Genomic DNA, 54,534 nt, shown 5'->3' on the forward strand with positions numbered 1-54,534 from the left:
GCTTGTAGAACTGGGGCGACTGGGCCAGGTACGCGGGCCGCCCGAAGTAGTCCACGGGGAACACGTTCGCGCCCGACTCGGTGGCCGTCCCGACGAGCTTCGGCGTGCAGATCTCGGTGAACCCCGCCGCGTCCAGCGTCGCCCGGAAGCCGCGCAGGCTCGCCGCCGCGACCTCCCACCGCGCCTTCTGCGCGGGGTGCCGCCAGGTGACGGCCGCGTGGTCGAGCATCGTCGGCAGCGCGGCGGTGAGCGCCGGCCGCCACAGCTCGACGGGCGGGGTCTCCGCTGCGTCGGTGAGCGGTGCGATCACGGGCTCCGTGACCTCCACCCCACCCGGGGCCTGCGGGTTCGCGGTGACCGTTCCGGTCACCTCCACGGTGGTCTCCTCCGGCGGCACCTCCAGCTCCTGCCCGACGCCGGTCCGCACCACGACCTGGGCGAGGCCGGTGCGGTCCCGCAGCACGAGGAACGTCACGGTCGCGAGCTGACGGCGGCGGTGGACCCAGCCCTGCAACCGCACCGTCGAACCCGGCGGGGCGGCGGACAGGTCGCGGGCCAGCGTACGAGCCGGCGCGTCCGTGGACGGGGCTGCCGCGGACAGGGCTTGCGAAGGTGGTCTCATCAGTCCTCCAGAGAGCGAAGGCCCTGGAGGAGCGGGCGGGGGCTAGGTCGCGGTGCCACCACTCCTTCGCCGGGAGACCCCGGCCTCTCGTCGGTCCGCCGTACGCGCGGGCGGTGCGCCTGCCCGGAAACCCGGGCCGAGGTTCGTCACGCCTCACGCTCGCCACCCAGAGGGTATGCCCGACGCCGCCCGCATCGCCACACGTTTCAGACCGCCGTCCGTCCCACGATTCGACGAGAAGTTAGGTTCACCTAACCGGAGTTGCTATGCTCGCGATGTGATGACAGTTTGTCAGCACGTTTCCGTCCTGTCGGAGGAGATCCTGTGAGCCTGCCCGTCGAGGAAGAACTCCCCCTGTCCGCCCTGCTGCGTCAGAGCACGCGCGACGAGCACGACGCTGCCAACTCCGAGCAGTTCATCGAGCAGCTCATGTCCGGGGCGCTGACCCGGGCCGCCCACGCCGACCTCTCGGCCCAGCTCCTCGTGGTCTACGAGGCGCTGGAAGAGGCGAGCGTCGCCGTGCGCGACGACGAGCGCGGCGCCGGCCTCGTCTTCAACGAGCTCACGCGCGTCCCGGCCATCGAGCGCGACCTGGCCTACCTGTACGGGCCCGCGTGGCGCGAGGAGATCCGCGTCCTGCCGGCGACGCACCTGTACGCGGACCGCGTCCGCGAGATCGGCGGCAGCCTGCCGCACTACGCGGCGCACTCGTACACGCGCTACCTGGGTGACCTGTCGGGCGGCCAGATCGTGAAGCGCATGATGAAGCAGCACTACGGCCTGGACGAGGAAGGTCTGGCCTTCTACACGTTCCCGGACATCCCGAAGGTCAAGGTGTTCAAGGACGCCTACCGCAACGAGCTGGACCAGCTCGACCTGGACCAGGACGAGGTGGCCGCCACCGTCGCCGAGACGCACCACGCGTTCCACCTGAACCGTGCGGTGTTCACGGAGCTCGCCGAGATCCACTGCTGACCGAGTCCCCGACGAAGCTGTCAGATGCTCAGGTCATCCCGGTGACCTGGGCAGCTGACACGTTGTGATGACTCATGTCACCTGAGGAAATGCTCACACCAGGACCTGTCACGAATCGGCCGGCCAGGTGGTCGGATGAAGTATGAACACCACCGAACGTCGGATCTCAACGACAGTGCTGGTCATCGGAACGGGCGGGTCCGGCCTACGCGCCGCGATCGAGCTCGCAGAACAAGGTGTCGACGTGCTGGCCCTCGGCAAGCGGCCCCGCATGGACACCCACACCTCGCTCGCGGCGGGCGGGATCAACGCCGCACTCGGCACCATGGACGCAGAGGACTCCTGGCAGCAGCACGCCGCCGACACCATCAAGGAGAGCTACCTCCTGGCCAACCCGCACACGGCCGAGATCGTCGCGAAAGGCGCCGCACAAGGCATCGCGGACCTCGAGCGATACGGCATGGCCTTCGCCCGGGAGGACGACGGGCGCATCTCCCAGCGGTTCTTCGGCGCGCACACCTACCGCCGCACCGCGTTCGCCGGCGACTACACCGGCCTGGAGATCCAACGCTCGCTGGTCAACCGGGCGGCCCAGCTCGACATCCCGATCCTCGACTCGGTCTACGTCACCCGGATCCTGACCCGCGACGGCGCGGTGTTCGGCGCCTACGGGTTCGACCTGACCGACGGCACGCCGTACCTGATCCACGCGGACGCCGTGATCCTCGCGGCGGGCGGCCACAACCGCATCTGGCGGCGCACCTCGTCGCGTCGTGACGAGAACACCGGCGACTCGTTCCGGCTCGCCGTCGAGGCCGGCGCGCGCCTGCGCGACCCGGAGCTGGTCCAGTTCCACCCCTCGGGCATCCTCGAGCCCGAGAACGCGGCCGGCACTCTCATCTCCGAGGCGGCGCGCGGCGAGGGCGGCATCCTGACCAACGCCCTGGGCGAACGGTTCATGCAGAACTACGACCCCGAGCGGATGGAGCTCTCCACCCGCGACCGCGTCGCCCTGGCCGCGTACACGGAGATCAAGGAGGGGCGCGGCACCGAGAAGGGCGGCGTCTGGCTCGACGTCTCCCACCTGCCGCGCGAGACGATCATGACGCGCCTGCCGCGCGTCTACCAGACGATGCTCGAGCTGCAGATGCTCGACATCACCGCAGAACCCATCGAGATCGCCCCCACCGCGCACTACTCCATGGGCGGAGTGTGGGTACGACCCGAGGACCACAGCACCGAGGTCGACGGCCTCTACGCGATCGGCGAGGCGTCCAGCGGCCTGCACGGCGCCAACCGCCTCGGCGGCAACTCCCTGATCGAGCTGCTGGTGTTCGGCCGCATCGTCGGCCGTGCGGCCGCCGCCTACTCTGCCGGTCTGGAGGCACAGAACCGTTCGCACGACGCCGAGGCCGAGGCCCGCGCCGAGGTCGCCGACCTGCTGGCCGCCGACGGGCACGAGAACGTGCGTGCCCTGCAGCGCGCGGTGCGCAACACGATGACCGAGCACGCCGGCGTCGTCCGGGACGAGCAGGGGCTGGTCGCGGGCCTGCGCGAGCTGGACGAGATCGAGGTGCGCACCAAGAACGTGGGCATCCACCCGGACATCGCCGGGTTCCAGGACCTGGCGCACGCCTTCGACCTGAAGGCGTCGCTCATCGCCGCCCGAGCGACGCTGGAGGCCGCCCGCGAACGCCGCGAGACCCGCGGCTGCCACAACCGCAGCGACTACCCCGACCTGGACCCGGCGCTGCAGGTGAACCTGGTGTGGTCCCCGCGCACGGGCGTGGTCCGCGAGGATATCCCGCCCGTCCCGGACGAGATCGCCACCCTGATCCACACCGAGGAGGTCTCGACGGAAGGCAAGCTGGTCGAGTGACGACTCGTTGAGTGCTGGGTATTTGCGGCATTGTCGGGCTCAACCCCACAAATACCCAGCACTCAACGATGGCGGCGGAGCCGTGGCAGGATCGCTCGCGTGAGCGACGAGACGAAGCAGGCGACACCACCGGTGCACACGAGCGAGCGCCTCATCGCGTTCCTCGACGCCGCGATCGCCATCGCGCTGACCCTGCTCATCCTGCCGCTCATGGAGGGCGTGTCCGAGGCGTCCGCCGACGGTCAGAGCCTCGCCGAGTATGTCGAGGCGCACGCCTCGCAGCTCCTGGCCTTCGCGCTCAGCTTCGTGATGATCGCGCTGTTCTGGCGGCTGCACCACACGATGCTCCTGCCGGACACGCCGGCGAGCCGCAGCCGGACCACGCTCCAGTTCGCGTGGCTGTTCACGATCACGATCATGCCCGTGGTCACGGCGCTCACCGGCGGCCTGGAGACCGACCGGCCACTGGTCGCTTCCTACGTCGGCACCCTCGCGGCGAGCGCGTGGCTGCTGTTCGCCATCGCCGTCGTCGAACGGCGCGAGCGCGCGACGGTCGGGCTGCCGTTCACAGCCACCGTCGCGGCCGCGCCGTTGGCCCTGGCCCTGCTCTTCACACTGACCCTGCTGCTCGGCCTGATCGTGCCGTCGCACTTCTGGCTCTTCGTCATGTCGCTCACCGGTCTGCTGCGTTGGGTGCTGATCCGTCTCGGCGTCGTCGGCCGGGAGGCGGCGTCAGCGACGGACGGATCCTAGCCACCCCTCGCGCACGTCGCCGTCTGCGCCGTCCCACCAGTCGAGCACGCGCGTGCCGTAGAAGGTGAGCCACCTCGACGGCTCCCCCGGCGGGACGTCGGTCTCGAACCAGACCCGCCCCGGATGGCGTCCCTCCTGCAGCCAGGTGCCGTCCGGGCGGCGGGCGCCACGGACCACGCCGACGGCGTCGGCAAGCCTGGGATCAGGCCCGACGCCGTCGTGCAGCGCCGCCGCGCGAAAGTAGTCGAGGGCGTTGAGGACGCTGAAGCCCCACCGGAACGGGTACCCGAACCGGGTGGCCCACGGGCCGACGGGCTCGCCCGTCGAGAGCCGGTGGAGGAGCCGGCGCTCCAGGAGGTACTCCTCGCCGGCCCGGCGTGCGGCGCGCAGGTCGGCGCTGCCGCCGGCTCCTGCTCCGCTCGCGGTCTCGTAGTACAGGAGGCCCTTGAGGGAGTTGAGCGTGGAGTGGAACGACGAGCGCGTCGAGCCCTCCACCCACTCGCAGTTCCAGCCGCCGTCGGGGAGGCGGTGGTCCACGAACCACTGGGCGTTGCCGGAGACGTCGACACCCAGCCACGCCCCGTTGGCGAGCGTCCAGCTGTTGATGCAGCAGTCGACCTCGCCGTCCCAGTAGGGCAGGTCGTCGTACTCCCACCGGCTGTTCGCGGCGAGCTTCTCGGCGGTCCCGGCCAGCACCGCGGCGTCGAGACCCCAGTCGCGGAGGCTGCTGAGCGACCAGGTCGTCGCGGTCCAGGGCTGGCCCTCCTCGTCGCCCTGGTAGCCGGCCGGGAAGAAGGTGCCGCCCGCCCACTGCCCGTCGGTGTCCTGTTGCGCGAGGAGGCGGGCACCGAATCCCTCGGTGGCGACGCGTGCCCGGGTCGCCCGCCAGACGTCCTCGGGCGCGCCGGCGAGGTCGCGCTCGACCTGCCAGCGCAGCGCTGGGTCGGCGTCGAGCAACCAGGTGAGCAGCTCTGGTACGAGAGGCACGTCAGGAGGCTATCGCGAGCCGATCCGAGTCGTCAGGAAGGTCGGTCAGGAATCGAGAAGCACCCGACGGCACGCCGAACCTAACGTGGTCGGCATGGCAGACATCGACTCCGTCACCCTCGAGGTGACCGACCTCAGCTCCGCACGCTCCTTCTACGCCGCCCTCGACCTGGGCGACCGGCTCCAGCTCCGCGAGTCCGACGCACCCACCAGCGGGTTCCGCGGATTCCACCTGTCCCTCGTCTGCGCCCAGCCGGGTGACGTCAACGCCCTGTTCGACGCCGCCGTCGCCGGGGGAGCCACCGTGCTCAAGCCCGTGGTCAGGTCCATGTGGGGCCACGGCGGCGCGGTCCAGGCGCCCGACGGCACCATCTGGAAGATCGCGACGTCCGCCAAGAAGGACACCGCCCCCGTCTCCCGGAAGGCCGACCAGATAGTGCTCCTCGTCGGGGCGGACGACGTGTCGGCGAGCAAGAAGTTCTACGTCGCGCGCGGGCTGACCGTGGGCAAGAGCTTCGGCTCCTACGTCGACTTCAAGATGGGCTCCAGCCCCATCGGGTTCGGCCTGTACAAGCGGGCGGCACTGGCCAAGGACGGCGGGGTGGCGCCGGAGGGGTCCGGCTCGCACCGGATCGCGGTGAACAGCGACCTCGGCGCGTTCACCGACCCGGACGGGTTCGCGTGGGAGCCGGTGCGGGTGAGCCGGTAGCGCCGAGCGCTCCGGCCACCAGCGTGCGCAGCGCCGGGACCACCTCCTCCTCGAACCAGGGGTTCTTGGACTGCCAGCGGAAGTTGAGCGGCGACGGGTGCACCAGCGGGATGGTCGACGGCAGGTACTCGGCGTAGGCGCGCACGGTCTCGGTCAGCGTCGGCTTCGCCCGGGCGCCCAGGTAGTGCTTCTGGGCATAGCCGCCCACGAGGATGGTGAGCCGGAGTTCCGGCAGCTCGGTGAGGATCCGGCCGTGCCACAGCGCGGCGAAGTCCTTGCGCGGCGGCAGGTCGCCGGAGGCACCCTTGCCCGGGTAGTAGAAGTCCATCGGGACGAGGGCGAACCGGTCCGGGTCGTAGAACTGGGTGTCGTCGACGCCGAGCCACGAGCGCAGCCGGACGCCGCTGGCGTCGTTCCACGGCACGCCGCTCTCCTGGGCCTTGCGTCCGGGCGCCTGGCCGATGAGCGCGATCCGGGCGCCGGGCGCCGCGGAGTAGAGCGGCTCATAGCCGAGGTCCCGCGCCCAGGCGTTGGACTCGTGGGCTGCGATCTCCGCGCGGATCCGGTCGAGGTTGCTCGTCAAGGTGCGAGCCTCGGTCAGTGTCCGCCGGAGACCAGGAACGCCAGGCCGGTGGCGATGGCCCCGACGCACAGTGCCAGGCACAGGTAACCGCCAAGCCGGCGGACGGAGCCAGGAGCGACGCCGGCCCCGGCCGGCAGCGTGAGCAGCCGGAGCCCCAGCGCGAACAGTGCGGGGACGCCCGCCCCGACCAGCAGGCCGACGAGGACAACCTGCCCCAGCGCGCCCCACTCGATGATGCCGCTCATTGCGCTGCTCCCTTCCCGGAGGCGTCCGATGTCCCACCGGCCGCTGACGATCCGATCGCTCCCGCACCCACAGTGACGCTGTCGATCGCGGCGGCAGCCGCCGACGTCGTCGCGCCCGCCTCGACCGGTGCGACGTGCAGCGGGCCGGCTTCGCCGGTGGTCGCGGCGACCGCTTCGATCCCGGCCCCGCGCTCCTCGTCCCAGGCCTCGTTGACGTTGGTGTGGTCGACGGGCTTGCGGCGCGAGGCGATCCAGATGGCCGCGGCCGACGCGAGCAGGATGCCGAGCACCAACGCGCTGCCGAGCACGCCGCCGACCCCGTGCTGCACCCAGAAGCAGAGCGCGCCGATCAGGCCGGCCGCGGGCAGCGTGAGCATCCAGGCGCCGAGCATGCGGCCGGCGAGCCCCCAGCGCACCGTCGCGCCCGGCATGCCGACACCGGAGCCCAGGATCGAGCCGGTGGCGACGTGGGTGGTGGACAGCGAGAAGCCGAAGTAGCTGGACAGCATGATGACGGCCGCCGACGACGTCTCCGCCGCCATCCCCTGCCGGGTGTCGATCTCGACGAGGCCCTTGCCGAGGGCGCGGATGATGCGCCAGCCGCCGGTGTAGGTGCCGAGCGCCATGGCCAGGGCGCAGGACAGGATGACCCAGAACGGGACGCCCGAGTCCGCCGGTACGGCGCCGGCCGTGATGAGGGCGAGCAGGATGATGCCCATCGACTTCTGCGCGTCGTTGGTGCCGTGCGCCAGGGAGACCAGGGAGGCGGAGCCGACCTGGCCCCAACGGAACCCCCGCGAGGTGACGTCCTGCGGCAGCCCGCGGGTCAGCCGTGCGACGAGCCAGGTACCGGTCGCGGCGACCACGATGGCGACCACCGGGGCGATCAGTGCCGGGACCAGGACCTTCGCGAGGACGCCCTCCCACAGCACGCCGGAGCTGCCCGCGGCCGCCAGCACCGCGCCCACGACACCGCCGACCAGCGCGTGCGACGAGCTGGACGGCAGGCCGACCAGCCAGGTGAGCAGGTTCCAGACGATGCCCCCCACCAGGCCGGCGAACACGACCTCCAGGGTGATGACGTCGGCGTCGACGAGTCCCTTGGCGATGGTCGCGGCCACCGACAGCGAAAGGAACGCGCCGACCAGGTTCAGGGCCGCGGACAGCAGGACCGCCCGGCGGGGTGTCAGTGCTCGGGTGGCGATGGATGTCGCCATGGCATTGCCCGTGTCGTGGAAGCCGTTCGTGAAGTCGAAGGCGAGTGCGGTGAGCACGACCACGACGAGAAGAATCATCTCGGTCACCACACCATGGTGACGTGTGCGCAGATCACACTTGACCAGCCGGTGACGTTCAGGTGAACAGTTCGATTTTTGTTCACATGATGTTCATCTTCCGGGGTGGACGGATCGTGCTGTCCCCCGAGCGAGCTACCCGCGAATGTCCACCCTGCGGTGACTACCGCGCGCCGCCCGATCCATAGCGTTCTGGGTAGTCCGCGGCGACCGGTCCGCGGCTTCTCGAAGGAGTCATCGTGCGTCTGGTGTGGCAGCTCGTAGCCGTTCTGGCGGTCTCGTTCCTCGGCAGCCAGGGTCTGGCGCTGGTCGGGGACAACCCCTGGCTGGCGCTCGTCGTGGGGCTCGCCACGGCCGTGCTCGCCGTCCTCGTCTACGTCTGGGTGGTGCGGCGCACCGAGCACCGGGCCGTGGTGGAGGTGTCCCTGGAGGGCGCCGTACCCGGGCTCGGCTACGGCACGCTGCTCGGCATCGCGCTGTTCGCCCTGGTCATCGTCAACCTCGTCTTCCTGGGCAGCTACACGGTCCACGGCATGGGCACGACGACGGGCGCGGTGGGCCTGGTCGGCTTCATGGCGGCGGTCGCCGTGACGGAGGAGCTGATGTTCCGCGGCGTCCTGTTCCGGATCATCGAGGGGTGGACCGGCACGTGGGTCTCCCTGACGGTGACCAGTCTGCTGTTCGGCCTGGCCCACCTGGTCAACCCGAACGCCACCCTGTGGGGCGCGCTCGCCATCGCGATCGAGGCGGGCGGCATGCTCACCGCCGCGTACGTCGCCACCCGCAAGCTGTGGGTGCCGATCGGCCTGCACCTCGGCTGGAACATCGCCGGGAGCGCGATCTTCAGCACCGAGGTCTCGGGCAACAACACCCCGCAGGGTCTGCTGGACGCCTCGACGTCCGGCCCGATGCTGATCACGGGCGGCGAGTTCGGCCCGGAGGGCAGCGTCTACTCGATCGTGTTCTGCGTGCTGGCCGCCGCGGTGTTCATCCGGGTGGCGTACCGGCGCGGGCACATGGTTCCGCTGCGCCGCTCCGCCCGGGCGGACGCGGCCGTTACGCTCCCCCGGTGATCGAACTTCGGCGGGTCCCGGACCAGTGGCGTGACCGGTGGCACCGGCTCGACGTCACGGTCCGGGACCTGCCGCTCGCCCTGATGCTCGCCGGTGCGGCGTTCGTGCCGGTGCTGCGGGAGTACGGGACGCAGGTCGGCGAGGTGCCGGCCCGTCCGTTCGACGGCGTGACGATGCTGGTCATCGCGCTCCAGTGCCTCCCGCTCGCGGTGCGCCGTCGGTGGCCGGCCGTATGCGTCGCGCTGGTCTCTCTCGGCTTCGTGCTCGGACAGGTCCAGGGGTACCACTCGTTCGCGAGCAACGCGCTGGGCGTCGCGCTGGTGAGCACGGGGGCGCACCTGGCGCACCGTCGTCGGCTCACCGTCGCCGTTCTCTCCGTGGCTTACGTGGGGCTCGCGGTCACGCTCGACCGGCTGACCGGGGCCGAGCGGGTGGACGAGTACGTGACGTTCTACCTGGTGATGGCCTTCGCATGGGGTGTCGGCGCCTGGTTGCGCTCGACCCGGGCGGCCGAGGCCGAGCGTCGGCTCCGGGTCGCCGAGGAGACCCGGACCGCCGAACGCACCCGGATCGCCCGGGAGCTGCACGACGTCGTGACGCATCACGTGACCGCGATGGTCGTGCAGACCGAGGCCGCGCGGTACCTGACCGCCTCGCCCGACCGTCTCGACGAGACGCTGACCGCCGTCGGCGACACGGGCCGGCTCGCGATCAGCGACCTGCGGAACCTGCTCGACCTGCTGGACCCCGGCCACGAGGGCCCCGCCCGGAGGCAGCCGGACGGCGGGCTGGCCGCGCTCGTGGAGCAGACCCGGCGGGCCGGGCAGCCGGTGGAGCTCACCGAGCACGGCACGCCGGCGACGACGTCGGGCAGCGCAGACCGCGCCGCGCACCGCGTGGTGCAGGAGTCGCTGACGAACGCCCTCAAGCACGCCCACGGCCGCCCGACGTCGGTGACGGTGCACCACGACGACAGGGAGATCACGGTGGAGGTCAGCACCGACGGACCTGGCCCACGAGCAGGCGGACGGACCCGGAACATCTCGCCGGGCGGGAGCGGACGGGGCCTGGTCGGGTTGCACGAACGGGTCACCGCCCTGGGCGGCGAGCTCAGCGCCCAGCGGTCGGACGACGGCGGCTTCGTCGTGCTGGCCCGCATCCCGACCGGGGTCCGGCGGTGACCGCGCCGACCCGCGTGCTGGTCTGTGACGACCAGGTGCTGATCCGCACCGGGTTCGCGACGATCATCGACGCCCAGCCGGACCTCGAGGTGGTGGGCGAGTGCGGCGACGGCCGGGCCGCCGTCGACCTCGCCCGCCGACTGAGCCCCGACGTCGTCGTGATGGACGTCCGGATGCCGGTCCTCGACGGTATCGAGGCGACCCGCCTGCTGGCCGGCGCCGGGGTCGAGAATCCCGTCAAGGTGCTCGTGGTGACGACGTTCAACCTCGACGAGTACGTCTACGAGGCGCTGCGCGCCGGGGCCAGCGGGTTCCTGCTCAAGGACGCCCCGGCCGCGCAGCTGCTGAACGGCATCCGCACCGTCGCGTCGGGGGCCGCTCTGCTGGCGCCGGAGGTGACGCGGCAGCTGGTGGGCAGGTACGCGGCGCGGATCCGGCCCACCGAGAACCCTCCTGGCGACACCCCGCTGACCCCGCGCGAGCTGGAGGTGCTGCGCCTCATCGCCAACGGCCTGTCGAACGGTGAGATCGCCGCGACGCTGGTGATCAGCCAGGAGACGGTCAAGACGTACGTCTCCCGCCTCCTGGCCAAGCTCGGCCTGCGCGACCGCGTGCAGGCTGTCGTCCACGCCTACCGCAGCGGGCTGGTGACCTGATCGCCGGCGGCGTCGGGCACCGTGACTCAGCGCTCATACGGGTCGGAGACCTCGTCGTCGACCGTCGCTTCCTGATCGGCGCGGAACGCCTCCAGCGACGTGTGCGGGCCGGCCTGCGACATGGCAGCGAACTCCGCGCGCGGGACGAAGCGGCGCCGGCGGCGCAACGGGACCAGTTCAGCGATCTGATGCCCATCACGCGTGACGGTGAACGACCGCCCTGACTGGACGGCGTCCATGATCTCCTTCGACCGCGAGCGTAGATCGCGCTGGGTGATCTCTGGCTGCATGCTCATACCAACGACGGTAGTGCTGGGTGCCACACTGTGCCGCGGCGTGTGCCGTCCAACCGCCCGCTGGCCTGAATCCCAGCCCTCATCTGCCCCGGTGCCCGGCGCCGTGCTCCTGCGCCGCGCGGGCGATGTTGCGCTGCATGCCGCCGAACACGATGCCGTGGAACGGGCTGATGGCCCACCAGTACAGCTGCCCCGGAAGCCCCCGCGGCGAGAAGACGGCGCGCTGCCGGAACGTCGGCGGGTCGCCCGCCTCTCCCTCGACGGACAGCTCGAGCCAGGCGAGCCCCGGCAGGCGCATCTCGGCGCGCAGCCGCAGCAGCTCGCCCGGAACCACCTTCTCCACCCGCCACCAGTCGAGCGCGTCGCCGGGTGCGAGGTGCTGGGGGTGGCGGCGTCCGCGGCGCAGCCCCGGGCCGCCGAAGAGCCGGTCCAGCAGGCCGCGGGCCACCCAGCCCAGATGCCAGGAGTACCAGCCGTGCGCACCGCCGATGCCCTCGATCACCGTCCAGAGCGCCTCGCGCGTCGTGTCCACCTCGACGGACCGGTCGTCCACGAGCAGGCTTCCTCCTGCCCAGTCGGGGTCGTCGGGCAGCGGGTCGGACGGTGCGCCCGGGGTGGATGCCGATATCCAGCTCGTCCGCACGTCCAGGTCCCGGATGCGCGCCAGCGCGAGGCCGACGGCGCGGTCGAAGCCGGTAAGGCCCTCGGGCGGGTCGGGCACGTACTCCGCCATGTCGTGCTCGCGCGCCACGACCTCGTGCACCAGTGACCCCACGAGCGGGCGGGCGATCGCCGGCGGCACGGGCGTCACCAGACCGACCCACAGGCTGGCCAGGCGCGGGGTCAGGACCGGGACGGCGCGGATGATCCGGGGACGGAGTCCCGCGGCCGCCGCGTAGCGCTGCATCATCTCGCGGTAGGTCAGGACGTCCGGCCCGCCGACGTCGAACCCCCGGCTCACCTCGGGCGGGATGCTCGCCGCGCCCACGAGGTAGCGCAGCACGTCGCGCACCGCGATGGGCTGGATGCGGTTGTTGATCCAGCGCGGCGCGATCATCGCCGGCAGCCGCTCCGTGAGGTAGCGCATCATCTCGAAGGACGCGCTGCCCGACCCGAGGATCACCGCGGCCCGCAGCACGACCGTCGGCACACCGCTGTCGAGGAGGATCTCCTCGACCTCACGGCGGGACTCCAGGTGCGGCGAGAGCCGTTCGGCGTCGGGGTACAGGCCGCCGAGATAGACCACGCGCCGAACACCGGCCTCCCGGGCAGCTGCTGCGAAGCCGCGCGCGGTGCTGCGGTCACGCTCGGCGAACCCTGGCCCGGAGCCGAGCGCGTGGATCAGGTAGTAGGCCACGTCGACGCCCTCGAGGGCTCCGCGCAGGTCGGGCTGTTCCGTGGCGTCACCGGCGAACACCTCCACGTCGTCGGCCCAGTCACGGGACGAGATCCGTTCCGGATGCCGCGCCAGCACGCGCACGCGGTACCCGGCCGAGAGCAGCTCGGGCACCAGCCGCCCGCCGATGTAGCCGGTGGCACCCGTGACCAGGACCTGAGCGCCGTCGTCCATGGCACTACCGCCTTTCGCTCGACAACGTGAATCCTGGCAGATTACTAGATAGGCTAGCGATATTCAGGACGACCGACTCAAGGAGCGAGGACCGCATGCATCTCACCGACCGGATCCAGCAGATCGTCGTCACCGTCAGCTACGTGGCCTGCCTCGTCGGTTCCATGATCGGCGTCGGCGTCTTCGGGGGAACACAGATCGCCTCGGCGGCCGGTGGCGCGCTCGCCTCTGACGCCACCCTGCTCGCGCCCGCGTCCGCGGCCTTCTCGATCTGGACCGTCGTCTATGCGGGGCTTGCGGGGTACACGGTGCTGCAGTGGTTCCCCACGCAGGCGTCCGCGGACCGTCAGCGCCGCCTCCGCCTGCCGGTCGCAGGGACCATGCTGTTGAACGCGGCCTGGATCCTGGTGGTCCAGGCCGGCTGGATCTGGGTGAGTGTGGCCGTCATCGTGGTCCTGCTCGCGCTGCTCAGCCAAGTTCTCGTGATCCTGATGCGGTCCCGTGCGAGCGGGCCGCTGGAACGCCTGTTCGTCGACGGCGCACTCGGCATCTACCTCGGCTGGGTCTGCGTGGCCACTGCCGCCAACGTCGCAGCAGCCCTCACAAGCTCGGGATTCGACGGGGCGGGCATCGATCCGACCTGGTGGGCGGTCGCGGCCCTCGTGGCGGTCGGCGGTGTCGGGGTCGCCCTCGCCGTGCGCAGCAAGGGCCGCGTCGCCGTGGCAGCGGCCATCGCGTGGGGCCTCGCGTGGATCGCCGTGGCGCGGTGGGACGGCGCGCCACAGTCCGTGCCGACGGCCGTCGCGGCGGGCGCGGCCGCCGTCGTCGTCCTCGGGGTCGCGCTGAGCCTGCGCGTGCGCGCAGTGACCGGTGCGGCCTGATCTGAGCAGTCTGTTCGTACCGTCGACCTGCACCGACGGCACCGGCCGGCCAACGGCGGAACGCACCCCGACGCCGTCAGTCCCGCCGGTACATCACCATGCCGCCGTGATACAGCACACCGTCGCGGAAGTCGCCGTCCGCGCTGAACCCGGTGTCGTCCTTGTAGCGGATGTGGTCGCCCTCGATCCAGTACCGCCCCGTGTAGGCGCTCTCCCGCTCGCCGCGCGCCTCGTCGTACCGGCCGTCGGGCAACAGCCGCTGCCGCACGTGCCCGTCCGCTGTCACCCAGAGCCCGAGATAGTTCTCGTCGGTGGTCATACACGTCTCCGTTCCTGCCCTGCGGCGATCCGATGCCGGCGGTCTCGCCGGACGATCGCCAGGTTGCCCGGAGCGCTCGCAGGCAACCAGGCTGCGGTGTGCCGGGGTGTACGGCACCCAGGTTGTCCGGTCAGGGTTCGGTGAGGTGGACGGGCCCGGCGTCAGACACCGGTCCGCACCAGTCCAGAACCACTTCGTCAGTCGGCACCACTCCAGCGTGGCACGAGAAAACTGTGGACCGGTCACGTCGCCAGCGCCCAGCATTGCCGCCATGACATCCCCGACCACCAGCCGGGACCGGTTCCGAGCTCTCGCCGCCGAGACCATGGACGTCGTCCGAACCGGCAGCTACCGCGCGGGCGGGCGTCGCATCGAGATCGCGAAGCAGGTCGACGCTGCGACCGCTGGAACCCGGCTGATCCTGCCGGACGCACGGCTCCCGAGGGGTGCCACCCGGTCCGGTGCGACCACCGTCGAGGTGCGCGACGAGTCAAGCCTGGAAGCAGCGCGACGCCTCGGACCGGGCACCGCCTGCCTGGTCTTCGCGTCGGCGCGCAACCCAGGCGGCGGGTTCCTCAACGGAGCCCAGGCTCAGGAGGAGGCGATAGCGCGTAGCTCAGCGCTGTACGCGACCCAGACGGCCGCACCCGAGTTCTACGAGCATCACCGGCGAGAGTCGTCCCTGCTCTACAGCGACAGAATCATCGTCTCCCCGGGCGTTCCGGTGTTCCGGGACGACGACGGCGCCCTGCTCGCCGAGCCCCACCTGGTCACGTTCCTGACGGCGGCGGCCCCGAACCGCTCCGCGATCGAGCGCGGCCAGCCTGCCGCCGCGCGCGACGTGGCCGCCACGCTGGCTCATCGGGCGGCCCGGATACTCGACGTGGCTGCCGCCCAGGGCAGCCGGCGCCTCGTCCTCGGCGCGTGGGGCTGTGGAGTGTTCGGCAACGATCCGACCGAGGTCGCAACCGCGTTCGCCGAAGTTCTGTCCGGCCGTCCGAGGTTCGAGCACGTCACTTTCGCGATTCTCGACCCACGCCCCGGCCGCCCGGTGCTCACGGCTTTCGGGAGGCGCTTACGCCCGCTCACGACGGGCGTCTAGCGACTCAACGGCACAGGCCGTCGACCCAGGTACGCAGGTCAGGCAGCCCGCCACGCGCGAGGGTCATCGAGGGCTTACGAACGGTCGCTCGATCCGGCGCAGGCCCTGAAAGGAACGATGACGCGGGACACCGGTCAACGATGTCCCGCGTCATCACAGGTGGGCCCAGAGGGACCCGAACCCCCGACATCCACGGTGTAAGACCGTGGAAGTTGCCCTGACCTGCACTGACGCCTCCTGGAGATGCGCTCGTGGGCATCCCACGGGCATCGGAGATTCGTGTGCTGGCTCATGGGTTCAGGGTCCCAAGCACGTGCGGCACCTGCCAGCGTCGCATCCCGGTCAGCGACAGAACGGGCTGTTCACGGATCCGGGCCTGAGGCTAGCTCGCGCTCGTGGAAGCACGGGTGATTCGCGAGATAGTGCAGGTGCCGGTAGCTCAGCGAGCCACGGTTCTGGCGGAGGGGCTTGAGCTGCTGGTCGAGCATGTGGCCGAGCTGCAGCACGATAGTCAACTCTTGCGTGAATCTGGGAGTCATCTCGCACATGGTGGTGTCAGCGCCTGCGTCTGCCGCGGTCAATCGTCCCGTTGGCTCGCGCGAGCGCCACGCAGGGCCTGTCGAAAACCTTGGGTTCGCTCTACGGTGGAGGAGAGAGCCATGGAGCGGCTCCAGGTTCACGAAGTACCTGGAAGGTTCATGATGTCCGCCGACAGCCAGTTCAGGACCAGCGAAGGCAGTGCGAGCGACGAAGAGGCGCCTCGTCATCGTCGGTGTGAGCACCCGACCGAGCACGCCCTGGTCGGTGCGACGATGATCGAGCGCGCCAAGACCGTGATCGTCGTGGCCCGGCGCGTCGATGACGACCACGCCGCCCAGATGCTGTCCGATGCAGCGGTCGAGGCAGGCGTGCCCGTGCCGGTGGTAGCTGACCAGGTGATGACTGTGTTGCAGTCCGCAGCGGAGACCATCACACAGAGCACTCTGACGCGTGCGCTGGGCGTGGTCAGTCCGGTGGACCGACAGGAGGGCGACACCTGATCACCTCCCGTCAGCGCTGCAGCGGGAGCGATCGGTCTGTCCCTGCGAAACGCGACTCGTGGGTTCACTCGTCGTGACGCTGTTCACGTAGCAGGCGGTGCGCCTGCCCACCGTCGCTTTCCCGCTCGAGTGCTTGCAAAGCCTTCTGCACCTTCTCCTCGGGCTGACGTGGCGGCAGGAGCGGGGTGTCACGGTCGACCATTGCCTCGACGACGACCGGCCGGTCCGCGGCCCATGCCTCGCTCCATGCCTGGCGGATCTGCCCGGGTTCCTCGACACGTATCCCTCGCAGACCGAGCAGCTCCGCGTAGGCGGCGTACGGGAAGGCTGGCACCGCCTGCGAGGTGGGGAACCGTGGTTCGCCCTCCATTTCCCGCTGTTCCCAGCTCACCTCAGCCAGGTCACGGTTGTTCAGGACGAGGACGACGAAGCGGGGGTCGGCCCAGTCCCGCCAGCGATCGGCAAGCGTGATGAGCTCGGCGTTACCGTTCATCTGCATCGCACCGTCTCCTGCGAGAGCCACGACAGGACGGCCGGGATGCAGCAGCTTGGCAGCGATCCCGTAGGGCATGGCGGAACCCATCGAAGCCAGTGTGCTCGACAGGTGTGCCGGGGCGCCCGACGGCAACTGGAGGAACCGTGCGTACCAGTAGGTCACCGACCCCACGTCCACAGCGACCTGCACGTCTTGCGGAAGGTGCGCAGACAGCTCGTGCACGACGAGCTGCGGGTTGAGCTGCTCTGATCGCTGAGCGACCCGCTCCTCGACGGTCTCACGCCAGGTGGTGACAGCCCGCTCGACCTCCGGCCTCCACCCGGGGCGCGCAGGAAGCAGGTTGGCGAGCGCGCCGAGCGTCGAAGCGGCATCACCCACAAGGGCTGTCTCGACGGGATACTTGGTGCCGATGTTGCGGCCGGTGATGTCGATCTGCACTGCCCTGGCCTGCCCCGGCTCGGGGTAGAACTCCGTCCAGGGATCGTTGCTGCCCACGATGAGCAGAGTGTCGCAGCCGGCCATGAGATCAGCCGAGGCTGTGGTGCCCAGGTGCCCCATGACGCCGCAGTGGTACGGCAGCGACTCGTCCAGCAGTGGCTTGCCGAGCAGCGAGGTCGTCAGGCCGGCTCCCAGCCGCTCGACGACGTCGCGGATCTGCTGTTCGGCACCCGCCGCACCCTGGCCGACCAGCACGGCGACCCGCTCCCCCGCCCCGAGCAGATCGGCCGCTGCCTGCAGCTGTGCTTCGTCGGGCACCGTTCGGGCACTCGCGAATGCTGTCGACGACTGCACGATCCCGTGCGCGTGCTCGTCCTGCGAGGGCAGCTCGGCCTGCTGCACGTCGTGCGGAACGATGACGCACACGGGGCTCGACGTGGCCAGCGCGGTGCGGAACGCGTTGTCCAGCACGTGCGGCAGCTGCTGCGGAGACGAGGCCACCTGGACGTACTGCGCGCAGACGTCCTTCAAGAGCGTGTGCAGATCGACCTCCTGGAGGTAGCCGGAACCGAGCGCGCTGCTCACCACCTGCCCCACGATCGCTACCACTGGGCGACGGTCCAGCTTCGCGTCATAGAGCCCGTTGAGCAGGTGGACAGCCCCCGGTCCCTGGGTGGCAAGACACACTCCGACACCGCCCCCGTACTTGGCGTGCCCGGTCGCCATGAAGGCGGCCATCTCCTCGTGACGCGCCGTGACAAGCTCGATGCGGTCCTGCTGCCGGTGCAGTGCCGCCAGGAAGGGGTCGATGCCGTCTCCTGCGTACCCGAAGACGCGCTCGACGTCCCAGTCGATCAGCCTGCCGACGATACCGTCGGCCACCGTGGTGGTACTCATATGTCCTCCTCTGCATTGGCGTGACCTCGCGGTTGTTCGAGGCCGGAGCGGCTGCGGGGCAACGGCTCTCAGAGTGCTGGGTCGTAACGCGTGTAGCCCTCGCGGAGCACGACCACGGCCTGGAGTGCTGGGTCGGCATCTTCCTGCGGCATCGGCACCCGTGCGACGTCCGACCAGTGCACGAGGAACGTGCCCCGGTGCCAGCGCCGCAGCAGCGGAGCGACGGGCCACGGGTGCCGCACGCGGGAGCGCTCGAACCCGAGGAACGACGTCCTGGTGCGCGGGGACACCACGAGTCCGTGCAGACGCGGACGGGCCAGGGCGCCGTCCGGTGGCTGGTCGAGCACGAGCCGCAGATCGACTACCCAGCCCAGAGGCTTGCGGGTGCCGTCGAGCACCTGGACGTCCAGCAGGTCCGATGCGATCACCGTGGCCTCCTCATCCCGCACTCTCCGGGTCGTGGAGGCCGCCGGGAACGCGCGCGATGATGTGGTCACGCGTCCAGCGTTCGAGCCACGTCGCGTCGAGTCCTTCTCCGCGTACCGCAAGGTGCACGGCTGTGCCGATGTCCAGCACGTCCCGCCACGGCAGGCGGTGCCAGCGCGAGAAGGGTGGCCGTCCGCCGAACACCCGGGTGCCGAGCACGGGCCCGGTGAGCAGCGCGGTGACGACCACCCTGGAGCTCCCGTCCACGGCCGGGTCTGCGGCCGGGTCGGCGACGGCTTCGAGCTCGAGGTCGTCGAGCGTGCAGACCGGGACGTCGTCGAGATCGAGCACCTGCCGGTCCAGCAGATGCAGGCGTGCATCCAGGATCCGTCCCGGCTGCTGCGGCTCAGGGGCCAGCGGACTCATGTCGGGAGCGACTCGTCTGCGCCTCATCCTCCTGCCTCCGTAACGATCATCAGGGGTATCGCTGCCAGTGCGGCAACGACGAGGATCACCAGGTACACCCCGCCCAACAGGTTCATGACTCGTCCGTTCACGTGCTCACCCATGTACTCCGGGTCGTTCGCCACGACCAGGATCGGCAGGTACGTCAGGGGTAGCGCCAGAGCCGAGAAGACCACCGAGTACTCGGTGAGGGCGATCGGGTCGACGTTGGTCATCAGCACTCCGACGGCGACCACGAGCGCGAGGATCATCGTCAGGTGGAAACGGGCGGCTCGCGCCGGGCGCCGGAACTTGCCCCATGACCAGCCGAAGTACTGCGAGAGCGTGTAGCCCGTGGCCAGTGCCGTCTCCAGGGCGGCGCCGGACGTCGCCGCCACCAGGCCGACGATGACCACGGCGACCAGGAGTGTCCCGCCTGCCTCGGCCACCGGCAGGGTGAGCTGAGACATCGAGTCCACCTGGATGCCCGCGGGCAGCAGCACGATCGCGGCGCACGCCGCGATGGAGACCGACAACAGACCGCCCAGTGGAAACCCGATCAGCACGTTCAGACGGGAGGTGGCCAGGTCCTTCACGGTCCACCGGTCCTCGACACCGCCCGAGGAGAAGAAGAAGACCTCGTAGGGCGTCATCGCAGCGCCGAACAACGCCACGGCGAAGTACCAGTAGACAGCAGGGCCCTCTGCAGCCGGAGCACCACCGACCAGCTGGGCGGTCAGCTCGCCCCAGTCCGGGCCGAGCAGGAACACCGCCACCGCGAAGCCGACGAGCGTCAGACCCAGCAGGCCGGTGGCGTTCTCCATGACGCTGAACTTCACACGCCAGAGCACGAGCCAGAGCGCGAGCGCCGCCACCGGCACCCAGAGCCGGTGGTCGACGCTGCTCGCGAGCTGCAACGCGAGGGCGATCCCGCCGACCTCGGCCACCAGGGTCAGCACGGTGACGGCAAGGCTCGCGGCCAGGTTCAGGCCGGCGGTCCGCGGCCCGAGCCGCTCCCGGATGACCTCGAAGGTCGCCCGGCCCGAGACTGCGGCCACCTTTCCGGACATGTGCGCGAACACGCAGATGCCCAGCACGCCCACCGGCACCACCCACGCGAGCGACAGCCCGAACCGGGAGCCCACCACGGCGTTGGTCACCAGGTCGCCGGCGTCCAGGAAACCGCCGATCGCGGTGAGCACCCCGAGGGCGACGGCTAGCAGACGGCGGTTCATGGTGTCACCGCTGCCGACCGGGCGCGTTCGACCGCAGTTTTCGCCCTGTCGAGGGCGTTACCGGCATCGTCGAGCGCTCGGAGCACGTCCTGGGCCGCTGACGGGGGCCTGCCCAGCCAGGTGCGGGCCGCTGTCACCGGACCGACCGCTCCCGACGCCGCGTCGAGTGCCTCGTCGCGCACGCGGTCGGCGTCCGCGTCGGAAAGAACAAGGGTCCCGATGCCGTGCACCGCGCCTGTCGCCGTCTCCGCAGCGTCGGCGATCGACACGTCCGCGGTCACGCCCGGCAGCCGACCCGAGGCGCGGGCCTGGACGGCCAGCCGCGCCGTCGCTACGGCCGAGCTCGACTCGTCGAGGTGGTCGCAGACGCTGCCCAGCGCATTCACGTCGTCCGACCGGGCGGCTGCCGGCGCGCAGGCCACGAGGAGACTGGTCGCTACCAGGGCGAGTGCCACGGTGACCAGCCCCCGGGCTGGCCCGCGAAGCGCGCGGTCGGGCACCATGCTGCTCATGCGGCGAGCCGAGATCGTAGGCCCAGGTGGTCCATCGTGGCCGGGAGCGGGTCACGTGCCAGGTACCGACCGCGCGCGACCCGCAGGTCCTGCGTCGCAAGCCGACTGAGCAGCTGCGAGGCCACCAGCAGAACGAGGTAGCGCCCCGGGCAGGAGACCGGCCCGGCACTGACGGTTACCAGCCTCCAGTCGCTGGGTTCCGTGGAGTCACGGAGCACCGCGAAGGTCGTCGGCCGGTCGGTCTGGCGCTGCTCGGCCCACGCGGTGGCGCGCGGACGGCGGATGACGGCGCCCTGGATGACCAGCGGAGCGAGCACCGTGGAATCGACCCGCACGGTCTCGGCCGACGTCGGGTCGACAGGCGTCGATGCCGTGGACGTTCTCATCGTCGCCCCCGTTCAGCGCTTCGGTTCCACCCTGGAGGTCTCCGCGAGGGCCGTCTTCGGTGCGGGGGTCATCACGTCGTCTGCAGTGTGCTGAACCATGTCGTTCCCCTCTCCACAGGTCGGCGGCGGTCTGTATCGCCGACATCTTCACCGTCCCCTACGCACCCCGCACTCGCACACGGGGTGCACCACACAGTCAGGTGCCGTCCGCTCCCGGAGCGAAGACCTGCGTGTAAAGCGACGCGGCCTGGTCCACGACGGACGTGCCGATCGAGGCGACCGGCGTGATCGAGACCAGCAGCGGTTCGCAGTCCGGGCCACGGGCGGAGATCTCGCCGGTCAGCAGCCAAGGAAACCTGTCCCCTACCATCAGGTGGGCGTACTGGTTCAGCTGCCGAGACACCCAGTGCTCGACCGGACGGTCCCACCACGGCTCCGGCGTCATCGGGTTGGCACTCAGCCCCGGCATCAGGCATCCGCTCTCGTGGTCCCGGCTGACCACTGCGCGATCGGCCTCCGGACCTGCGCTGAAGCGCACGTACAGGGGTGCGAGGAGCTGGACGAGGTCAACGACCTCGGAGAGCGACTCGAGGCGAGGCATCGTAGGCGTCATGAGGGCCTCCACATGACGTACGGTCGCTGTGTCAGCGCGGCGGTGCCACGCCACAGCGCGACGACGACTGCGCCTGCGACGAAGTGGTCGTGCCCCGAGGAGCGAGCGTCCGCACGCACGGCATCGCCCAACTCGTCGACGGACCCCTCGCACCGCTCCGTCGCCTCGGCAAAGGCGTGGTCATCGGGGTCGGGCCGCAGCGCGTTGGCGTAGGCGCGCAACGCCGTGGCCAGCTCGGGCCGCAGACCTGGCCCGAGTGCCATGTTCTCGCGGTCCCGACGTTCCCATTCTGCGAGGATTCGTACGAGGTCGTTGACCACCTCGGCCGCTGCTGCGAGCGCCTGCGCGCGTTGCACCTGTGCAGTCGCCCACTTGCCGTAGCGCCGCGCTTTCCGGTTGATCCTCGTCGCCTCGCGCGTCGATGAGGCGACCTGCCGTGCATGATCGATCGTCGACGTCACCTGACGCCGCCGGTCCTCCCACTCCTCGGCATCGAGCGGTCCTTCCTTCTGCAGTCGTTCGGCCAGTACATCGACCTGGTCGACCAGCACATCGCGCAAGCGGTCCAGCGCCAGTCTCGACGGGGTGAGCGGTAGGGGTGGCAGCAGGATGTTGATCGTCACTGCGACCGTCGCCCCCACGACGACGAGCCCGGAGAACACACCCACATACTCGACACCGCCGAGGATGAGGACGAACAGCCCCGAGGTCGCGACCCAGTTGCCCATCGTCCCGAAGACACGCCACCCCGCACACAGCAGGGCGACCGCCACCACGAGTGCAACGGAGAGCACACTCGAGGCCAGCACGGCGTCCACCCCGCGGGCGATGGCAGCGCCCATCAGGACTGCACCAACGGCCTGTGCGGACACGCGCACGGAACTGACCGCTGTACTCGACATCGCGACCACCGCGCCAAGGGGGGCGTAGTACGGGTACTCGGAGAACGGCGCGGGGGCGAACAGCCCGATGACCCAGGCGATCGCCGCGGCTGACGCACCCTTTGCCGCGAGCGCCCAGCGGGGGTGGCGAACCCACTGTCCGTGCAACTGCTCGACGGCGCGCCGACCGGGCCACGTGCGATGTCTACTCTGCGCTGGACCATCTCGTCCGTCGCGCATGTTTGCCTCAGCTCCGGCCGGTGCGCCGCCGTCGCGTCAGGAGGGCGTCGTGGCTTCGGGGACGCGCCGTGGGCCGAACGGCGTCGAGCGCACGGGTGAGTGCTTCGTCCGTGATGCCGGCCTGCTGCTGGGCGCGCAGCGTGGCCATCACCTGCTCTGCCGTCGACTGCAACGAGACACCCGCGGTTGCCGCGACGTCGCTCAGTGCCTGTTGTGCGGCGTTCTCGTCGATGCCGCGCACCACGCCGATTATCCCCTTGGCCTGCTCGATCACGGCCTGGCTGACGAAGGCGCGACTGATCTGGGCGCTCGACCGGCGGTTCAGGGCTTCCTTCTGGGCCGGCGTCACGTCCAGCACGTAGCCGGCGACTTCCGGAGTCTCTCCACGGGAGTCTCGCCGACCCTGGCCTGTGACGATGATCGAACGGGCACGCCCCTTCTTGTCCACGATGCGGTGCGCGCAGGCGAACGGCCGGCCCGCCTGCAGCGCTTCGCCTGCGGTTCGTAGGATGCGGGCCCGGTCATCGGGGTGCTTGCGGGAGCGGAGCGCGTCCAGGCCCGGTTCTACCTCGTGCCGCTTCCACCCGTGCATGGTGTACACCTCGTCGGACCACCACCACTGGCCGGAGGCGAGATCGACGCGGTAGCGACCGACCAGGAGACTGGTACCGAGGCCGAGCGCCGACGCAAGCTCAGCAGCCGAGAACGGCAGTGGCGAGGCGGTTTCTCCTCCGGAGCCTTCGACGAGGGCGAGATTGGGCTTGGACATGCAGACCTCCCAGATCCAGAACCGGACCTGGAGCCGCTTCATGACTCCACGGCTCAAGCCTAGGGCGGAACCGCGGTCTCCGACAGTGGGCCGCCCGGTGGCCACTCGTGCGCTGCGAGCACCATCGACTCATGTCAGCCTCGACTGGGCTGCCCGCGGAACCAAGCACTGCTGGATCAACCACGGCACTGGAGGCGCACCATGAGCGAGATCTCCGACGACACCACGAAGAGCTCGGGCGGTATCGAAGTGCGGGGGGTCATCGCTTCTGGGCCGCTGCGCGCCGACGTGGTGGTGGTCGGCGCGGGGCTCACCGGGGTGGTGACCGCACAGTTGCTCGCTGACGGCGGTGCCCATGTCGTGGTGCTCGACACCGGCCCCGCCCGGGACACCACGACCGCGCGGTCAACAGGCAAGCTCTCTGTGCTGCAGGGCACTCAGCTCGCCCGCATCGCCCGACACGGCGACGAGGCCCTGGGGGCATACCTCGCAGCCAACTTCGCGGGAATCGGCTGGTTGCGCCGCGCCCTCGAGGAACTCAACGTGCCGGTGGACAACCGGGACGACCTGACTGTCGCGACCACTCCCGAGCAGACTGCGGACGTCGACGCCGTGCTCGAGGCAGCCGCACGACAAGGGCTCGCCGCCCAGCGGGACGAGAGTCCCCCGTTTCCGGCCCGCACCTTCGGCGCGGTGCGTCTGCCGGGTCAGGGGCAGGTCGACCCGCTGCGCATGCTCTCCGCGCTGCGTTCCCGTCTGCGCGCCAGCGGGGTCACGGTGTACGACGGCGTGCGGCTCCGGCAGGTGCGACGGCGCAGGTCCGGGGTGGCCCTGCGCACGACGGGCGGGACCGTGCTCGCCGAACGCGTGGTGCTGGCCACAGGCGTCCCACCCGGCCGGCTCGGTGGGCTCTTTCTCCGCCTCGAGGCAGGCCGTAGTCTGCTCACCACCTGGGACGCCCCTGGTCCCGGCATCCTGCCGACCGGCTTCGCTGAGACCATGTCGATCACGGCGGGTTCGCCAGTCCGCTCGCTGCGGATGGCCGGCGACCTGGTCATGGTGGGTGGAGAGGGCTACACCGTCGGTCGGGAACCTGATCCGGCCGGGCGGTTGGCGGCGCTCGAGGAGTGGAGCCGGACCTACCTGTCCGTCGGTACCGTGCGGCACGCCTGGGCGGCCCAGGACTACAGCAGCGACACCGGGGTGCCGTTCGTCGGGCCGGCCGTTCCCGGCGACGAGCGGGTGCTCGTCGCCACCGGCTATGGCAAGTGGGGACTCACCAACGGCGCGGCCGCGGGCCTGTCGCTCGCCGGCCGGATTCTCGGCGACACCCCGGAGTGGGGCGCAGCGCTCGAGCCGTGGGCTCGCCCGCCCGAGCCGTCCGGCCGTAGCGCGGCCACGTTCGGAGAACAGAGCAAAGGCTGGGCCTGCGCCGCCTTGCGCCCAACAGGCCAGCGCCCCGGGGTCAAGCGAGTCTCCCGGACCTGCCCCCACCTCGGAGGCGTCGTGCACTGGAACGAACAGGAGGAATCCTGGGACTGCCCGGTCCACGGTTCGCGCTTCGCGCCGGACGGCGCGCTGCTCGAAGGCCCCGCAACCGAAGATCTGTCTCCGCGCTGACCTGCACATGCGCGAGGGAGCATGCCGCAGCCCACAAGAGCTCTCGCACCTACTCGAGGACCGATCGACGGCACCTGCGTCATTCTCGGTGCGGTGGGACAGGACTGACGAGCAGTGCTGACGCGACCGCGTACAGGTTGTGCGCCATGAGCCGCCCGGTGCTGTGCGCCCACTCGTGCCCGTGCTCGGTCTGGGGATACTCGTCGCCGGGACCAGGCCCCTGGTTCCAGTACGTCCACGCCTGGCCTGGGATCGTGTACCCGATATCGCCGAGGGCTCCGCTGATCTCGGAGATCACGTGGTGCGCCCCGTCCTCGTTGCCGGTCACCACGACCCCCGCCACCCGGTTGTATGCGACCGGTGTGTCATCTGACGAGGTCTCCGAGAGCATCGCGTCCATGCGCTCGAGCATGCGCTGCGCGATCGATGAGGGCCGGCCGAGCCAGGTCGGGCTGGCCACGACCAGGATCTGAGCGTCCAGGAGTCGCTCGTGCACCGTCGGCCAGGCATCGTCCCCGCCTAGGTCGGTGACGACCCCCGGCGGGACGTCGAGGTCTGCGAGCCGAACGTGGTCCACGACCACGCCCCGCTCCTCGAGCGCCTCGGCGACGACGGCGGCCAGCGCCTCCGTATTCGACGACTCAGGCGACGGCTTGAGTGTGCAGTTGATGAACAGGGCCTTCATGGGGCACCTCGCAGGTCTGACGGGCGGCCGCTTCCTGACCGCAATCACCGTAACCTGGCCGTGCTGCACTCACGAGCGGTCCACCGAGCTGAACGGCTGCCCCGTCTCCGCCGCACGTCGCAGCACACCGTCCACACGCGCCCGGTCATCAGGATGCTTGTGCGACAACTTCAACGACGTCGTCGGCACCACGTCACCCGGCTCGAAGCCATACGCCACGTACGCATCGTCCGACCACGCCCGCTCACCCGTCGACAGATCGAGCAGGTACCGCCTGACCGGCCACCGTGCGCCCCCGGCGAGTGCCCCCGCCGATACGCAACGCCGCGATGTGGCACGAGCCAGGCACGACGTGCGGGGCGCCACCACGGTTGAGGTCAGAAAACCGATGAGTTAACGTCAAAATCCAGAGCGCAATCGATGATGGAGCGAGGTGGAACGACCAATGGTGGAAGCGAACGAGCCCGCAATGCTGGTGAAGCTCAGTGAAGTTGGCGAAACGGTGGCGAGCACGGATGAGGACATCAGGGGCTACCACGTCAAGGATCGGAACGGCGAAGACCTCGGCACGGTCGATGACCTGCTCATCGACCAGGACGCGAGGAAGGTCCGGTTCCTGGTGATCGCCTCGGGTGGGTTCCTCGGCATGGGGAAGGACAAATCGTTCCTCCCCGTCGATGCGATCACCGGAATCGACAACGACGAAGTGCGCACGGACCAGACCCGCGAACACGTGGCCGGTGCACCCACGTACGACCCTGACCTGGTCGACGACAACAGCTACTACAGCGACGTCTACGGGTACTACGGATTCGGACCCTTCTGGGCATACGGATACTCCTACCCTCCATACCCGTACTATCGCTGAGCCCGCTCCGGCTTGAGAACAGTCGCCCATGCAAGTAGGGCAATCATGGGCGCGATCGAACAGGCACGTGAAGGTGATCGGGCGGGTCGGATTCCTGCCCTGGGACGGCCTGCGAGTGATCGGCGCCGTCGAGGCCGTGCAGCGTGAGCTGAGCCAGGCCGCCCTCCTTCTGCGCTACCGCACGCATGCCGACGACCGGGTGGACGGCCTCCCCGGCAGCGAGGCGACGTTCCTGGTCCGGATTCACGGAACGGGACGTGGAGGCCGGCGTCGTCCAACGCGCCGCATCGCCGTCCACCACGCAAGAGGAGGTCACCTGATGCGCGCCCTGACCCTGATACCACAACAGCCCGGCTCTCTCGCCGTCACCGACATCGAAGAGCCGGTCCCCCGCGACGGCGAGCTCCTGGTGGACGGTCTCGCCGTCGGCGTGTGCGGCACGGACCGTGAGATCGTCGCCGGCGAGTACGGCTGGGCACCGCCCGGACGAGAGCGGCTGGTGCTCGGGCACGAGTCCCTCGGCCGGGTGCGCACGGCGCCCGACAGCTCCGGATTCGCGCCCGGCGACCTGGTGGTGGGCGTCGTCCGCCGCCCGGACCCGGAACCGTGCGGGGCGTGCGCCCACGGCCAGTTCGACATGTGCCGCAACGGTGAGTACACGGAGCGGGGCATCAAGGCGATCGACGGGTTCGCCTCGCAGCGGTGGACGATCGAGGCCGACTACGCCGTCCGCCTCGACCCTTCGCTCGAGAAGGTCGGCGTGCTGCTCGAGCCGACCTCGGTGGTCGCCAAGGCGTGGGAGCAGATCGACCTGGTCGGCGGCCGTGCCTGGTTCGAGCCGAAGGTCGTCCTGGTGACCGGCGCGGGCCCGATCGGCCTGCTGGCCGCGCTGATCGGCGTGCAGCGGGGCCTGGAGGTACACGTGCTGGACCGCGTAGCCGACGGCCCGAAGCCACAGCTGGTCCGGGATCTCGGGGCCGAGTACCACACCGAACCAGTCACGGACGTGGCCGCCGCCGTGCAGCCGGGCGTGGTGATCGAGGCGACCGGCGCGAGCCCGGTAGTGCTCGACGCCCTGTCCGCGACCAAGAGCTACGGCGTCACCTGCCTCACCGGTGTCACGACCGCGGGGCGGCACTTCACGATCGACGCCGGCGCGCTCAACCGGGAGATCGTGCTGGAGAACGACGCCGTGATCGGATCGGTGAACGCCAACCTGACGCACTACCGGTCCGCCGCGGAGGTCCTGGCCCGGGCCGACGCCGAGTGGCTCGACCGCATCGTGACCCGCCGGGTGCCGCTCGAGGACGCCGTGGAGGCGTTCTCGAGCGACCCCGGCGGCATCAAGACCGTACTGGAGCTATAAGCGTCAACCACACCGGCCCCGGGGGCACCCGGGGCAGCACAAGCCCGTTCCGGGCTGCGGCTTTCGCGCGGTATGTCCATCGGGTGGAAGGCAGCACACGACGCGGTGTCTACTGGGAAGGAACGTATCTCCTCCCTCACGGGTTTTGACGTGGCACAGCAGCAGCGTTCGACTGTCGTCGGCAAGACGGCTGACTACCTCGACCAGCGCACCTCCATCGGCGTCGCCGTCAAGGAGTTCGCACGCAAGGTCTTCCCGGACCACTGGTCCTTCATGCTCGGCGAGATCGCGCTGTTCTCGTTCGTCGGGCTCATCGCGTCGGGCTTCTTCCTGACGATGTTCTTCGAGCCATCCATGGCACTGGTGCGCTACGAGGGCGAGCACCCACCGACGCTGGAGCACCGGCTCATGTCGGTCGCGTTCGCATCGACGGTGGAGATGTCGTTCGAGGTGCGCGGCGGTCTGCTCATGCGGCAGATCCACCACTGGGCGGCCCTGATCTTCATGGCCTCGATCGTGGTGCACATGATGCGCGTGTTCTTCACCGGGGCGTTCCGCAAGCCGCGTGAGATCAACTGGATCGTCGGCATCGTCCTGATGATCCTGGGCCTGGCGGCCGGTTTCACCGGCTACTCGCTGCCTGACGACGTCCTGTCCGGCAACGGCCTGCGCATCACCGACGGCGTGGTCAAAGCGATCCCGGTGATCGGCGCGGAGCTGTCATACATGATCTTCGGCGGCGAGTTCCCCGGTGAGCACATCATCCCGCGGCTCTTCACCCTGCACATCTTCGTCATCCCCGGACTGCTGGTCGCACTGATCGGACTGCACCTGTTCCTCATGGTGCTGCAGAAACACACCCAATACCCCGGCGGCGGTCGTACCGACAAGAACGTCGTCGGTTACCCGGCCATGCCGGTGTACGTGGCCAAGATGACGGGCAACTTCTTCATCGTGGCGGGCGTGCTGACCCTGATGGGCGCCACGATGGCGATCAACAACGTGTGGAACTACGGCCCCTACGACCCAGGGGTGGTGTCCGCCGGCGCGCAACCGGACTGGTACATGCTGTTCCTGGAAGGCGCGTTGCGGCTGATGCCCGGCGAGGGCACGGAGTGGGTCATCGCCGGGTACACACTCTCGTGGAACGTGCTGATCCCGGCCGCCATCGTCCCGGGTATCCTGTTCACGTTCCTGTTCGTCTACCCGTTCCTCGAAGCGCGCGTGACAAAGGACGACCGCGAACACCATGTACTGGACCGACCACGCAACAGGCCGGTACGCACGGCGCTGGGGGTCTCGTTCCTGACGGCGTTCGTCATCCTGGCGCTGGCCGGGTCGAACGACCTGATCGCACTGCAGTTCAGGCTGTCCATCAACGCGATCACGTGGGTGTTCCGCATCTTGGTCCTGATCGGGCCGGTGCTCGCCTTCTTCATCGCCAGGCGCGTCTGCCTCGGCCTGCAGCGTAAGGATCGCGAAGTCGTGCTGCACGGACACGAGTCGGGTCGCATCGTCAAGCACGCCAACGGCGGGTTCATCGAGATTCATGTGCCGCCGTCCGCCCAGGAAGTCTGGTTGCGTACCAACTATGACTCCCCACGACCGCTGGACACCGAGCCTGCCGTCGACGCACGCGGCGTGCGGCGTACGGACTATCGGTCGGACAAGAGGTGGCAGAAGCTGTCCCGGTTCTTCTACGAGAACCGCGTCGAGCCTGTCACGCCCACCGAGGTCGAGGCCGCGCGCCCTCACACCCGGCACGACGCGTCCACCCGCGACGCGATCGGGGCGAGCGCACCGCCCCGCACCGCGAACCACGGCAAGGCCACCAGCGACCGCTCACGCGGTGCACAGCTCAACGCAAGGTAGCCAACTCAGCACCGTCGCCTGAGGGGCGGAGCCGCGGGCGAAGATTTCCCTCATCTGGTTGATCTCCTCCCGCTGGGTCCGCACGATCTGGTCACAGACCCGATGATCCCTGGGTCGGTGAGTGAGGCCTCCTGGCAGACCGGGATGGCGCGCGAGTAGTGCAGGATCATCGAGTAAGAGAACGCGTTGTCACCGACGAACATCACCGCCAGGCTGATCAGCAGCGCGAGCCCGAGCGCATGTACATCGGAATCATCGCTCGTCCCTCCCGGATCAGGTCGAGGGGACTGGCCTAGCCGTCAGGCGCCGCAACTTTGAACCCGTTTGGGACCCTAAGCGGTCCGCACACCACTGGCATCCGCGCGACCATGCCGAAAGACCTTGTCCGCTCCCGTGCCCCAGATGCGTGTGCCCGCACCCCGGTGCAGCCTCGAAGAGGACCCACCTCAGGCGCCGGCGACCATGCCGCTCAAATCTGCCGGGTCGGCCACGGGCGCGGCTGCCGGGTGCGGGCCGCACCGTGCTGACCGGGTGCCGCGATCACCGACCGGCCAACAAGCGGTCAGCGGAAGCCAGGGAGAACACACCAAGGAGACAAACATGAGCGCGTTCACGGGGCCCGAGGGCCCGATCCGCGATGTCGCCAACGGGATGACGGTGGTCGATGCCACCGGCGAAACAGTGGGGTTCGTCGACGAGATGCGCATGGCCGACGCCGGTGCGGTCACCGGCGCAGGCCAGACACCCCCAGGTGGGGGTAACCCGTTCGCATGGGTCGCCAAACTCTTCAGCACCGACAGCGGCCTGAGCGCGCAGGCGCAAGAACACCTCGCACGCGGCGGGTTCATCCGCGTCGACGCCAACGGCCCGTTCACCGGCCACCGCTACGTCGAAGCCGACCAGATCGCCGTGGTCGCAGGTGACGAGGTACTTCTGTCCGTCGCCGCCGACGAACTGCTCCGGTAAGCACATGCACCGGCACCCAAGCTCCGCCAAACCGACCACGACGAACCGACGCTTCCTCGTACCCGCGCTGCTAGCGGCCCTGATCTGTCTGCTCACGGCGTGCGGTGACGGCATCCCCGACCCTGACGAGAACGTGTCCGTGGCAGACGTCGCCGAGGCGGAGGTGCCCGAAGGCAAGCAGGACCGACAGGACCAGCCTGGCCTCGCCAACCGTGTCGTCACGGTCGAAGGCGAGATCCTGGAGATACTCGACGCCGGCGCGTTCCTCATCGGTGACCCGGGTGTGCTGGAACCGGCAGTCCTGGTGATGAGCCCGTCGGCCGACTTCGCCGATCAGGGCATGGACGCGGCACACGCCCTCGTCGAGGACGAGACGGTGGTCGAGGTCACCGGTACCGTGCGGCGACTCTCTCTCGGCGAGTTCCAGGAGGACTACGCCATCCCCTACGACGTCTACGAGGAATACGCCGGCGAAGCGGTCCTCGTCGCCGAAAGCGTCGAGATCCTCCAACTTCGGGAATGACACCGCTCCTCGCACTGCGGATCTGTGTCGTCTTCAGGATGTTCGCCGGGAATCGCCTCTGCGCTCATCGGCCCTTTCATCGCCGCCGTCATCGTCCTCGTCAGCGGCCTGGTCCGGGACGCTGCGCGGTCCCGGGTTGGCGCGCTCGGGTGAGGGCGCGTCGTCGGGTGTGGCCCCTGTGCTCGGTCCCGGGTTCGCCCGAGGAACTGGCACGGCGTCGTCGTGCTCGTTCTCGCTTTCGTTCTTCGTCATGCTCACTCCCTTCGGAGGGTGGTGTGGTGGCACGGAAGGCAAGGCGTCCGTGCCACCACCCTGCGACGCTACGTCGCTCGCAGTTCACTCGCACCCAGGTGCTGGGTTGGTTCCGTCTCCCGGGCCGAGGGTGCTGCGAGCGGATCCGCCACTCGGTTCTGAGGGCTTGCCATAGGGCATGACCCGGCACGAAGGCGGCGACGCCGACGTGAGCGGGGACATCGGCAAGCGCAGGAGCTAGCTTGCGTGCCGTCGACCGGGTGACGTGACGTTACGGCGATCGGGCCAGAGTGCGGCCGCCAGCCCCGCCACGATACTCAGAGCGTGCAGCCAATTGCTCGCTCGATTGACATTGATATCACTGATGCCCGAGCTATTGAGCAAGAAAATTCCGTACCCGAACATTGCGCCGTATCCGACCGTTGTTACCCAGCCGAAGGCCCGTGCTCCGCCTGGGCTGGACCACACGATGACGCCAAGGAACCCGGTGGACAGGTGAGCGATCTTGAACAACGGATTGACGGCTAACCCGAACAGGTCTTGGCTGGTGAAGCGGCTGGCAAAGCCGGCGGGGCTGGTCACGAAGAAGCCGGCAACTCCAATGGTCAGGTAGATCACACCGATCGCGAAAACAAGCCACTGGTACGACGCCAGGGCATGTCTGGATTCCGGCTCTTGCGCCATGATCACTCTCCGTTCCGCGCCCGCCAGTTGGGGAATCCTTGTCGGGACAGTTCCAGGTCGCCAGCCGGGACGCTTCTTGAAGCGCCTGCAATGTCGGTTGGCATGCGTCCCGTGCGGTGGGTCGAGACCACCGTACGACCTTCTATCGGAACAAGCCGTCGGTCTTCGCCGCACATTCTCACGGTTGGCGAAATCCGTGTTCCACAAGGGCTCGCGCCTTCCAATGCCGATCCCACAGACGTCTGGTCCTGTAAACATCTGGCCCTACGAAGGTGTTGTCCTACAAAGGTCTTGTTGCTCCGTGTAGCCTTCTGCGCCGGACCGGATCGCCAGCGCCACCCTGCACCATCGCTGCTCAACACAGGTTCATCGATTCGAGCACCGATCCCGTGAGCCCTTTGCGTCATGCTTAAGAACACAGCGGGTGGCTCAGTCGCCTGACGGTTGCGAATGGAACAGCTCTCGTTACGGTCGGAGAGGCGAACACGAGAGCCGCGACCTACGGAGTGATCCGATGACCGCTGACGAAACTGAATTGCACGGCCCCGCACCGGAGACTGGTGAAATTGCCGGGCCGGCCGTGTCGCGGCGAACTCTGCTCAAGTCTCTCTCGGTGCTCGGGGGCGCCGGCCTGGTAGGCGGGGCAAGCCTGGCAGGTTGCACCCAGACTCCGGGGCCTGCTGGGTCCGGGGCTGCGGTCGGCGTCGACGATGGTGTCTTCCAACCCGAGCGCACACCGTTGCCGCCGGGCGACGCACCGGACGAGCTGCGCTTCTTCACCGATCAGGAGGTCCGGCTCCTCGAGGCGATGCTCGCTCGGCTGGTACCCGGCGACGACCAGGACCCTGGTGCCGTCCAGATGGGCGTGCCGAGGTACATCGACAGCAAGCTCGCCGACTACGTCCCGTACGCCGAGCCGACCTACACACATGGACCGTTCGCGGCCGCGTACGAGGGCTCCGCGAACGAGGTGGAACGGGACGAGGTTCCCGTCGCGGAAGAGCAACTTTACCGGTATGGGTACCAGGGCAGTCGACCCCCGCAAGATGTCTACAGGCTCGGTCTAGCGGCCTTGGACCGTTACGCGCAGACCCGGTACGGCCGGTTCTTCGCCGACCTCGCCCCAGGTCGGCGGGACGAGATCCTCGTTGTTCTCGATGATCACGGGCAGCGCAGCGAGGGCGCCGACCAGGTCACCGGCAGCGCCGCAGGTGACACCCAGAGCACAGCAGGAATCTCGTCGAGCGACGATGTGCTGGACCAGGCCGAGGATGTGTTCGGCGCGGTCGATCCCGGCGGGTTCTTCTCGCGGGTGCGCACGGACACGATCGAGGGCATGTTCGCTGACCCCGTGTACGGCGGGAACCGGAACCTGGCCGGATGGCGGCTGGTCGGATGGCCGGCGGCCCAGCGCTCCTACTCGCCGCAGGAGATGCTCCGAGGCACGGACAAGCAACCCCGGGCGATGCACGGGCTGCCTGTCATGAACCCCGACCGGCCCGGGGGCGGCAGGCAGGCGCTTGAACAGCCCCACCACGGTGTGGGAAGGGGTTGAGGATGCGGCGACACGACCCGGTGGACATCGTGACGATCGGCGGTGGCATGTCCGCCTCGATTTTTGCCTCCCAGATCCTGCCGCCGACGTCGCTCCAGATGGTCTCGCTGGAGCAGGGGCCGGCCCAATGGACCTACCCCGACTTCGCGCACAACCACGACTCGCTGCGCTTCCAGAACCGGTTCGCGATGATGCAGGACATCTCGCGGACCACCTGGACCTGGCGACCCGACGCCCGCTCGCCGTCGCTCCCCTACCGCCAGTTCGGCAGCTTCCATCCCGGCGAGGGACTCGGCGGCTCGATGGTGCACTGGACCGCGCTGACCTGGCGGTTCCTGCCCGACGACTTCCGCTACCGCAGCCTCAACGAAGAGAAGTACGGCAGCGACCGCATCCCCGACGAGATGACCACGCAGGACTGGCCGATCGGTTACGACGACCTGGAGCCGTACTACGACCAGCTCGAGTACGACATGGGTGTCTCGGGCAGGGCCGGGAACCTCGGTGGCCAGATTCTGCCCGGCGGAAACCCGTTCGAAGGCGCGCGGCAGCGCCCCTACCCGAACCCGCCGCTCGCCCGGAGCAAGTTCGGTCAGCTCTTCGCGGATACCGCCGAGCAGCTGGACCACCACCCCTTTCCCACCCCGGCGGGCATCCTGTCCCAGGGGTACACCGACCCGTACGGCAACACCCGCGCCGGATGCTTGTACTGCGGCTTCTGCACCCGCTACGGCTGCGAGGTCGGCGCGAAGACGAGCCCGCTGACCACCTGGCTCCCGCCTGCCCTGGACACGGGGCGCTACGAGGTGCGCACCGGCTGCCGGGTGCTGCGGATCGAGACCGCTGACGACGGGCGGGCCACCGGCGTGCGGTACGTCGACTCGCGCGGCGAGGAGCACGTACAGCCGGCCGAGGTGGTGGTCTGCTCGGCATTCACGTTCGAGAACGTGCGGATGCTGCTCCTGTCCCGGGGCGGCGCGCATCCGGACGGCATCGGCAACGACCGCGGACAAGTCGGGCGCAACTACACCTACCAGCTGGTCCAGTCACCGGCAAAGGGCTTGTGGGAGCACGAGAGCTTCAACTTCTTCATGGGCAACGGCTGTACCAGCTCGCAGATCTACGACTACAACGCCGACAACTTCGACCACTCCGATCTCGATTTCCTGGGCGGTGCGGCCATCTCGGCCGCAGCCGGGCAGCGTGAACCGATCAGCTCGTCCAGCACGCTCCTGGACGGCTTCGTGGACCGGCAGTGGGGTGCGCAGTGGAAGTCGATGCTCGGCCGGTACTGGGACCGGGTCGGCACGGTGAACATCGAAGGTGACAGTCCCGCCTACGCCGGCAACTTCCTGGACCTCGACCCCACCTACAAGGACGAGTGGGGGCTGCCGATGCTGCGCATCACCTTCGACTGGCGCGAGAACGAGCAGAACATGTATCGGTTCCTGGCCGCTCGCTGCGAGGAGATCCTGCGTGCCATGAACCCTGATCGGGTCAGCGTCACCTCGGAGCTGGGTCCCTACCGGATCGACCAGTACCAGAGCACGCACCCCACGGGTGGGGCGATCATGGGGCGCGATCCGGGCGACAGCGTGACGAACAGCTACGGGCAGGTGTGGGACACCCCGAACGTGTTCGTGACCGGCGCCGCCCTGTACCCGCAGAACCCGGGCGCCAATCCGAGCGGCACGGTGGGCGCGCTGGCGCTGCGCACCGCCGAGGCCATCCGGGACCGCTATTTCGCCAAGCCTGGTGAGCTGCTGTGACCCGCACCAGAGCATCTTCCCGAGTGTCGGTACGCGCCGTGGCCGGAATCGTTGCCGCCGCGGCGGCCACCCTGGTCGCGACCGCCACCATGGCCGGCTGTGCGGGAACCGACGCGCCGCCGGCGACCGCAGTGGTTCTCGACACCGACGGGTTCGACCCGGTTTCGCTGGAGACGGCTGCCGGCAGCGAGGTGCGGTTCGTCAACCGCTCGGAGCGGCCACAGGAGCTCACGTCGCTGGTGCTCGACGACGGTACGGCGGCCGTACCGCAGGGTGCCGTGGCCCTCGATTCAGGCCGCCTGGTGGCGGGCGCCACCTACGCGGCGCGGTTCGAGATCCCGGGCGAGTACGTAGTCGAAGCGGTCCTGGCTCCGACCGGCACCCCGGCGGTCGTCACGATCCGCGTGGAGGAGAGCCCATGATCGCTTCCCACGTCCCGTTGATGTTCCCACCCGCCAGCGACGACGCGAGCCGGGTCGACAGCCACTGGCAGCTGATGCTGATCATCGGGTCGATCGTCTGGGTGGTGGTCGTGACGGTCGCGCTCGTCGCCGTGCTGCGCCGCAGGCGCAGCACCGAGCCGACCGACGACGCTCCCGGACCGACGACCGGCAACGGGCACCTCGTCGTGGGGTTCCTGGGTGCGGTGGCGCCCGCGCTGATCATCATCGGGGTGATGGCCGACTCGGTGCTGGTGCTGCGCGACACCGGCAGCACCAGCAGCGCAACCGACGCGGCGACGGTCGTCGAGGTCGACGGCAAGCAGTACTGGTGGGAGGTCCGGTATCCGGAGCACGACGTGGAGACCGCCAACGAGATCCACATCCCCACCGGACAGGACGTTCGCGTCGAGCTCACGAGCTCGGATGTGATCCACAGCTTCTGGGTGCCGCAGCTCAGCGGCAAGGTGGACCTGGTCCCGGGACAGACCAACGTGTTGACGCTGAACGCTGACGAGCCTGGCACGTACTGGGGTCAGTGCGCCGAGTACTGCGGTCTCCAGCACGCGTGGATGCGCTTCGTGGTGGTCGCACACGACGAACCGGAGTACGCCGGCTGGCTCGAGGCGCAGGCCACGCCCGCCCAGGCTGCCGACCCCGCCGAGGGCGAAGGTGACGACTTCGAGAGCGGACCGGGGTCTGCCCCCGGACCGGTCTCGGACGTGGCCGCCGGCCGGGAGATCTTCATGTCGTCGTCCTGCGTCTACTGCCACACCGTGGCTGGCACGGAGGCGCGGGGCACGCTCGGGCCGGACCTGACGCACCTGGCGAGCCGGCAGATGATCGGCGCCGGAGTGCTGCCGAACGACCGCGAGAGCCTCGCACGATGGATCGAGCACCCCCAGGATGTCAAGCCGGGCAACGCGATGCCGGGCACCGAGCTGGAGGATGACGAGCTCGAAGATCTCATCACCTACCTGGAGAGCCTGGAGTAGCACGTGACCACGACAGACCACCAGCAGCCAGCGCCGACTGCCGAGGAGCGAGCACGTTTCGAGGAGGTCTGGGCCCGCCCACACGGCTGGCGCCGCGCCTTCACGTCGGTGCAGCACAAGTCCGTGGGCACGCGCTACATGGTCACCGCGTTCGTCTTCTTCTTCGTGGGCGGCCTGCAGGCGCTGCTCATGCGCGTGCAGCTCGCGCAGCCCGAGCAGCAGGTGCTCTCGGCCCAGACGTACAACGAGCTGTTCACCATGCACGGCACGACGATGATGTTCCTGTTCGCCGTGCCGTTCCTCGAGGGGCTGGCCGCATACCTGCTACCGCTGATGCTCGGTGCCCGGGACATGCCGTTCGCGCGCTACAACACCTTCAACTACTGGTGCTATCTCCTGGCCGGGATCATTCTGTACGGCAGCTTCCTGGTCGGCATGGTGCCGGACGCCGGCTGGTTCGCCTACGTCCCGCTGTCCGGTCCCGAGTTCGCTGACAAAGCCATGGACATCTGGCTGTTCGGCCTGGCGCTTGCCGAACTCGCTGCGATCGGGGCGGCCATCGAGATCATCGTCGTCGTGCTCGGCATGCGTGCCCCCGGGATGTCGCTGGACCGCATGCCGATCTTCGCGTGGACCATGCTGTGCGTCGCGGCCATGATCATCCTGGCCTTCGTGCCCCTGCTGGTCGGATCGCTGCTGCTGGAGCTCGACCGCAACATCGGCACCGCCTTCTTCGAGACGGATCGGGGCGGGGACCCCCTGTTGTGGCAGCACCTGTTCTGGATCTTCGGGCACCCCGAGGTCTACGTCATGTTCCTGCCGGGCGCCGCCATCATCAGCCATGTCATACCCGTGCACTCCCGCCACCGGCTGGTGGGCTACCCCTTCGTCGTGGCCGCGGTGGTCGTGACCGCGATCATGAGCCTGGGCCTGTGGGTGCACCACATGTACACGACCGGGCTACCGCCCGTGACGCTGTCGTTCTTCACCGCGGCGAGCATGTCGATCAGCGTCGCCTCCGGCGTGCAGGTGGTCGCCTGGCTGGTAACCCTCTGGTCGGGCCGACCGCGGCCGACCGTCCCGATGCTCTTCGCGCTCGGCTTCCTGTTCACGTTCGTCGCCGGCGGCATCACCGGCGTCATGGTTGCCTCCGCCCCCTTCGACGCGCAGGCGCACGACACCTACTTCGTCGTCGCGCACTTCCACTACGTGCTCATCGGCGGCATGCTGTTCCCCGTCCTCGCGGGTCTGTTCCACTGGTGGCCCAAGTTCACGGGCCGGATACCGTCGGCCCGGCTCGGCAAGGTCAGCTTCTGGCTGGCGTTCGTCGGCTTCCACCTCACTTTCTTCCCCATGCACCTGACCGGCCTGTGGGGCATGCCGCGCCGGGTGTTCACGTACGACGCCGGGCTCGGTGTCGGCCTGCTGAACCTGCTCTCCACGATCGGCGCGTTCGTGTTCGCCACCGGGCTCGTCCTCACGGCGATCACCTTGCTGGGCGCGCTGCGCCGCGGGGAGCGGTCGGGACCGAACCCGTGGGGCGCCGACACACTCGAGTGGGTGGCCGACTCGCCACCCTCGTCGTCCAACTTTCCCCAGATCCCGGTGGTGGGCAGCCGGGCGCCGCTGTGGGACCCACAGCCGGACGACCCCGAGCTCGACCGGATGGCGGCCGCGTTCGACCACGCCCCGCAGAACGTGCGCGCCACACCCTTCACGACTGCGCTGAACGCCCGCCCGAGCACCGCGGCGGTGCAAGCCAGCCCCAGCATCTGGCCGCTACTGACTGCTGGCGGGCTCGCGCTGGCAGCCGTCGGCCTGCTCCTGGAGAGCGGCTGGGTCGTGGGTGCAAGCGTGGTTCTGATCGTGGCCGGTCTCGTGGCGTGGGAGCTGCAGAACGAGTGCGAGCTCGGCGCCGCCGAGGCCAAGGAGCCGGTGGGCGGCGAGTACCCGGTCGAGGCCCCCGGGCCGCGGTCACCCGGATGGTGGGGAGCGACCATGGCGACCGTGGTGCTCGTGGTCGCCGTGACGACCGTCGCGTTCTGCATGCTCTTCCTCCAGGTCAATGCACCGGTATGGCCGGACGGCGCGACGCTGGGCACGCCGTGGCTGTCCGCGGGTACCGGGCTCGCCCTGCTGGTCGCGATCGCAGCGTCCTGGTGGGGATCACGGCAGGGCCAGCTCGAGCACGACGCGGAGCCAGTGGCGCGAACCACCCACCTCGCGGCCATCTGGGCCACGACCGTCGCAGGAACGGTGGCCCTGGCTCTCGCGGTCGCCCAATGGTCGACGGGGGGCCTGGACCACACGGCGCACGCCTACGACTCCGGCGTCCTCATGCTGGTCGGCACGCTGACGCTCGCGACCCTGCTCGGACTGGGAATCACCGTGTCCGCCCTCGTCGCACGCCTGACCCACACGCGCGACGTCCGCCCGCGCATCATGCTGCAGAACGCCGCAGTCCTGTGGACCGGAGTGCTCCTCGTCTGGGCGGTGGCATGGGCCGCCACCGACCTCCTACCCACGGCGGTGGTCTGACATGCCCACCGCCGGACCCAACAAGTCCCGTTCCACGCGGCTCGCCGTCGCAGGGGTCCTCGTCCCACCCGCCGCCTGGCTCGGCGCCCTCGGGCTGTCCTACCTGGTGCAGGACTTCGCCTGCACCGCGTACACCAGCGCCGGCCACAGCCCACCCACCACGGTCATCGGCGCAGTCGTCGTGGGCCTCGACGTAGTGCTCCTCGTGCTGGCCCTGGCCGCGGGAGGCGTCGCATGGCGTGTGCACCGACGAACCCCGGACACCGAACACTCCGCGCCACTGAACTTCCTCGGTCTCCTCGGGCTGCTCCTGTCGCTGGGCTTCGGGGCAGGGATCGTCTTAGTGGCCGTCAACCCACTCGTCCTGGAGGTCTGCGCATGAGACAGAACCACTACTCGTCGGCCGCAACGCGCGGTCGCCGGGTGCTGGCCCTCGTTGCTGTCACGGGCACGGTGCTCGCGCTCTTCCTCGCCCTGGTCGTCGCACCGCCCGACGCTGTGCAGGGTGAAGCCCAGCGCTGGATGTACCTGCACGTCCCGGCCGCGTGGACGGCGTACGTGTGCTTCGCCGTCGTGCTCGTCGCGAGCCTGCCCATGGCGCGGCGCGGCGCGGTCCGGCCGCTCGCCGTCGCGCGTGCCGCGGCCGAGGCCGGGGTGGCGCTCACGGCGCTGACCCTGGTCACCGGGAGCGTCTGGGGCGCGCAGACCTGGGGCACCTGGTGGGTATGGGACGCCCGGGTCACGACGACCGTCGCGATGGGCCTCGTCTACGTGGCCTTCCTCGCCGCCCTGGCACTCGCCACAGGCGCCGGCGGCCGGCGAGCCGCCGGGCTGGTCGGCGTGCTCGGATTCGTCCTCGTACCCGTGGTGCACCTGTCCGTGGTGTGGTGGCGCACGCTCCACCAGCCCCCCACACTGTTGGCGCCCGGTGCCGGGGCACCGATCGCTCCGGCCATGGCGTGGGCGCTCGCGGCGTCGGTAGCGGCGTGCATGCTGCTCACGGCGGTCGTGGTACTCGCCCGTGTCCGGCTGCTCACCTCTCCCGCCGACGTGGACGCCGGCGGCGCGGACGTCGCGGAGACGACCGTCCCACTCCGGGTGGCGTCATGAGACCTGCCGCTCCACGTGGTCGACGGCGCGCCTGGGTGGTGCTCGCCGCCGCGGTGCTCGGCCTCGCGGGTCTGCTGGCCTCCGCGACCCAGGACGGGCTCACTTACTGGGGCACGCCCAGCGAGCTGACCGCGCAAGGCCCCCTGGAGCAGGACGTGCGGCTCGGGGGCCTGGTGGTCCCGGGCAGCGTGGTGGAGGACCCCGTTGGCACCTCGTTCGTGCTGACCGACGGCGCCACGGACGTAACCGTGCGCTATGCGGGTGCCCTGCCCGCGACGGTCCGTGAGGGCGAGGGCGCGGTCGTCGAGGGTGTGCTCGACGGGCAGGTGCTGCACGCCCGGTCCGTGCTGCTGCGGCACTCGAACGAGTACCGGCCGCCCGAGGCCACGTCATGACGGCGGTCGTCATGATGAGCGGCACCGTCCTGCTGGTCCTGTCCCTGGCAGCGGCGGTGACCTCCGCGATTGCGTCCGGTGCTGCCGCCCGGATGCCCGTCGGCGGAACCCCGGACGGGGCCCTGCGACCTGACGCCCGCCGGCTCGCCCGGTTCGGCGCGGGTGCCCTGGTCGGGTGCGCCGCGACGGTCGGCGCCGCCGTCGTGCTCCTGGAGACCGCTCTGCTGCTGCAGAACACCGCGTGGCCCTACGTGGAGCGCGTGACGGACGCTGGTATGCCGACGTACTACCGCGCGACGGCGATGTGGTCGGCGCTGGAGGGATCGCTGCTGCTGTGGCTGTCCGCGCTCGCGGCCGTCGCCGCGGTCGCCACCGCGAGGACCCGCAGACTGGAACCGGCGGACCGTGCTGCGGTCCGGTGCGTTCTGGCCGTCACGGTCGTGCTGTTCTGCGTGGTATCGCTGGTGGCGTCGCCGTTCACGGCTGCCGCCGGAGGGGGCGGGTCGCCGAGCCCGCTGCTGCGCGACCACGTGGCCATGGGCATGCACCCGCCACTGCTCTACGGCGGGTTCGCCGCACTCGCCGTGCCGTACGCGCTGTCGGTCGTGGCGCTCGTGCGGCGCCGGCTCCCGCGGGGCTGGGCGGCGACCACCCGGGGGTGGAACATCGGGGCGTGGACGCTGCTGACCGCCGGCGTCGGGCTGGGCGCCTGGTGGTCCTACGCAGTGCTCGGGTGGGGCGGCTACTGGGCCTGGGACCCGGTGGAGAACGCTTCCCTGCTGCCCTGGCTCGCATCGACCGCCCTGCTGCACACGGTCGGTCCGCGCACCCGGAGCGGGCGGTGGCGCACGTGGGCGGTCGTGCTGGCCGGCCTGGGGCTCGTGCTCGTCGTGCTCGCTCAGCTCATCACGCGCTCCGGGCTCGTGGAGTCCGTCCACGCGTTCACGACGTCGGCGCTCGGCCCGGTCCTCGCGGCGGTGCTCGGTGCGGTCGCCGTGCCGTGGCTGGTCCTGCTCGGGCGCACCCACTCTCTCGCCGGCCCAGTGGTCCCAGGCGGTTCCGGGGACCGGGGCGGGATCCGGGGCACCGCGTTGGACGGCCAGCGCACGCTGCTGGCCGTCGTCCTCGTGGTGATCGCTGTCGGCACCTTGCTGCCCACCGCGCTCCTGCTGCTGACCGGAGAGCGGGTCTCGGTCGGCCCGCCCTGGTACCAGCGCACGCTGGCGCCGTTCGCGCTGCTGCTGCTCGTGCTGCTCGCCGCGGCCCCGTGGCTGGTGCGGACCAGGCGGACGCCGCACCCGCTCTTTGCGGGGGCCGCGGGTGCGGTGGTCTGCTTCGTCGTTGGCAGCACGCTCCGCGATCCTGCCCTCGCCGTCGTGTCCGGGCTGGCCGCGTTCACCGTCACCGCGGGCATGCCCGTGCGCCGCCGACGCGCCGGAAGAAGGCCGGACAGGCGCGCCGTCGGCTCCTGGCTCGCGCACACCGGCGTGGCACTGGGCGCGGTCGCCATCGTCGCGGGGGGCCACGGGACGGTGCAGGAGGCGGTACTGCCCGTCGGCGAGACGCTGGCAGCCGGGGACGTCACGGTGACGCTGGTCCGCGTCGACCGGCTCGACGAGGCCGGCCGACAGGTCGCCGAGGCCGAGCTGCTCGTCGGCCGAGACGGGCAGCACGTCGGCACCGCCCGGCCGCAGCTGCGCTGGTATGCCGACGACGCGGCGATGCTCGCCGGGCCGGACATCCGCAGCGGGTTCATAGACGACGTGTACGTCACCCTCCTTGACTCCGACCCGGCCTCCGGCTCCGCCACCGTCCGGCTCGCGGTGACACCGCTGGTCGGGTGGCTCTGGGCGGGCGTAGCGCTCGCCGTCGCGGGCGGAGTGGTGGCTGCCTTTCCTCGCCGCAGGCCGGTGACGGGCCCGAGGGCGTCCGCCCGCCGGCTGCTGCCCTCGCGCACGGCTGCCCGGCTGCGGACCGTGCTCGGAGTGCCCTTCCTCGTGGTCGGCCTGGCCGGGTGCGCCCCGGCCGAGGACGAACCGGCGCCGGCGCCGGCACTGGCGGGCGAAGGTCTCGACGGCCACGAGTACGACGTCGCGGAGCTGCGCGGGTCGGTGGTGCTGGTCACCGCATGGGCGTCGTGGTGCGCGCCGTGCCGCGACGAGATGCCCGTGCTCGTGGACGCGCAGGAGGAGCTCGCGGACGCCGGGCTGGAGGTGCTCGGCATCAACGTCCGCGACCTGCCCGGTCCCGCGCGCCGGTTCGCCACCGAGCACGAGCTGTCGTTCCCGAGCATCGTGGACCAGCAGGGCACCATGTCGGTCGCCTGGGGGCTGCGCGGTGTCCCGGTCACCTACCTCGTGGACCGGGAGGGCCGTCTCGTCGAGCAGCATCCCGGCCCGGTCACCGCGGAGTGGATCGACACCGTCGTGGAACCGGAGGTGCGCGGATGAACCGGAGCCGGCGTCCCTGGGCCGCGGTCGTGCTGGCTGTCGTCATCGCCCTCGTCGCGGCAGCCGGGACGGTCGTCGCCCTCACCGGCCGGGAACCGCCGACCCCGAGCGAGCAGACCCGCGCGGTCGCGAGCACGCTGCGCTGCCCGTCGTGCCTCGGCGAGCACGTCGCCGACTCGACCTCGCCCGTCGCCGAGTCGATGCGCCTGGTGGTGGCCGAACAGCTCGAGGCCGGCCGCTCCCCGGACCAGATACGTGCCTGGTTCGCGAAGGCTTACGGCGACGACGTGCTGCTCGAACCGCCACGACGTGGCCTGGGCTGGGCGCTCTGGGTTGTACCGCTGGTCGTGGTCGGCGTGGCGGCGCTCTGGTTCTCCCGACCGCGGCGTAGGCACGCCGTCGGCACCTCGGCGGCCGTCGTCGGTGTGGCCGTACTCGGTATCTGGTGGCTCGCGCCCGCCGCGCTGCCCTCGCCGAGCGACGCCGTGCGTGCCGAGGCGAACGGCGCACAGGAGCGCGCCGGGACCGCGGTGGCCGTGCTCGAGCAAGCCGCCGCCGAACAGCCGGGCCGCGTGGAGCTGAGGGCATCGCTCGCGCGCCAGCTCGAGAAGGCCGGACGCACCGACGAAGCGGTCGGCCATTGGGCCGCCGCCGTACGGCTCCGGCCGATGGACGCGCACCTGCGCTACCGCCGCGCCTTCGCGCTGGTGCGGGCAGGATCCCCCGGCGAGGCGATCCCGGTGCTGGAGGAGACTCTCGCCGCCGACCCCCGGCATGCACCGAGCCTGCTGCTGCTCGGCTCCGTGCTCCAGGAGTCCGACCCCGACCGTTCGGCAGAGCTCCTCGAGCGGTACCGGGCGGCAAAGGACGGACCCGACGAGGAGGACTCATGAAGCGACGGCCCGCCGGGGCGCGGACGGTGGCTGTTCTGGCCATCGCGCTTGCCACCGGCTGCACCGTGATTGACGACGGCGAGCCGACCCCCGGTGTGTCCGGGATCGTGACCTCCACCCTGCGTGTCGGCCTGACCGAGTGGAGCATCGAGACAAGCGGCGCCGTACCCGACGCCGGCGACCTCACAGTACTGGTCACCAACACGGGTGCCACCGGGCATGACCTCGTCGTGCACGGGGAGCACGGCACCTGGCAGACGCCGGTCCTCGCCGCCGGTGAGCGACATGAGCTCGCGATCACCACCGAGCCCGGCGAGACGCTCGAGCTGACCTGCAGCGTCTCCGGGCACCACGCCGCCGGCATGAGCGCACAGCTCGATGTCGCGGAGCTCGGTGCCGCGGAGCCCGGTGACGCGGTGGGCCGGTGAACCGCCGGTCACCGACAGCCGCACTGACGACGCTCACCGCCGTCGCGCTCGTCGTCGCGGTCCTGGCCGCCGCCGGTGGACTGGTGATCGGAGGGATCACCGACCCCCTGTTGCGCGACCCCGGGCCCTTCGTCCGGTGGGGCCTTCCGGTGGCCGAGGTGGTCGCCCGGCTGGCCGCGACGGTGACCATCGGCGCGCTGGCGCTGGCGGCCACGGTCCTGGCACCGGACGCGGCGGCCCTGACCGTTCGCGTTGCCACGGCAGCGGCCGTGGTCTGGGCCACGGCCCAGGCGGCCTGCCTGCCTCTCACCGCGCTCACGGTCGTCGGCTCCGCGACCGCCGACGACGGCACGCCCGCCTTGCCCGTACTCCTCGGCACGACCCTCGGTCCGTCTCTGGTCTGGGCCGCGGCGCTTGCGGCGGCGGTGTCGGTCGTGCTGCTGCTGATGCCGTACCGCGGCCGCACGCCCGCCGCCCTGGTGACCGCGCTCCTCGCGCTGGTTCCCGTGGCTGCGGCCGGCCACACCGGACACGGGCCGGGTCACGGCGCGGCCTCCGCCCTGTGGCTCCACCTCGGCGCCCTCATGATCTGGGCGGGCGGGCTGCTGGTGCTGGTGGCGCTCACGTACGGACCGGGAGCCGGCCACACGCGCGATGCCGCCTCCCTCGCCGCAGTACGCCGGTTCTCGGGGATCGCGGGGTGGTGCTACTTCGTCGTCGCCGCGTCCGGCATGGTCGCCGTCCTGGAGCTGTCCCCGTCCCTGGCCGCTCTCCTGACGACCGGCTGGGGCGCTCTGGTACTGGCCAAGACAGCCCTGTTCGCCGGGCTCGGCGCCGCCGGACTGGCCCACCGGCGGGACGTGCTGGCACGGGCCGCGCTGAACGGCGGGCATCCCCTCGCCCGGCTCGCGCTCGGTGAGGTGGTGGTCCTGGCCGCAGCCCTCGGGCTTGGTGTGGCGCTCGGCGCCTCCGCGACACCAGCTGCCCCTACGAACGCAGGCGCGCTGCCGCCGCTCACGGTATCGACGGCCCTGACCCGGTGGAGCCCCGAACCGGTGCTGGCTCTGGCCGCCATCGCAGGACTGGTCACCTATCTGCGCTGGGTCCTCTGCCTGGCCCGACGTGGAGACCACTGGCCGGCCGGACGGGTAGCCGCCTGGATCGCCGCGATGGTCCTCCTGTTCTGGGTCACCAGCGGCGGCCCGGCGGCATACGGCCACGTGCTGGTCAGCGCCCACATGGTGCAACACATGGTGTTGGTCACCGCGGTCCCCGTGCTCGCGGCCCTGGCGTCGCCGGTGACTCTCGCGCTGCGTGCCCTGCCGATCACGACGGACGGCCCGCAGGGACCCCGTGACTGGCTGCTCGCCGCCCTCGGCAGCAGGCTCGCCCGCGTGCTCCTGCATCCCGTGGTGGCCACGGCCAACGTCGTGGTCGGCATGGCCGTGTTCTACGCGACGTCCCTCTTCGAACGGAGCCTGACCAACGGCGTCGTCCACCTGACGGTGGCACTGCACTTCAGCCTGGCGGGTTATGCCTTCGCGACGATCCTCGTCGGTACGGACCCCCTGCCGCACCGGACGCCGTACCCGCTGCGACTGCTCATGCTCGCTCCGGCCATGGTGTTTCACACCGGGCTAGGACTCATGCTGGTTACCAGCTCGCAAGTGGTGCTAGCCGCCACCGTGCTGGCCGAGTCCCGGCCGGCCTGGCTCACCGATCCCGTGACGGACCAACAGGCCGCCGGGGCCCTCGTCTGGGCGCTCGGGGAGGTGCCGGCACTGGCACTCGCTCTCATGATCGCCGCCCGTTGGGCCGCGGCCGACGAACGCGCTCAGCGCAGAGCAGCGCGTCGAGCAGCGGCTTCCCTCACCCAACGCCGAACTCCCAGGTGACGCGGATCAACCTTGAAGGCGCACGTCAAGGCACTGGGCAGCCAGATGCGAGCTCTCACGCAACGGGGCAGCATCGAAGTGACCGAGCCACTCACGCGTTCAGGAGAAACAACCAGCACGACCCGCCCCATCTGTCCGAACCGACAAGAGGCTCGCGTGATGGACGACCGTCCAGCCGCACCGGGTCATCAAGAATGACGACGAGAGGAACGACCATGACCGAGTTCACAGGACCGACGGGACCGATCCGCGACGTCACCACCGGGATGACCGTCATCGACACCGGCGGTGAGACCGTCGGGACTGTCGACGAGGTGCACATGGCCGATGCAGGCGCGGCCACCGGCGCTGGCCAGTCGCCCGACCAGCCCGGAGGCACGGTCGCGTGGATCGCCGAGGCGTTTCGTGGCAACAGCGAGATGGGTCAGCAAGCGCAGGAGCGCCTCATCCGCCTCGGGTACGTCCGCATCGACGCCAGCGGACTCTTCTCCGGACACCGCTACGTCGAAGCAGACCAGATCGCCGCGGTCGCCGGGGACCAGGTACAGCTGTCAGTCACGGCGGACCAGCTGTTCAGATAGACCGGCGCCCTGAACCCCGGTGACCCGGGTCGTTCGCCGAACGCAGAGCATCAACGGGCATGCCGTGCGAGTCGGTCGCGTGCACGAAATGCTAGGACCGTTCAGTGAAGCAGCCCGCTGTCGACCGACGACGTGTTCGACGGCGCTGGTGGTGGCCCTACATGGCGGCGTCGAGCCTGGGACAGGCAGAAGCCTTCCGACGTGATCGCCTACAGACGGAGAACACCACATGACAACTGACTACGACGCCCCACGCAAGACAGCCGAGGACGAGGACGTAGAGCAGGATTCGATCCAGGAACTACAGGCACGCCACTCCGCGAAGGCCACAGGTGTCCTGGACCCGGACGAAACCGAGGTAGCCGAAGAGTTTGAGCTCCCAGGCGCTGACTTGTCCGGCGAGGAGCTCACGATCCGAGTGCTGCCCCGCCAGGAGGACGAGTTCACCTGCACCAGCTGCTTCCTCGTGCACCATCGAAGCCAGCTGGCCCACGAGCGTACCGACCAAGCGATCTGCACCGAATGCGCCGCCTGATCCCCCGGCTAACAAAACCCCGGACTGACGGGCACCACGTCCTCTGGTCGCGTTCCCTCGCGTGGTGCGGACGGCGCCCGCTCAGCGACACCACCCGCGCGTCCCGTGTTTCGGGTTGCCACTTTGCTCGAGAAGCGCGCGTCTGAGAGCTGCGAGTCAACCCTCTTCGGGTTCCAGGGCGCTCCGGTCGCCCAGCTTGCTCGTCGTGACGACGCTGAGCGTGCCGTCGGTTTCCAGCATCACCCGGGCGACCTGATCGAATCCGCCCACGCCGCTGGAACGTACCGCCTGCCGTACTTCCGCCGTGGTGAGGCGCTGCGCCGCGATCGCTGTCTCGTCCAGTACGCCATCGCACAAGTGTGTGACCGGGCGTGCGGTCACCACGGACCGGCTGGGACCCATGCGAGAGGTGGTCCAGGACACAGCGAGCTGGAGCAGGACGAGAACGACGAATGCCGTCGCACCCTCTGACCAGGCGACGTCCGCGCTGAGCAGGACCGTCGCCAACGTCGACCCCAAGGCAACAGTGACCACGAGATCGAACGCGTTGAGCTTGGCAAGCGTGCGCTTCCCGGACAGACGCAGCACCACCACCAGCACGACGTAGGCGGCAGCCCCTACCACGACCACACGCACCAAGTCGCCCCACGAGTCGAACCACACAGGTTTCTCCCTCGGCTCACGGTCGTCATCGCCAACAGCGGTGCCACCGTCGGGCTTGCGGAGGTGATGTCACCCGGAGCTCAATGATTTGACGCTCCCGCACGGCGATCATGGCACCAGCTCGTGCGATACAGGCCTGATGTACGCGTAGGTGGTTCGCTGCGGATGGTCTTGCGTCGTGTATCCGATTCCCGGACGGAGGCATTTTGAAGGGGGTAGTCAGGTCAGTCTGAGCAATCACGCTCTGCCGGCCGGGAGTAGTCCGGTACCGGTCTGGCCTGAGCGTCCTCTGGGGTCGCCGCGATGCCGTTGCGGGTGATGTCCTCGATGAGCCAGTCCATCTCGAGGATCTCGCGGCGCTGGGCCTCGCTGATCTCGACTGCGAGCTCACACACCCGCACGTCCTGGATCTGCGCGCGCTCGGAGCGGGTGATGGCCAGTGAGTGGTGCGGGATCATCGCGCGCATGAAGGCGGTGTCGTCCACCGTGACCTGGCTGCGGTCCAGAAACGTCCCGCCTCCCAGGAGCAGGACGCTGACCACGACCACCGCGACGTTGGCCTTGGTGCTCTTGTACATGTTGAGCATCCACGCGAGCATCACCAGACCCATCGCACCGCCCATGGTCACAGCCATGAAGACGCGGCTCTGACTGAAGCGCACATGACTCCACTCCCACGAGCCGACGAACATGGTCCAGTACATAACCACGATCGCGGTGAGGATCATCGCGGCGAACCGCAGATACATCCGCGAATCGTGAGACTGATGCTGCTCGGAGTGCTTCTCGGTTTCTTCCGTCGACACAGGTCGGACTCCTCACCGTTCTCACGGAAGCGTCGCTTCCTCGCTCGGCCTTGGCAGAAGCTCCTTGTCAGGCGATGGCGCTCAGCAGATCGGTGCAGGCTGCTTCGCACTCACGGCACGCCTCTGCGCACATGCGGCAGTGCCCGTGCATGTCGGCGTGCTGCTCGCATTCGTCTCCGCAAGCCCGGCAGGCGGCGATGCATACCTCAAGCTGAGCACGCGTGATGTTCGCGTCGTAGCCGGTGTGGCGGGACAGGATCCGGGCTGTCACGTCACAGATATCCGCACAATCCAGGTTCGATCGGATGCACTTACGCAGGTCGGCGACCATGTCCTCGCTCAGACACGCGTCAGCGCAGGCCGTGCACGTCTGGGAGCAGTCGACGAGGACGTCGATCGTGTGGGCGATCAGGTTTCGGTCAAGGTTGATGGTGGCCGGATAGGCGTCGAGCATGGCGGCAGTTCGCATGGTCTCTCCTCGGGACGAGTTCCGGACTCGCCAACCACGCTATGGACGGTCGCGAACGCTCGCACTCGGGGACATCCACGACCCCGGACATGCTCATCAACGACTGCTATGCCAATGCACCCTGCGCAGCGGTGTTGGGCAACATCGTGCCCGACCCGGTCGACCCCGAAACGACGACCGTCTCCCCGACGGGGGGACCAAGGCCGCCGAAACGGTAGGCGCCCTCCCAGCACAGCTGTCTCTAAGCCTGGAGAACCCGATCTCGCGACGAAGCGCGGTTTGGTCGGCTTGCGGCGCGTCTCGACGTTGCCGTACGCACAGTGGTTCGACCTACCAGCCATGGGAACCACCCTCCTCACACAGTGCGGTGAGGGACTGGCGCCCGCACTGAAGGGAGCGTCGACGCAGGTCACAAGGCATTTTTGCAGGTTGTGGGCCCAGAGGGACTCGAACCCCCGACATCCACGGTGTAAACGTGGCGCTCTAACCAACTGAGCTATGAGCCCTGGCAGCGGACCACAATACCCGCCCCCAGCCCCGAACCAGGTCAGATTTTACGAACTGGCCGGATCAGATCTCCACTACCGCTCGCCGGTAGTCCTCCAGGTCGCGTGCCTGACCCCGCGGGTTGACCACGCACCAGCGGACGATCCCGTCGGCGTCGATCAGGAAAGTCCCACGCAGCGCGATCCCCGAGCTCTCGTCGAACACCCCGTAGTCACGCGCCACCGCGCCGTGCGGCCAGAAGTCGGAGAGCAGGTCGAACTGGTAGCCCTCCGCCGCCTGCCACGCCTTGAGCGTGAAGACGGCGTCCGTCGAGATGACGAGGAGCCGGACGCCGGCGGTCTCGAAGTCCTCGATGTTGTCGCGCAGCTCGCACAGCTCGCTGGTGCACGTCCCGGAGAACGCGAACGGGACGAAGACGACGAGCACCGGTGTCCCCCGCAGGTCCGACAGCGTGGTCGGGGTGCCGTGCGTGTCAGGGAGCGTGAAGTCGGGTGCTGGGTCACCCGGCTTCAGCGACTCCGCGGGAGCGGTCGGCGCGGCGGCGGACTCGGTCATGGCTTCAGACCCGTCGGGCCATCACTTGCCGCGGCCCCGGTACGCGAGCCGGGTCGCCGACCAGTCCTCCGCGATGGCAAAGGTGCTGGTGGTCTGCAGGCCGGCGGTGGTGGCGGCCTCCTGGATGTCTCCGTGGCCCACCTCGCCGTCCCGACCGGGCTTGGGCGTGAGGATCCAGATGATGCCGCCGTCGTCCAGCACGGTCAGCACATCCACGAGTGCGTCGGTGAGGTCTCCGTCGTCCTCCCGCCACCAGAGGATGACGCCGTCGGTCACGTCGCCGAAGTCCTCGTCCTCCAGCTCGCTGCCGATGATCTTTTCGATGTCCGCCCGGAGTGCGTCGTCGACGTCGTCGCCCCAGCCGAACTCCTGCACCACCTGGCCGGCCTCGAAACCGAGGCGCCCGGCGCCCTGGGTGTCCGTGCTCACTTGGTTGATCGTCCCTCTCTCTGTCCGGCACTCGCAGCCGGGTCGTATGCGTGTTCTGTCCGGCCCTACGCGGGCCCTCCGTCGCCAAAGGTAGTGCACGCACCCCGGCCATGCCTCGCAACCAGGTCGCGTGGTGCCTTTTTGATGAATCGATGAGACCTCGGCAACGCACAAGTCATGCACTCAGTCTCATCATTGCGATACCCCGTATCAATATATGCGCGAACCGGCACAGACGTAACGCAGATCACGCACTCTTGACCGCCCTATGGTGTGAGCGCACGCTGTGAGGGGACAGAATGGCTAGGACCACCTGTGCGTGGGCGTGCACAGTCGCAACCCCAGCTGTGGCGACGCTACGCCGACGCGACGGGTCCTGACGAGGCGGCGAGGAGCGCGAACCGCGACCCCGCCGCGCGACACCGAGAGAGGTTGCTGGTGGCTTCGTTTGACGAGACCGGACCGCTGATCAACGGTCTGCTCAGCGCCGTACCTGACATCGACCCGGCCGAGACCGAGGAATGGGTCGAGTCCTTCGACGGGCTGATCGACGACAAGGGCGGACCCCGCGCCCGGTACGTCATGCTCAACCTGCTCCGGCGGGCGCGGGAACGGAATGTGAGCATTCCCGCGTCGATGGCGACGCCCTACGTGAACACCATCGGTGTCCACGAGGAGCCGTACTTCCCGGGCGACGAGGCCATGGAGCGGCGCTACCGCTCCTGGATCCGTTGGAACGCGGCAGTCATGGTGACCCGCGCACAGCGCGAGGGCCTCAGCGTCGGTGGGCACATCTCCTCGTACGCGTCCGTGGCGACGCTGTACGAGGTGGGCCTGAACCACTTCTTCCGGGGCAAGGACCATCCGGGCGGCGGCGACCAGATCTACTTCCAAGGCCACGCCTCCCCCGGCGTCTACGCCCGGGCGTACCTCGAGGGCCGCCTGACCGCGGACCAGCTCGACGGGTTCCGCCAGGAGAAGTCGCACCCGGGTGGCGGCCTGCCGTCCTACCCGCACCCGCGCCTCATGCAGGACTTCTGGGAGTTTCCGACCGTCAGCATGGGCCTCGGCCCGGCGTCGGCGATCTACCAGGCCTGGACCAACAAGTACCTGCACAACCGCGGCATCAAGGACACCAGCCAGCAGGACGTCTGGGCCTTCCTCGGCGACGGCGAGATGGACGAGCCCGAGAGCCGCGGCATGATCCAGCACGCCGCCCAGCAGCAGCTGGACAACCTGACGTTCGTCGTGAACTGCAACCTGCAGCGCCTCGACGGCCCGGTGCGCGGCAACGGCAAGATCGTCCAGGAGCTGGAGGCCCAGTTCAAGGGCGCCGGCTGGAACGTCATCAAGGTCGTCTGGGGCCGCGAGTGGGACACCCTGCTCAACGCCGACAAGGACCGTGCGCTGGTCAACCTGATGAACGTCACGCCCGACGGTGACTACCAGACCTACCGTGCGGAGTCCGGCGCGTTCATCCGTGAGCACTTCTTCGGGCGCGACCCGCGCACGAAGGCCCTCGTCGAGAACATGACCGACGACGACATCTGGAACATGAAGCGCGGCGGGCACGACTACCGCAAGCTCTACGCGGCCTACTCCGCGGCGCGCGCGCACACCGGCCAGCCGACGATCATCCTCGCGCACACCGTCAAGGGCTACGGCCTGGGCTCCGGCTTCGCCGGCCGCAACTCGACGCACCAGATGAAGAAGCTCAAGGGCGACGACCTCAAGACGCTGCGCGACTCGCTGCGTATCCCGATCTCGGACGCCGAGCTCGAGGCCGACCCGTACCTGCCGCCGTACTTCCACCCGGGCCCCGACGCGCCGGAGGTCCAGTACATGCTGGAGCGCCGCCGTCAGCTCGGCGGCTTCGTGCCGGAGCGCCGGACCGTCGCGAAGACGACCCTCAAGCTGCCCGAGGACAAGACCTACGAGCTGCTGAAGAAGGGTTCCGGCACGCAGCAGATCGCCACGACCATGGCGTTCGTGCGGCTGCTCAAGGACCTCTTCAAGGCCAAGGACTTCGGCAACCGCATCGTGCCGATCATCCCGGACGAGGCCCGTACCTTCGGCCTCGACTCGATCTTCCCGAGCGCCAAGATCTTCAACACGCTCGGCCAGAACTACCTCGCCGTGGACCGCGAGCTCATGCTGAGCTACAAGGAGTCCGAGTCCGGCCAGATCATGCACACCGGCATCAACGAGGCCGGTTCCGCCGCCGCGTTCCAGTCGGTGGGCACGTCGTACGCCACGCACGGCGAGCCGATGATCCCGGTCTACATCTTCTACTCGATGTTCGGGTTCCAGCGCACGGGCGACCAGTTCTGGGCGGCCGGCGACCAGATGACGCGCGGCTTCATCATCGGCGCGACCGCGGGCCGCACCACCCTGACGGGTGAGGGCCTGCAGCACGCCGACGGGCACAGCCCGCTCATCGCCGGCACGAACACCTCGATAGTGCAGTACGACCCTGCCTACGGGTACGAGATCCGGCACATCATGCGTGACGGCATCGAGCGCATGTACGGCGACGGCTCCGACGGCCGGGACCAGGACGTCATGTACTACCTCACGGTGTACAACGAGCCGATGGTCCAGCCGGTCGAGCCGGAGGACGTCGACGTCGAGGGCATCAAGCGCGGCATCCACCGCATCTCGGTCTCCGACGCCGAAGGCCCCAAGGCGCAGCTCCTCTCCTCCGGCGTGGGTGTGCCGTGGGCGCTCGAGGCGCAGCAGCTCCTCAAGGAGGACTGGGGCGTCTCGGCCGACGTGTGGTCGGTGACCAGCTGGAACGAGCTGCGTCGCGACGCCCTGGCGGCCGAGCACGACTCCCTGATCGACCCGGCCGCCCCCGTGCGCACGCCGTACGTCACGGAGAAGCTGTCCGGCGCCCAGGGGCCGTTCATCGCCACCAGCGACTACGACCACCTGGTCCCCGACCAGATCCGCGCCTGGGTCCCCGGTGACTACGCGGTGCTCGGCGCCGACGGGTTCGGCTTCTCCGACACCCGGGCCGCCGCGCGGCGGTTCTTCCTCATCGACGGCCCGTCGATGGTGGTCCGGACGCTGCAGGTGCTCGCCCGTCGTGGCGAGGTGCCGACCGACGTCGTCGCGAAGGCCGTGGAGAAGTACCGCCTGCTCGACGTCACCGCCGGCACGTCCGGCAACGCGGGCGGCGA

At 69.6% G+C, this 54,534-nt stretch carries 58 protein-coding genes and 1 tRNA gene (2 of these 59 cut by a window edge); 31 read left to right on the top strand and 28 right to left on the bottom strand.

All coding sequences use genetic code 11. From position 1 onward, the window contains the following. Window positions 1–622, bottom strand: the 5' portion of a protein-coding gene (aspS, locus tag ACQEVI_RS03430; RefSeq protein WP_432894714.1) for an aspartate--tRNA(Asn) ligase. 710 nt of this gene lie to the left of the window's left edge; the window shows 622 of its 1,332 coding nt (coding positions 1–622); the start codon lies at window positions 620–622; the stop codon falls past the left edge of the window. Between the two features lie 324 nt (window positions 623–946). On the opposite strand from aspS, the gene ACQEVI_RS03435 reads away from it, so the two are divergent. From ACQEVI_RS03435 to ACQEVI_RS03445, 3 genes are all read left to right on the top strand, one after another. Continuing rightward, the gene (locus ACQEVI_RS03435) at window positions 947–1,597 is read left to right on the top strand and encodes a heme oxygenase (biliverdin-producing) (protein WP_432894716.1); all 651 of its coding nucleotides are present in this window, start codon (window positions 947–949) and stop codon (window positions 1,595–1,597) included. 142 nt (window positions 1,598–1,739) lie between these two features. Beyond that, window positions 1,740–3,476, top strand: a complete 1,737-nt coding sequence (locus ACQEVI_RS03440) for an FAD-dependent oxidoreductase (protein WP_432894718.1) — start codon at window positions 1,740–1,742, stop codon at window positions 3,474–3,476. 99 nt (window positions 3,477–3,575) lie between these two features. Continuing rightward, window positions 3,576–4,229 carry a TMEM175 family protein gene (locus ACQEVI_RS03445; RefSeq protein ID WP_432894720.1) on the top strand — a complete coding sequence of 218 codons (654 nt, stop codon included), beginning with the start codon at window positions 3,576–3,578 and terminating at the stop codon, window positions 4,227–4,229. Here ACQEVI_RS03445 and ACQEVI_RS03450 read toward each other — a convergent pair. Continuing rightward, the gene (locus ACQEVI_RS03450; protein ID WP_432894722.1) at window positions 4,209–5,216 is read right to left on the bottom strand and encodes a squalene cyclase; all 1,008 of its coding nucleotides are present in this window, start codon (window positions 5,214–5,216) and stop codon (window positions 4,209–4,211) included. The two genes, ACQEVI_RS03445 and ACQEVI_RS03450, sit on opposite strands and share 21 nt — an antisense overlap. Window positions 5,217–5,310: 94 nt before the next feature. Here ACQEVI_RS03450 and ACQEVI_RS03455 point away from each other — a divergent pair, with 94 nt between their 5' ends. Beyond that, complete coding sequence (locus tag ACQEVI_RS03455) at window positions 5,311–5,925, top strand: VOC family protein (protein ID WP_432894724.1); 615 nt, start codon at window positions 5,311–5,313, stop codon at window positions 5,923–5,925. Here ACQEVI_RS03455 and ACQEVI_RS03460 read toward each other — a convergent pair. The 3 genes from ACQEVI_RS03460 to ACQEVI_RS03470 are packed head-to-tail and all read right to left on the bottom strand — an operon-like array spanning window position 5,876 to window position 8,048. Beyond that, entirely contained in the window at window positions 5,876–6,508 is a 633-nt protein-coding gene (locus tag ACQEVI_RS03460) for a uracil-DNA glycosylase family protein (RefSeq protein ID WP_432894726.1), read from the bottom strand. The genes ACQEVI_RS03455 and ACQEVI_RS03460 overlap by 50 nt on opposite strands. A 14-nt stretch (window positions 6,509–6,522) precedes the next feature. Beyond that, window positions 6,523–6,753 carry a hypothetical protein gene (locus ACQEVI_RS03465; protein WP_432894728.1) on the bottom strand — a complete coding sequence of 77 codons (231 nt, stop codon included), beginning with the start codon at window positions 6,751–6,753 and terminating at the stop codon, window positions 6,523–6,525. Then, entirely contained in the window at window positions 6,750–8,048 is a 1,299-nt protein-coding gene (locus ACQEVI_RS03470; protein WP_432905782.1) for an anion permease, read from the bottom strand. Before ACQEVI_RS03470 ends, ACQEVI_RS03465 begins: the two co-directional genes overlap by 4 nt. Window positions 8,049–8,287: 239 nt before the next feature. Here ACQEVI_RS03470 and ACQEVI_RS03475 point away from each other — a divergent pair, with 239 nt between their 5' ends. From ACQEVI_RS03475 to ACQEVI_RS03485, 3 genes are read left to right on the top strand one after another with little or no spacing between them, the layout of a single operon-like run. Continuing rightward, a complete protein-coding gene (locus ACQEVI_RS03475) occupies window positions 8,288–9,121 on the top strand; it encodes a lysostaphin resistance A-like protein (protein WP_432894730.1) in 834 nt (277 codons plus the stop codon). After that, window positions 9,118–10,302 carry a sensor histidine kinase gene (locus ACQEVI_RS03480; protein ID WP_432894732.1) on the top strand — a complete coding sequence of 395 codons (1,185 nt, stop codon included), beginning with the start codon at window positions 9,118–9,120 and terminating at the stop codon, window positions 10,300–10,302. The genes ACQEVI_RS03475 and ACQEVI_RS03480 overlap by 4 nt, the downstream gene beginning before the upstream one ends. Beyond that, window positions 10,299–10,958, top strand: a complete 660-nt coding sequence (locus tag ACQEVI_RS03485; RefSeq protein WP_432894734.1) for a response regulator — start codon at window positions 10,299–10,301, stop codon at window positions 10,956–10,958. Before ACQEVI_RS03480 ends, ACQEVI_RS03485 begins: the two co-directional genes overlap by 4 nt. Window positions 10,959–10,984: 26 nt before the next feature. Here the strand turns inward: ACQEVI_RS03485 and ACQEVI_RS03490 are convergent, their stop codons facing one another. Both ACQEVI_RS03490 and ACQEVI_RS03495 read right to left on the bottom strand, forming a co-directional pair. Next, window positions 10,985–11,254, bottom strand: a complete 270-nt coding sequence (locus ACQEVI_RS03490) for a type II toxin-antitoxin system prevent-host-death family antitoxin (RefSeq protein WP_432894736.1) — start codon at window positions 11,252–11,254, stop codon at window positions 10,985–10,987. A gap of 79 nt (window positions 11,255–11,333) precedes the next feature. After that, window positions 11,334–12,824, bottom strand: a complete 1,491-nt coding sequence (locus ACQEVI_RS03495) for an SDR family oxidoreductase (protein ID WP_432894738.1) — start codon at window positions 12,822–12,824, stop codon at window positions 11,334–11,336. 95 nt (window positions 12,825–12,919) lie between these two features. Here ACQEVI_RS03495 and ACQEVI_RS03500 point away from each other — a divergent pair, with 95 nt between their 5' ends. Continuing rightward, on the top strand, window positions 12,920–13,705 hold the full coding sequence (locus tag ACQEVI_RS03500; protein ID WP_432894740.1) for a tryptophan-rich sensory protein: 786 nt from the start codon (window positions 12,920–12,922) through the stop codon (window positions 13,703–13,705). Window positions 13,706–13,781: 76 nt separating this feature from the next. Here ACQEVI_RS03500 and ACQEVI_RS03505 read toward each other — a convergent pair whose 3' ends face one another. Beyond that, entirely contained in the window at window positions 13,782–14,024 is a 243-nt protein-coding gene (locus ACQEVI_RS03505) for an Atu4866 domain-containing protein (RefSeq protein ID WP_432894742.1), read from the bottom strand. A gap of 271 nt (window positions 14,025–14,295) precedes the next feature. Between ACQEVI_RS03505 and ACQEVI_RS03510 the strand changes: the two genes are divergently transcribed. Continuing rightward, window positions 14,296–15,126 (top strand): TIGR02452 family protein, encoded by an 831-nt coding sequence (locus ACQEVI_RS03510; RefSeq protein ID WP_432894744.1) that lies wholly within the window; start codon window positions 14,296–14,298, stop codon window positions 15,124–15,126. Window positions 15,127–15,488: 362 nt separating this feature from the next. Here the strand turns inward: ACQEVI_RS03510 and ACQEVI_RS03515 are convergent, their stop codons facing one another. Next, window positions 15,489–15,665, bottom strand: a complete 177-nt coding sequence (locus tag ACQEVI_RS03515; protein ID WP_432894746.1) for a hypothetical protein — start codon at window positions 15,663–15,665, stop codon at window positions 15,489–15,491. Between the two features lie 120 nt (window positions 15,666–15,785). Between ACQEVI_RS03515 and ACQEVI_RS03520 the strand changes: the two genes are divergently transcribed. Beyond that, the gene (locus ACQEVI_RS03520; protein WP_432894749.1) at window positions 15,786–16,166 is read left to right on the top strand and encodes a hypothetical protein; all 381 of its coding nucleotides are present in this window, start codon (window positions 15,786–15,788) and stop codon (window positions 16,164–16,166) included. Between the two features lie 64 nt (window positions 16,167–16,230). Here the strand turns inward: ACQEVI_RS03520 and ACQEVI_RS03525 are convergent, their stop codons facing one another. The 9 genes from ACQEVI_RS03525 to ACQEVI_RS03565 form a co-directional block, all read right to left on the bottom strand. Next, window positions 16,231–17,997: a thiamine pyrophosphate-requiring protein gene (locus ACQEVI_RS03525; protein ID WP_432894751.1), complete on the bottom strand. Its 1,767-nt coding sequence runs from the start codon at window positions 17,995–17,997 to the stop codon at window positions 16,231–16,233. A 68-nt stretch (window positions 17,998–18,065) separates the two neighbouring features. Further along, window positions 18,066–18,425, bottom strand: a complete 360-nt coding sequence (locus tag ACQEVI_RS03530) for a PRC-barrel domain-containing protein (protein WP_432894753.1) — start codon at window positions 18,423–18,425, stop codon at window positions 18,066–18,068. A 10-nt stretch (window positions 18,426–18,435) separates the two neighbouring features. Then, a complete protein-coding gene (locus ACQEVI_RS03535; RefSeq protein ID WP_432894755.1) occupies window positions 18,436–18,876 on the bottom strand; it encodes a hypothetical protein in 441 nt (146 codons plus the stop codon). Continuing rightward, window positions 18,873–20,102, bottom strand: a complete 1,230-nt coding sequence (locus tag ACQEVI_RS03540) for an NRAMP family divalent metal transporter (protein ID WP_432894757.1) — start codon at window positions 20,100–20,102, stop codon at window positions 18,873–18,875. Before ACQEVI_RS03540 ends, ACQEVI_RS03535 begins: the two co-directional genes overlap by 4 nt. Then, window positions 20,099–20,614, bottom strand: coding sequence for a hypothetical protein (locus ACQEVI_RS03545; protein WP_432894759.1), 516 nt, complete (start codon window positions 20,612–20,614; stop codon window positions 20,099–20,101). The genes ACQEVI_RS03540 and ACQEVI_RS03545 overlap by 4 nt, the downstream gene beginning before the upstream one ends. Beyond that, entirely contained in the window at window positions 20,611–21,000 is a 390-nt protein-coding gene (locus ACQEVI_RS03550) for a hypothetical protein (RefSeq protein WP_432894761.1), read from the bottom strand. Before ACQEVI_RS03550 ends, ACQEVI_RS03545 begins: the two co-directional genes overlap by 4 nt. 196 nt (window positions 21,001–21,196) lie before the next feature. Further along, window positions 21,197–21,613 (bottom strand): DUF6098 family protein, encoded by a 417-nt coding sequence (locus ACQEVI_RS03555; RefSeq protein ID WP_432894763.1) that lies wholly within the window; start codon window positions 21,611–21,613, stop codon window positions 21,197–21,199. Next, window positions 21,610–22,734, bottom strand: a complete 1,125-nt coding sequence (locus tag ACQEVI_RS03560) for a hypothetical protein (protein ID WP_432894764.1) — start codon at window positions 22,732–22,734, stop codon at window positions 21,610–21,612. Before ACQEVI_RS03560 ends, ACQEVI_RS03555 begins: the two co-directional genes overlap by 4 nt. A gap of 7 nt (window positions 22,735–22,741) precedes the next feature. After that, window positions 22,742–23,545, bottom strand: a complete 804-nt coding sequence (locus ACQEVI_RS03565; RefSeq protein WP_432894766.1) for a PAS and ANTAR domain-containing protein — start codon at window positions 23,543–23,545, stop codon at window positions 22,742–22,744. 159 nt (window positions 23,546–23,704) lie between these two features. Between ACQEVI_RS03565 and ACQEVI_RS03570 the strand changes: the two genes are divergently transcribed. Further along, window positions 23,705–25,123 carry an FAD-dependent oxidoreductase gene (locus ACQEVI_RS03570; RefSeq protein ID WP_432894768.1) on the top strand — a complete coding sequence of 473 codons (1,419 nt, stop codon included), beginning with the start codon at window positions 23,705–23,707 and terminating at the stop codon, window positions 25,121–25,123. 79 nt (window positions 25,124–25,202) lie between these two features. Here the strand turns inward: ACQEVI_RS03570 and ACQEVI_RS03575 are convergent, their stop codons facing one another. Next, complete coding sequence (locus tag ACQEVI_RS03575) at window positions 25,203–25,808, bottom strand: flavodoxin family protein (protein ID WP_432894770.1); 606 nt, start codon at window positions 25,806–25,808, stop codon at window positions 25,203–25,205. A 69-nt stretch (window positions 25,809–25,877) separates the two neighbouring features. After that, the gene (locus tag ACQEVI_RS03580) at window positions 25,878–26,027 is read right to left on the bottom strand and encodes a hypothetical protein (protein WP_432894772.1); all 150 of its coding nucleotides are present in this window, start codon (window positions 26,025–26,027) and stop codon (window positions 25,878–25,880) included. A 226-nt stretch (window positions 26,028–26,253) separates the two neighbouring features. On the opposite strand from ACQEVI_RS03580, the gene ACQEVI_RS03585 reads away from it, so the two are divergent. From ACQEVI_RS03585 to ACQEVI_RS03605, 5 genes are all read left to right on the top strand, one after another. Further along, window positions 26,254–26,676, top strand: a complete 423-nt coding sequence (locus ACQEVI_RS03585; protein ID WP_432894774.1) for a PRC-barrel domain-containing protein — start codon at window positions 26,254–26,256, stop codon at window positions 26,674–26,676. A 67-nt stretch (window positions 26,677–26,743) separates the two neighbouring features. Further along, on the top strand, window positions 26,744–28,042 hold the full coding sequence (locus ACQEVI_RS03590; RefSeq protein ID WP_432894776.1) for an alcohol dehydrogenase catalytic domain-containing protein: 1,299 nt from the start codon (window positions 26,744–26,746) through the stop codon (window positions 28,040–28,042). 72 nt (window positions 28,043–28,114) lie between these two features. Continuing rightward, on the top strand, window positions 28,115–29,914 hold the full coding sequence (qcrB, locus tag ACQEVI_RS03595) for a cytochrome bc1 complex cytochrome b subunit (RefSeq protein ID WP_432894778.1): 1,800 nt from the start codon (window positions 28,115–28,117) through the stop codon (window positions 29,912–29,914). Between the two features lie 600 nt (window positions 29,915–30,514). Further along, the gene (locus tag ACQEVI_RS03600) at window positions 30,515–30,880 is read left to right on the top strand and encodes a hypothetical protein (RefSeq protein ID WP_432894780.1); all 366 of its coding nucleotides are present in this window, start codon (window positions 30,515–30,517) and stop codon (window positions 30,878–30,880) included. Between the two features lie 4 nt (window positions 30,881–30,884). Further along, entirely contained in the window at window positions 30,885–31,403 is a 519-nt protein-coding gene (locus ACQEVI_RS03605; RefSeq protein WP_432894782.1) for a hypothetical protein, read from the top strand. A gap of 33 nt (window positions 31,404–31,436) precedes the next feature. On the opposite strand, the gene ACQEVI_RS03610 is transcribed toward ACQEVI_RS03605, so the two are convergent. Beyond that, window positions 31,437–31,655, bottom strand: a complete 219-nt coding sequence (locus tag ACQEVI_RS03610; protein WP_432894784.1) for a hypothetical protein — start codon at window positions 31,653–31,655, stop codon at window positions 31,437–31,439. Between the two features lie 237 nt (window positions 31,656–31,892). Beyond that, on the bottom strand, window positions 31,893–32,339 hold the full coding sequence (locus tag ACQEVI_RS03615; RefSeq protein ID WP_432894786.1) for a DUF4383 domain-containing protein: 447 nt from the start codon (window positions 32,337–32,339) through the stop codon (window positions 31,893–31,895). 580 nt (window positions 32,340–32,919) lie between these two features. Between ACQEVI_RS03615 and ACQEVI_RS03620 the strand changes: the two genes are divergently transcribed. The 14 genes from ACQEVI_RS03620 to ACQEVI_RS03685 all read left to right on the top strand — a co-directional run bounded on the left by ACQEVI_RS03620 (window position 32,920) and on the right by ACQEVI_RS03685 (window position 47,923). Then, complete coding sequence (locus ACQEVI_RS03620) at window positions 32,920–33,894, top strand: gluconate 2-dehydrogenase subunit 3 family protein (protein WP_432894788.1); 975 nt, start codon at window positions 32,920–32,922, stop codon at window positions 33,892–33,894. Between the two features lie 2 nt (window positions 33,895–33,896). Further along, window positions 33,897–35,663, top strand: a complete 1,767-nt coding sequence (locus ACQEVI_RS03625; RefSeq protein WP_432894790.1) for a GMC family oxidoreductase — start codon at window positions 33,897–33,899, stop codon at window positions 35,661–35,663. Between the two features lie 38 nt (window positions 35,664–35,701). Then, the gene (locus ACQEVI_RS03630; protein ID WP_432894792.1) at window positions 35,702–36,085 is read left to right on the top strand and encodes a cupredoxin domain-containing protein; all 384 of its coding nucleotides are present in this window, start codon (window positions 35,702–35,704) and stop codon (window positions 36,083–36,085) included. After that, entirely contained in the window at window positions 36,082–37,098 is a 1,017-nt protein-coding gene (coxB, locus tag ACQEVI_RS03635; RefSeq protein ID WP_432894794.1) for a cytochrome c oxidase subunit II, read from the top strand. The genes ACQEVI_RS03630 and coxB overlap by 4 nt, the downstream gene beginning before the upstream one ends. A 3-nt stretch (window positions 37,099–37,101) precedes the next feature. Continuing rightward, a complete protein-coding gene (gene ctaD, locus ACQEVI_RS03640) occupies window positions 37,102–39,636 on the top strand; it encodes a cytochrome c oxidase subunit I (protein WP_432894796.1) in 2,535 nt (844 codons plus the stop codon). 1 nt (window position 39,637) lies between these two features. After that, the gene (locus ACQEVI_RS03645) at window positions 39,638–40,018 is read left to right on the top strand and encodes a hypothetical protein (protein WP_432894798.1); all 381 of its coding nucleotides are present in this window, start codon (window positions 39,638–39,640) and stop codon (window positions 40,016–40,018) included. Next, on the top strand, window positions 40,015–40,746 hold the full coding sequence (ccsA, locus tag ACQEVI_RS03650; RefSeq protein WP_432894800.1) for a cytochrome c biogenesis protein CcsA: 732 nt from the start codon (window positions 40,015–40,017) through the stop codon (window positions 40,744–40,746). Before ACQEVI_RS03645 ends, ccsA begins: the two co-directional genes overlap by 4 nt. Next, complete coding sequence (locus tag ACQEVI_RS03655) at window positions 40,743–41,141, top strand: cytochrome c maturation protein CcmE (RefSeq protein WP_432894802.1); 399 nt, start codon at window positions 40,743–40,745, stop codon at window positions 41,139–41,141. The genes ccsA and ACQEVI_RS03655 overlap by 4 nt, the downstream gene beginning before the upstream one ends. Next, window positions 41,138–43,591, top strand: a complete 2,454-nt coding sequence (locus tag ACQEVI_RS03660) for a cytochrome c-type biogenesis CcmF C-terminal domain-containing protein (RefSeq protein WP_432894804.1) — start codon at window positions 41,138–41,140, stop codon at window positions 43,589–43,591. The genes ACQEVI_RS03655 and ACQEVI_RS03660 overlap by 4 nt, the downstream gene beginning before the upstream one ends. Next, window positions 43,588–44,484: a cytochrome c-type biogenesis protein CcmH gene (locus tag ACQEVI_RS03665; RefSeq protein ID WP_432894806.1), complete on the top strand. Its 897-nt coding sequence runs from the start codon at window positions 43,588–43,590 to the stop codon at window positions 44,482–44,484. Before ACQEVI_RS03660 ends, ACQEVI_RS03665 begins: the two co-directional genes overlap by 4 nt. Next, the gene (locus ACQEVI_RS03670) at window positions 44,481–44,912 is read left to right on the top strand and encodes a hypothetical protein (RefSeq protein WP_432894808.1); all 432 of its coding nucleotides are present in this window, start codon (window positions 44,481–44,483) and stop codon (window positions 44,910–44,912) included. Before ACQEVI_RS03665 ends, ACQEVI_RS03670 begins: the two co-directional genes overlap by 4 nt. Next, a complete protein-coding gene (locus tag ACQEVI_RS03675; protein WP_432894810.1) occupies window positions 44,909–46,807 on the top strand; it encodes a cytochrome c oxidase assembly protein in 1,899 nt (632 codons plus the stop codon). Before ACQEVI_RS03670 ends, ACQEVI_RS03675 begins: the two co-directional genes overlap by 4 nt. 215 nt (window positions 46,808–47,022) lie before the next feature. Beyond that, window positions 47,023–47,388, top strand: coding sequence for a hypothetical protein (locus tag ACQEVI_RS03680; protein ID WP_432894812.1), 366 nt, complete (start codon window positions 47,023–47,025; stop codon window positions 47,386–47,388). A 229-nt stretch (window positions 47,389–47,617) separates the two neighbouring features. Beyond that, the gene (locus ACQEVI_RS03685; RefSeq protein ID WP_432894814.1) at window positions 47,618–47,923 is read left to right on the top strand and encodes a DUF4193 domain-containing protein; all 306 of its coding nucleotides are present in this window, start codon (window positions 47,618–47,620) and stop codon (window positions 47,921–47,923) included. Between the two features lie 156 nt (window positions 47,924–48,079). On the opposite strand, the gene ACQEVI_RS03690 is transcribed toward ACQEVI_RS03685, so the two are convergent. The 6 genes from ACQEVI_RS03690 to ACQEVI_RS03715 all read right to left on the bottom strand — a co-directional run bounded on the left by ACQEVI_RS03690 (window position 48,080) and on the right by ACQEVI_RS03715 (window position 51,352). Next, window positions 48,080–48,586 carry a DUF421 domain-containing protein gene (locus tag ACQEVI_RS03690; RefSeq protein WP_432894816.1) on the bottom strand — a complete coding sequence of 169 codons (507 nt, stop codon included), beginning with the start codon at window positions 48,584–48,586 and terminating at the stop codon, window positions 48,080–48,082. Window positions 48,587–48,810: 224 nt separating this feature from the next. Then, window positions 48,811–49,314, bottom strand: coding sequence for a DUF305 domain-containing protein (locus ACQEVI_RS03695; RefSeq protein ID WP_432894818.1), 504 nt, complete (start codon window positions 49,312–49,314; stop codon window positions 48,811–48,813). Window positions 49,315–49,459: 145 nt separating this feature from the next. Then, window positions 49,460–49,861, bottom strand: coding sequence for a four-helix bundle copper-binding protein (locus tag ACQEVI_RS03700; protein ID WP_432894820.1), 402 nt, complete (start codon window positions 49,859–49,861; stop codon window positions 49,460–49,462). Window positions 49,862–50,293: 432 nt separating this feature from the next. Further along, window positions 50,294–50,367 (bottom strand) — tRNA-Val (locus ACQEVI_RS03705). 64 nt (window positions 50,368–50,431) lie between these two features. Beyond that, entirely contained in the window at window positions 50,432–50,923 is a 492-nt protein-coding gene (locus ACQEVI_RS03710) for a peroxiredoxin (RefSeq protein WP_432894822.1), read from the bottom strand. Between the two features lie 21 nt (window positions 50,924–50,944). Then, the gene (locus tag ACQEVI_RS03715) at window positions 50,945–51,352 is read right to left on the bottom strand and encodes a DUF3052 domain-containing protein (protein WP_432894824.1); all 408 of its coding nucleotides are present in this window, start codon (window positions 51,350–51,352) and stop codon (window positions 50,945–50,947) included. 438 nt (window positions 51,353–51,790) lie between these two features. Between ACQEVI_RS03715 and aceE the strand changes: the two genes are divergently transcribed. Then, window positions 51,791–54,534, top strand: partial view of a pyruvate dehydrogenase (acetyl-transferring), homodimeric type gene (gene aceE, locus ACQEVI_RS03720; RefSeq protein WP_432894826.1) — the 5' portion only. 7 nt of this gene lie beyond the right edge of the window; the window shows 2,744 of its 2,751 coding nt (coding positions 1–2,744); it begins with the start codon at window positions 51,791–51,793; the stop codon falls past the right edge of the window.

Origin of the sequence: Promicromonospora sp. CA-289599, from assembly GCF_050936155.1 — a bacterium.
In the GTDB taxonomy this organism is placed as follows: domain Bacteria; phylum Actinomycetota; class Actinomycetes; order Actinomycetales; family Cellulomonadaceae; genus Promicromonospora.

Bases quoted from the DNA above. Each gene is read 5' to 3' on its own strand.
- ACQEVI_RS03440 (WP_432894718.1), top strand. From the start codon at position 1,740: ATGAACACCACCGAACGTCGGATCTCAACGACAGTGCTGGTCATCGGA.
- ACQEVI_RS03455 (WP_432894724.1), top strand. From the start codon at position 5,311: ATGGCAGACATCGACTCCGTCACCCTCGAGGTGACCGACCTCAGCTCC.
- ACQEVI_RS03465 (WP_432894728.1), bottom strand. From the start codon at position 6,753: ATGAGCGGCATCATCGAGTGGGGCGCGCTGGGGCAGGTTGTCCTCGTC.
- ACQEVI_RS03470 (WP_432905782.1), bottom strand. From the start codon at position 8,048: ATGATTCTTCTCGTCGTGGTCGTGCTCACCGCACTCGCCTTCGACTTC.
- ACQEVI_RS03490 (WP_432894736.1), bottom strand. From the start codon at position 11,254: ATGAGCATGCAGCCAGAGATCACCCAGCGCGATCTACGCTCGCGGTCG.
- ACQEVI_RS03495 (WP_432894738.1), bottom strand. From the start codon at position 12,824: ATGGACGACGGCGCTCAGGTCCTGGTCACGGGTGCCACCGGCTACATC.
- ACQEVI_RS03500 (WP_432894740.1), top strand. From the start codon at position 12,920: ATGCATCTCACCGACCGGATCCAGCAGATCGTCGTCACCGTCAGCTAC.
- ACQEVI_RS03505 (WP_432894742.1), bottom strand. From the start codon at position 14,024: ATGACCACCGACGAGAACTATCTCGGGCTCTGGGTGACAGCGGACGGG.
- ACQEVI_RS03510 (WP_432894744.1), top strand. From the start codon at position 14,296: ATGACATCCCCGACCACCAGCCGGGACCGGTTCCGAGCTCTCGCCGCC.
- ACQEVI_RS03515 (WP_432894746.1), bottom strand. From the start codon at position 15,665: ATGACTCCCAGATTCACGCAAGAGTTGACTATCGTGCTGCAGCTCGGC.
- ACQEVI_RS03520 (WP_432894749.1), top strand. From the start codon at position 15,786: ATGGAGCGGCTCCAGGTTCACGAAGTACCTGGAAGGTTCATGATGTCC.
- ACQEVI_RS03525 (WP_432894751.1), bottom strand. From the start codon at position 17,997: ATGAGTACCACCACGGTGGCCGACGGTATCGTCGGCAGGCTGATCGAC.
- ACQEVI_RS03535 (WP_432894755.1), bottom strand. From the start codon at position 18,876: ATGAGGCGCAGACGAGTCGCTCCCGACATGAGTCCGCTGGCCCCTGAG.
- ACQEVI_RS03540 (WP_432894757.1), bottom strand. From the start codon at position 20,102: ATGAACCGCCGTCTGCTAGCCGTCGCCCTCGGGGTGCTCACCGCGATC.
- ACQEVI_RS03545 (WP_432894759.1), bottom strand. From the start codon at position 20,614: ATGAGCAGCATGGTGCCCGACCGCGCGCTTCGCGGGCCAGCCCGGGGG.
- ACQEVI_RS03550 (WP_432894761.1), bottom strand. From the start codon at position 21,000: ATGAGAACGTCCACGGCATCGACGCCTGTCGACCCGACGTCGGCCGAG.
- ACQEVI_RS03555 (WP_432894763.1), bottom strand. From the start codon at position 21,613: ATGACGCCTACGATGCCTCGCCTCGAGTCGCTCTCCGAGGTCGTTGAC.
- ACQEVI_RS03560 (WP_432894764.1), bottom strand. From the start codon at position 22,734: ATGCGCGACGGACGAGATGGTCCAGCGCAGAGTAGACATCGCACGTGG.
- ACQEVI_RS03565 (WP_432894766.1), bottom strand. From the start codon at position 23,545: ATGAAGCGGCTCCAGGTCCGGTTCTGGATCTGGGAGGTCTGCATGTCC.
- ACQEVI_RS03570 (WP_432894768.1), top strand. From the start codon at position 23,705: ATGAGCGAGATCTCCGACGACACCACGAAGAGCTCGGGCGGTATCGAA.
- ACQEVI_RS03575 (WP_432894770.1), bottom strand. From the start codon at position 25,808: ATGAAGGCCCTGTTCATCAACTGCACACTCAAGCCGTCGCCTGAGTCG.
- ACQEVI_RS03585 (WP_432894774.1), top strand. From the start codon at position 26,254: ATGGTGGAAGCGAACGAGCCCGCAATGCTGGTGAAGCTCAGTGAAGTT.
- qcrB (WP_432894778.1), top strand. From the start codon at position 28,115: ATGTCCATCGGGTGGAAGGCAGCACACGACGCGGTGTCTACTGGGAAG.
- ACQEVI_RS03600 (WP_432894780.1), top strand. From the start codon at position 30,515: ATGAGCGCGTTCACGGGGCCCGAGGGCCCGATCCGCGATGTCGCCAAC.
- ACQEVI_RS03605 (WP_432894782.1), top strand. From the start codon at position 30,885: ATGCACCGGCACCCAAGCTCCGCCAAACCGACCACGACGAACCGACGC.
- ACQEVI_RS03610 (WP_432894784.1), bottom strand. From the start codon at position 31,655: ATGACGAAGAACGAAAGCGAGAACGAGCACGACGACGCCGTGCCAGTT.
- ACQEVI_RS03615 (WP_432894786.1), bottom strand. From the start codon at position 32,339: ATGGCGCAAGAGCCGGAATCCAGACATGCCCTGGCGTCGTACCAGTGG.
- ACQEVI_RS03625 (WP_432894790.1), top strand. From the start codon at position 33,897: ATGCGGCGACACGACCCGGTGGACATCGTGACGATCGGCGGTGGCATG.
- coxB (WP_432894794.1), top strand. From the start codon at position 36,082: ATGATCGCTTCCCACGTCCCGTTGATGTTCCCACCCGCCAGCGACGAC.
- ACQEVI_RS03645 (WP_432894798.1), top strand. From the start codon at position 39,638: ATGCCCACCGCCGGACCCAACAAGTCCCGTTCCACGCGGCTCGCCGTC.
- ccsA (WP_432894800.1), top strand. From the start codon at position 40,015: ATGAGACAGAACCACTACTCGTCGGCCGCAACGCGCGGTCGCCGGGTG.
- ACQEVI_RS03655 (WP_432894802.1), top strand. From the start codon at position 40,743: ATGAGACCTGCCGCTCCACGTGGTCGACGGCGCGCCTGGGTGGTGCTC.
- ACQEVI_RS03660 (WP_432894804.1), top strand. From the start codon at position 41,138: ATGACGGCGGTCGTCATGATGAGCGGCACCGTCCTGCTGGTCCTGTCC.
- ACQEVI_RS03665 (WP_432894806.1), top strand. From the start codon at position 43,588: ATGAACCGGAGCCGGCGTCCCTGGGCCGCGGTCGTGCTGGCTGTCGTC.
- ACQEVI_RS03670 (WP_432894808.1), top strand. From the start codon at position 44,481: ATGAAGCGACGGCCCGCCGGGGCGCGGACGGTGGCTGTTCTGGCCATC.
- ACQEVI_RS03680 (WP_432894812.1), top strand. From the start codon at position 47,023: ATGACCGAGTTCACAGGACCGACGGGACCGATCCGCGACGTCACCACC.
- ACQEVI_RS03685 (WP_432894814.1), top strand. From the start codon at position 47,618: ATGACAACTGACTACGACGCCCCACGCAAGACAGCCGAGGACGAGGAC.
- ACQEVI_RS03695 (WP_432894818.1), bottom strand. From the start codon at position 49,314: ATGATCCTCACCGCGATCGTGGTTATGTACTGGACCATGTTCGTCGGC.
- ACQEVI_RS03700 (WP_432894820.1), bottom strand. From the start codon at position 49,861: ATGCGAACTGCCGCCATGCTCGACGCCTATCCGGCCACCATCAACCTT.
- ACQEVI_RS03710 (WP_432894822.1), bottom strand. From the start codon at position 50,923: ATGACCGAGTCCGCCGCCGCGCCGACCGCTCCCGCGGAGTCGCTGAAG.